Origin of the sequence: Qipengyuania sp. JC766 (assembly GCF_040717445.1) — a bacterium.
Taxonomy (GTDB): Bacteria; Pseudomonadota; Alphaproteobacteria; order Sphingomonadales; family Sphingomonadaceae; genus JC766.
Genome location: NZ_JBFEFL010000001.1, coordinates 501,889 through 556,943 on the forward strand (window position 1 = coordinate 501,889; position 55,055 = coordinate 556,943).

Consider the following 55,055-nt stretch of genomic DNA (forward strand, 5'->3'; position numbering starts at 1 on the left):
TGAGCTGCGCCGCGGCGGTCAGGTTGATCCGCAGGGTTTCTTCCCACGCATCGAGCCAGACGATGTCCGACTGGTCGACAGGGTTGGCCTGGAAGAGCCCGGCGTTGTTTATGAGGACGTCGATCGCGCCGCCGCTGCGCTCGAGCGCCTCCTGCCACAGCATGGCGGGCGCGTGGGGCTGGAGGAAGTCGGCGCCGATCGTGTCGCCGTCATGCGCGGCGCTGGCCGATGCGATCACGTCCGCGCCGCGCGCGCCGAGACCTTCGCGGATTGCGGCACCGATTCCGCGACTTGCGCCTGTCAGTAGGATGTTCGCCATGCAAACCCTATCCGGCAATTTGCAACGCAAGTCGAGGCCGCGCGCCTTGCCTCGCCTCGCGAACGCGCTAAGGAAAGCCCGACAAACCGCAACATCCGGACACTTCCATGGCCAATCGCCCGCTCTCCCCCCATTTGTCGCACTGGAAATGGGGCCCCCACATGTTCGTTTCGATCCTGCACCGCATTACCGGTGACGGAATGGCGATCGTGGGGCTCGCCATGCTGTTGTGGTGGCTGGGCGCGATGGCGAGCGGACCGGAAGCCTATGCGACGTTCCAGTCGCTGGTCTGGGCCGACTTCTCGACCATGGAATGGGCCGGCGGCGACGTGCTGCCGAACCTCGTCTCAATCTTCTTCACGGTCGTCCTGGTCGGCCTCAGCTGGGCGTTCTTCAGCCACATGTCCTCGGGCATCCGGCATTTCGTGCTCGATTCCGGCGCCGGCTACGAGCTCGACCAGAACAAGCGCTGGTCGCGGGCGGTCCCGCTGATCGGCATTGCTCTCACCGCCGCCTTCTGGGCGCTGGTCATCTTTCTCTAAGGGCTTCGACACATGGGTAACGGAACCTCCATCGGCCGCGTCAGGGGCCTCGGATCCTCGCACGAAGGCGCGCATCACTGGCTGATGCAGCGCTTCACGGCCATCGGCAATCTGGTGCTGATGACGTGGCTGATCGCCAGTTTCATCCTGCTGCCGAACCTCTCCTACGAGACGGTCACGGGCTATCTTTCGCAGCCGCTGCCGGCGGTCGCGATGGCGCTGCTGATCATCAGCGTGTTCTGGCACGCCCGGCTCGGCCTGCAGGTGCTGGTCGAGGACTACGTCCACGAAGGCGGCAGCAAGTTCGGCCTGATCGCCCTCATGAACCTTCTCACATTCGGCGGCGTTGCTTTCGGCATCTTCTGCATCGCACGCATTGCATTCACCGGAGGGGCCGCCTGATGGCCAAGAACGACACTTTCGAAATCGGCGGCCGCGCCTATCCGATCATCGACCACACCTTCGACGTGGTGGTCGTGGGCGCGGGCGGTTCGGGCTTGCGCGCGACGATGGGCGCCGCCGAGGCGGGCTTCAAGACGGCCAACATCTCCAAGGTGTTCCCGACCCGCAGCCACACCGTGGCGGCGCAGGGCGGCATCGCGGCGAGCCTTGGCAACAACACGCCCGATCACTGGTCCTGGCACATGTACGACACCGTCAAGGGTGCCGACTGGTTGGGCGACCAGGACGCGATCGAATATCTCGCGCGCGAGGCGCCCGCCGCGGTCTACGAGCTGGAGCACGCGGGCGTGCCCTTTTCGCGCAACCAGGACGGCACGATCTACCAGCGTCCCTTCGGCGGCCACATGCAGAACATGGGCGAAGGCCCGCCGGTGCAGCGGACCTGCGCCGCGGCCGACCGCACGGGACACGCGATGCTCCACGCGCTCTACCAGCAGAGCCTCAAGTACGACGCGGACTTCTTCATCGAGTATTTCGCAATCGACCTGATCATGGCGGGCGAGGGTGCGGATCGCCGCTGCGTCGGCGTGATCGCCATGTGCCTCGACGACGGTTCGATCCACCGCTTCAAGGCGCATGCCGTGGTGCTGGCGACCGGCGGCTATGGCCGCTGCTACTACACCGCGACCAGCGCCCACACCTGCACCGGCGACGGCGGCGGCATGGTGCTGCGCGCCGGCCTGCCGCTGCAGGACATGGAGTTCGTCCAGTTCCACCCGACCGGCATCTACGGCGCCGGCGTGCTCATCACCGAAGGCGCGCGGGGCGAGGGCGGCTACCTCACCAATTCCGAAGGCGAGCGGTTCATGGAACGCTACGCCCCTTCGGCGAAGGACCTCGCTTCACGCGACGTCGTCAGCCGGTCCATGGCGCTTGAAATGCGCGAAGGTCGCGGTGTCGGCGCGGATGGCGACCACATCCACCTGCATCTCGATCACATCGATCCCAAGGTGCTGGCGGAGCGCCTGCCGGGCATTACCGAAAGCGGCAAGATCTTCGCGGGCGTCGACCTGACGCGCCAGCCGCTGCCGGTCACGCCGACGGTGCACTACAACATGGGCGGCATCCCGACGAACTATCACGGCGAAGTCGTGACGCTGGGTCCGGACGGCAATCCCGACCACGTCGTTCCCGGCCTCTATGCCGCGGGCGAAGCGGGATGCGTGTCGGTCCACGGCGCGAACCGCCTCGGCTCCAATTCGCTGATCGACCTGGTCGTGTTCGGCCGCGCGATCGGCCACCGGCTGAAGGAAACGCTCACGCCGGGCAAGGCGCAGGACGAATTGCCCAGGGCCGGGACCGAGTTCGCGCTCGGCCGGTTGGACCACTTCCGGCACGCCAGCGGCGGTTCGCCGACCGCGGATGTGCGCAAGGAAATGCAGCAGACCATGCAGCGCCACGCCGCGGTTTTCCGCGACAGCGAGCTGTTGTCCGAAGGCAAGGCGAAGCTCGCCGAGGTCAACAAGCGGCTGCAGGACGTCCATGTCACCGACCGCTCGATGATCTGGAATTCGGACCTGATCGAGACGCTGGAGCTCGACAATCTGATGGCGCAAGCCGTCGTGACCATGAACAGCGCGGAAAACCGCAAGGAAAGCCGCGGCGCCCATGCGCACGAGGACTATCCGGAGCGGGACGATGCGAACTGGATGAAGCACACCATCGCCTGGTTCGAAGGCTGGGGCGGAAGCGGCGGCGACGTGAAGATCGATTACCGCCCGGTCCACGAATACACGCTGACCGACGACGCGACCTATATCGAGCCCAAGAAGCGGGTCTACTGACCCGCTTCGCAGGTCGCCCGTGACGTTGCGCGTCGCCATCCTCGGTGGTTACGGCAATTTCGGCGGCTACATTGCGAGGGCGCTCGCGTCCGACCCGGTGATAGAGCTGGTCGTCTGCGGACGCGATGGGGCGAAGGCATCGTCATTCGCAAGCGAGTTGCGTGCTGCCAATCCGGCGCGCGGTGCCGTGGACGACATTGCGGAGCCTGACGCGGCCCTTGCCGCGATCGCGCCCGACCTCGTCATCCACGCTGTCGGACCGTTCCAGGGACAGGATTACACCGTCGCGCGTGCCGCCATCACGTGCGGCGCGCATTATTGCGACCTCGCCGATGCGCGCTCGTTCGTGGCGGGCATAGGCGAACTGGACGAGGAGGCACGCCAGGCGGGCGTCTTCGCCATCGCCGGCGCCAGTTCGGTCCCGTGCCTGACCGCGGCCTATCTGGACCGGGCGGCCGAAACGATGACCATCGAGGATGTCGATTACGGCATCAGCGCGGCTCAGCAGACCAATCGGGGGCTGGGCACGGCCGCCGCCATCCTGTCCTATGTCGGCAAGCCTTTCACCATGCTGCGCGACGGGGCGATGCGGCGCGTCTGGGGCTGGCAGGGCATCCATTCGCACGCCTATCCGGAAATCGGACGACGCTGGTTCGGCTATTGCGACATCCCCGATCTCGACCTGTTCCCGCAACGCTACCCGGAACTGCGGTCGATGCGTTTCGCGGCCGGTCACGAGATTGCGCCGCTTCACTGGGGTACGTGGCTGCTCAGTTGGGGTGTGCGAAGCGGCATCCTGCCGGGGCTGGAACGTTGGGCCGGGACCCTCCTGCGGGCGAGCTTCCTGTTCGATCCGCTCGGCAGCGATCGCAGCGGCTTCCACCTGTTCGTGCGCGGACGCGACAGCGTGGGCCGGGCGGTCGAGCGGCGCCACTGGCTCATCGCCCGGCAGGGCCATGGACCCAACATTCCGTGCATGCCCGCGATCCTGATCGCGCGGAAGCTGGCAGCCGGCGAGGACATCGCACCGGGCGCGCGGCCGTGCCTCGACCTGATCACGCTGGACGAGTATCTTGCCGCGCTGGAAGGCCTCGACATTACGGCGATCGACGAATGACCCATACCACGCAGCGCGACCTCAGGGCATTTGCTCCCTATTCTTACCGCGACGATCCCACGGTGCCCGCATTCGACGATACCCGCGCGGTCTTCGTGTTCGATCATCACTGCGTCCTGTGCGGAACGGGCGTCGGGTTCATCATGAAGCATGACAGGCGCCGCGCGATCGCCTTCACGTCCGCGCAGCAGGGGCTGGGGGAGGCGCTTTGCCGTCACTACGGGATCGACTGGGACGAGACCTACCTGCTGGTCCGCGGCGGACGCCCCTACATCAAGTTCGACGGATATTTCGAAGTCGCACGGGCGATGGGCGGGCCGTGGAAACTCGCGACCGTTTTCAGGATCATCCCTAATTTTATCCTCGACCGGGTCTACGACCTTGTCGCGCGTAACCGTTACCGTTGGTTCGGGAAGACGGAACAGGCGTGCCAGGTGCTCACCCCGGACCAGCGCGCACGGCTGCTGTAATGCCATCGGATGATGTTCATCTGGATGCTCCTATAAGGTAATTCATGGTCTTGCGCAGGTTCGCCATCCTTGCCGCCTTCGGGTTCTCCGCCGCGTGCGCGGCCGATCCGCTGCCCCCGCCGCCCGCGGCACTGGGGCTCGATCCGTTCTACCAGAAGCATCTCGATGCGGACGGCATTCCCGTGGTTTCGTCCACCCGCGTGTCGGACGAGGCGCTGCGGCGTACGCACCGCATCATGGAAGCGATGCTGGCGCACCGCCCGGAACTGGCGAGCACGCTGAAGGACCTCGGCTACCGGGTGGCGATCATGGCGGAGGACGAAGGGACGCTCGACTTGCCGGAACAAGCGCACTGGACCAAGCCGGGACCGGACGATCCGCGCCTGACGCGGTGCGAGCGCAAGCATTACGAAGCGCGTATCGGCAGCCGCAGCCATGCCGACTACTGGAATTCCCGCGCGCGCGGCATGGCGGGCCAGCTGACCAGCGGCGCGGTGGAGGATATCATGGGGATGCCCAGCTCGCGCTACTGGGGCGAGACGATCTTCGTGCACGAATTCTCCCATGGCATCCTCGCCGCGATCCAGGTCGCCGATCCCGCGCTCTTCGCCCGGATCGAGGCTGCCTATGCCGGTGCGCGGGACAGGGACCTGTGGGCGGGCGAATACGCGATGACGAACATGGACGAGTACTGGGCGGAAGGCACCCAGTTCTGGTTCAATTCGAACAGGCTCGCGGTGATGGACGGACGGCGGGTGCTGAACCACGAGGACCTGGCCGCTTACGATCCGGCGCTGTTTGCGGTGCTGGCCGAAGCCTATGGCGAAGCGCACGAATTGCCGGGCGATCCGTTCTACCGCCACGCCGCGCGCGTGCCGCCGGGCCCGCCGCCACAGAACACCGCCGAAGTCTGCTAGCGCGTCGGCCGGGCGTCAGATGACGCCGGCTATCAGCTTCTTCTCCTGCGCCTCGTCGCACGGGATGTACCAGTTGTCCGGTGCTTTCTCGCGCAGGGTCTCGAAATCGATGTCGGACTCGTCGACCAGCGAGTGAAAGCCCTCTTCCTCGATTTCGATCGAATGCTCGATTTCGTGCAGGGCCGCCTTCAGTTGGTCGGTACAGCTGCGCAAGGGACCCGACAGGTTGATGGTACGGGTGATCTGCCGCTCGTGGATCATCAGCCGCGTCCCCTTGGTGAGGAAGCGGCAATGCACCGGGAAGCCGGCCATGAATGTCGCGCCCGCCGAATAGACCGCAGCCTTGCCCAGAAAGAGGACCGAGCGCCCCGCCTCGCGCAACAGGCGCACGTCGTCCGCCATCGCGCGCGCGATTTCCGGATTGCCGCCGAGCGTGGTCAGCGACACGACGAGGTCCCCGTCTGTCGGGGCGGCGGCGAGCTGGTTGCGGAATTCGGCATACATCGCCTCATCGATACCGCCGACGAGTCGAAGCTGCGGGGCGGACAGGATACGATCCCGGTATTCGCTGACACTCATGTGGCGCAAGCGCGCCATCGCCACGTCCGTTCCGGACCGATCAAACTTTCATCCAATCCGGGTTAGCGGTGTTTGGTTTTATCCCGCTTTTCGTCCGCGCAATCTCTCCACCCTCGTACGCGCATTCACCCGGAATTCAGTTCGTCGCTCAAAAACAACGTTTCATCGCAAGAGGAGGCGTTGAGATGGTACGAAGAAATCCGGGTACGAAGCTGGCACTCGTTGGACTGGTCGGGTTCGTCCTGATGATCCCGCTGCTGATGGTCTACGGTCTGGTGGGCGACCGCGAAGCGCAGTCGCGGACTGCGCAGGACGCGATCAGCCAGGGCTGGGCAGGGCCTCAGACGATGACGGGACCCATGCTGGTCATTCCCTACGAAACCGACACGGTCGAGACGGAAACCATGGATGGCCGGAAAGTGAGCCGTACGGTCCGCCGTGAACGCGAACTCTTCGTCTCGCCGCAGTCGCAATCCGTCCGCACGACGATCGCTCCTGAGCTCAAAGGCTACGCGATCTATCGCACGGCGGTATACGAGGCGGCGGTGACCGGCGAAGCGGTCTTTACCGTTCCCGACGAGATCGAACGGCTGGGTATCGCGCGCGAAGCGCTCCAGATCGACAGGGCCGAACTGCGCTTCGGCGTGACCGACACGCAGGGCCTGATCGGGGAAACGATGGTGCAGGCCGGCAACGGGAGGTTGGCCTTGAACCCGGGCAACGGCCCGGCCGCGACGGACGGATCGGGCTTTTCGACGGCCCTGTCATGGAATGGCGAAGGCACTTTGCCGGTCCGGTGGAGCCTGTCGTTCAACGGCACCCGCTCGCTCGCCTTCGTGCCGCGCGGCGGCCGGACGCAGTGGCAGGTCACCTCGCCCTGGCAGCATCCCAGCTTCGTGGGCAGTTTCCTGCCCGGTAGCAGTGACGTGAGTGCCGACGGTTTTGATGCCACATACGAAGGCATCACCAATCTGGCGCTGGGCGAACCGATCGTGTCCACCGAAGACCGCGGGCCGCCCGCGCCGGGCGAGCTTGCCGTCGGCGCGGAAGGAGACCGGTACGAAATGACCGGGACGACCGCCCATGCATCGACCAGCAAGGTCGCTGCGGTCCGTCTGGTCGAGCCGGTCGACATCTACAGCCAGGTCGAACGATCGGTGAAGTACGGCTTCCTCTTCATCGGCTTCACTTTCCTCGTGTACCTCATGTTCGATGTCGTCGCCGGCGCCCGTGTGGCCTCGGTGGAATATCTGCTGACCGGCGCGGGGCTGGTGCTGTTCTTCGTGATGCTGCTGGGATTTGCAGAGCATCTGGGCTTCGCCTTCGCCTACCTGATCGCCAGCGCGGCGATCATCGGCCTGCTGACGACCTACAGCGTCTCGGTGCTGGGCGGATGGCGGCGCGCCGGCATGGTCGGCGGGATGCTCGCAGGGCTGTATGCGACACTCTATGTCCTGCTCAGCCTGGAAGCGTTTGCGCTGCTGGTTGGTTCGCTGCTGCTCTTCGTGGCGCTGGCGGCGGTGATGTTCGCGACCCGAAATGTCGACTGGTCTGCTGCAAGAGATGCGATGGACGAAGGTCGCTACACCGAAAGCTGAGTGCGGCATTAACTCGTGAGAGGGGGGCGGGGAGAAATTCCCTGCCCCCTATTTTGTGCCGTCAACTCACCTCGAGGATCGCGTCGCAGGCGCGGTCGTCTCCTCGGAAGCCGAGGCGCAGGGCCTGCATCCGCTGTTCGCTGGTGCCGTGGGTGAAGCTTTCGGGGCTGACCTGCTGCCCGGCCTGGCGTTGCAGCGTGTCGTCGCCGATCGCGGCGGCGGCGGCGAGGCCTTCTTCCATGTCGCCCGGTTCGATGAGGTTGCGGTTGCGGCCCGCCCAGACCCCGGCATAGCAATCCGCCTGCAGTTCCATCAGCACTTGCAACTGGTTCGCCCGGCGCGGGTTCTGCTGCTGCGCGCTGCGGATCTGGCGCGCGACGCCGGTGATGGTCTGGACGTGGTGCCCGTATTCGTGCGCGACGACGTAATAGCGCGCGAAGTCGCCCTCATCGCCGGCCATGCGGGCCAGTTGGTCGTAGAAGCGCACGTCGATATACATCGTCTGGTTGCTCGGGCAGTAGAACGGACCCATCCCGGCCGAAGCGACACCGCAGGCCGTGCGGTACTGGTTCTGAGTGGGCATGGCGAGCTGCGGATCCACGAAGCGGACGCCCTGTTCCTCGAACACCTGCGACCAGGTCGCGTTGAGCGAGGAGAGCGCGTTGCAGGTTTCGCGCGAATAGGCGTTGGAGTTGCAGATATCCTCTTCGGTTTCGCCGGTTCCGGCCTGCTGCGCCGGGGGCATGGTGCCGCCGCCTTCCAGGTTGCCGAGCAGCTGGCCCGGATCGACCCCGAACACCAGCGCCGCGACCAGTGCGATCACGATGGTGCCGCAGCCCAGCTTGCCGCCGCCCCCGCGGGGGAAACCGCCGCCGCGGCGCCCTTCGGAGGACACCCTGATCGTGTTGCTGTTGAAAGGATTGAGCCGCATCTGGTCCCCCGCACTATCGCACCGTTGCTAGGGACAGCGTCTTGCCCGCCCGCGCCACTTGCTACAAGGCGCGAGTGATACCCATTCTCGAGGAGATTCCAATGTTCCTGTCCGGCAAGCGTGCCCTCGTCACCGGTTCCACGTCCGGGATCGGCCTCGCCATTGCGCGGGCCCTGAAGGCGGAAGGGGCGGAGATCGTCCTCAACGGCTTCGGCGAGGAGGAAGAGATCGCGAAGCTGTGCGAGGAACTGGATGCGCGCCATTCGGGCGCGGACCTGACCGATCCCGACGCGATCGAGGGCATGATGGCCGATGCGGGCGGAGTGGATATCCTCGTCAACAATGCCGGAATGCAGCACGTGTCCGCGATCGAGGAATTCCCGGTGCCCAAGTGGGACAAAATCATCGCCCTGAACCTGTCCGCCGCCTTCCACACCATCCGCCTTGCCGTGCCGCACATGAAGGAGGCCGGCTGGGGCCGGATCATCAACACCGCCAGCGCGCATTCGCTGACCGCATCGCCCTACAAGTCCGCCTATGTCGCGGCCAAGCACGGGATCGCCGGGCTGACCAAGACCGTCGCGCTGGAAGTAGCGCAGGACAACATCACGGTGAACGCGATCAGCCCGGGCTACGTCTGGACCCCGCTGGTGGAAAACCAGATCCCCGACACGATGAAGGCGCGCGGCATGGACCGGGACGAGGTGATCGACCAGGTCCTGCTCGCCAAGCAGCCGACCAAGAAGTTCGTCCAGCCCGAGGATGTGGGCGCGATGGCGGTATTCCTGTGCCGGGACGAGGCGCAGAACGTGAACGGCGCGAACTGGAGCATCGACGGGGGATGGACGGCGGAGTGATTCCGCACTAGCGTGTTATCAGCATAACACACCAATGGAGTGATCCGATGTCCGACTGTCCCAAGTGCCGAGGGCGGATGACACAGGGGTTCCTGTTCCTTCCCGATTCCGGCGGCCGGGTGAAGTGGATGGATGGCGAGCCCGGTTTCTGGAAATCGATGCTCGGCATCGGCGCCAAGTCTTCGGAAATGCTCTCGCGCCGTTGCACCTCCTGCGGGTTCGTCGAGTTCTACGTCGACACGGCGGCGCAACCGGTGAAGACCCTGCGCACGATCGACGAGGAGAACGAGCGCCTGCGTAACCTGGTGACCAGGCTGCAGGAGCGGGTCGGAACGCTTGAGGAGATCGCGACCGACCCCGCCGAGCGCACGGCGCGCGAGATCGAGGCGCTGCGTTCGCTGCCGGACCCCGGGGACGATCGCACCGGCAGGGACGACTGACGAGTAGGCTCCCATCGGGCCACTAGCGTCTGTCACCATCCGTCGTTACATGGGCCGCCACGTTTCTACCCCGGCAGGCGATTCTCTCAGTGGCACATCTCGACATACCCCTCGGCCTTACCTTCGACGACGTGCTCCTGCGTCCCGCCGAGAGCGAGATCGTGCCGAGCATGGCGGACACCCGCACGCAGCTGACGCGGGACATCGCGCTCAATATCCCGGTGCTGTCCGCGGCGATGGACACGGTGACCGAGGCGGACATGGCCATCGTGATGGCGCAGCTGGGCGGCATCGGCGTGCTTCACCGCAATTTCGATCCCGAGCAGCAGGCCGACGCGGTCCGCGCGGTGAAGCGGTACGAAAGCGGCATGGTGGTCAATCCGATCACCATCCACCCCGAAGCCACGCTGGGCGAGGCGCAGGCGCTGATGCAGAAGCACCGGATCAGCGGCATCCCGGTGACGGACCGGAACGGGAAGCTGACCGGCATCCTCACCAATCGCGATGTCCGCTTCGCCGAAAATCCGCAGCAGCCGGTGCGCGAGCTGATGACGACGGAAAACCTCGCCACCGTGCCACTGGGCACCGGGCAGGACGAAGCGCGTCGCCTGCTTCACCAGCGCCGGATCGAAAAGCTGCTGGTGGTCGACAATGACGGCCACTGCGTAGGGCTGATCACGGTCAAGGACATCGAAAAGGCCGTCAACTACCCCAACGCCACGAAGGATGCGGCCGGCCGCCTGCGCGTCGCGGCGGCGACCACGGTCGGCGACAAGGGTTTCGCGCGCACCGAACAGCTGATCGATGCCGAAGTGGACGTCATCATCATCGACACCGCGCACGGCCACAATGCCGACGTGTCGCGCGCGGTGGAACGCGTGAAGGCCATGTCCAATTCGGTGCAGGTCATCGCCGGCAACGTCGCCACGGCGGAAGCGACGAAGGCATTGGTTGGCGCGGGCGCGGACGCGGTGAAGATCGGCATCGGGCCGGGATCCATCTGTACGACGCGCATCGTCGCGGGCGTGGGCGTGCCGCAGCTGACCGCGATCATGGACAGCGCGGAAGAGGCCGCGAAGTCGGGCGTGCCGGTCATCGCCGATGGCGGCCTTCGCACAAGCGGCGATGCGGCCAAGGCGCTGGCCGCCGGCGCATCGTCGGTGATGGTCGGATCGCTGCTCGCCGGTACGGCGGAAGCGCCGGGCGAAACGTTCCTCTACCAGGGCCGCAGCTACAAGAGCTATCGCGGCATGGGCAGCGTCGGCGCCATGGCGCGCGGCAGCGCGGACCGCTATTTCCAGCAGGACATCAGCCAGCAGAAGCTGGTCCCCGAAGGGATCGAGGGACAGGTCCCGTTCAAGGGGCCGGCGGCGGACGTGGTCCACCAGCTTGTCGGCGGAATCAAGGCGGCGATGGGCTATACCGGCAGCGCCACGATCGAGGACTTGCGCACGCGCGCCCAGTTCGTGCGGATCACCAATGCGGGGCTTTCGGAAAGCCATGTGCACGACGTGAGCATCACGCGCGAGGCGCCCAACTATCCGACGCGCTGAGCCATGACGCCTGCCGCGCGGGTACAGGCCGCCATCACAATCCTGGACGGCGTGATCGCGGAGGCGCGGGATCGCGGTGCCCCGGCGGACCGCATCGTGGCCCAGTGGGCGCGCGACAACCGCTATGCCGGCTCCAAGGACCGGCGCGCGATCCGCGAACTCGTCTATGGCGCCATTCGCGCCTGCGGCCCGGTCCCGGCGAACGGGCGGGACGCCATGCTTCGGCTGGCCGAGACCGATCCTGCCATCGCACCGCTGTTCGATGGCTCCCAGTACGGGCCGCCGGAAATCACCCCGAAGGACAGCGCGGCGAAGGGCGGTATCGGACCCGCCTGGCTGGCCGATGCGCTGCGCGCCAGCGGGATCGAAGGCGAGGAGGCGGGCGCGCTGCTCGATCGCGCGCCGCTCGACATTCGGGTGAACACGCTGAAGGCCGACCGGTCGCAGGTCGGCCTCCCGGAACAGGGCGAGGAACTTGCCGCGCCGCAGGGCCTGCGGTTTGCTACCGGGACGCAGGTCGAACAGTGGCCCGCCTACCGCGACGGGCTGGTGGAGGTGCAGGACCATGGCAGCCAGTGGGCCTGCCATGCCGTGGGTGCGCAGCCGGGCGAAACCGTGGTCGATCTGTGCGCGGGCGCGGGCGGCAAGACGCTGGCGCTGGCCGCGGCGATGGACAATCGCGGCGTGCTGGTCGCAAGCGATACCGACCGGGGCCGCTTGTCGAAACTGGCACCGCGCGCGGAACGCGCCGGCGCCGGCATGGTCGAGACGGTGCTGCTCGATCCGGGCAGGGAACTGGAAGCGCTGGCGCGCCTGCAGGGGCAGGCGGATGCCGTGCTGGTCGATGCGCCGTGTTCGGGTAGCGGGACCTGGCGGCGCAAGCCCGAGGCGCGCTGGCGGCTGGACCCGGCAGCCCTGGAAGGCTTCGCGGCCGCGCAGGACCGTCTGCTCGATATCGGCGCGCAGTTGCTGCGTCCGGGCGGGCGGCTCGTGTTCGTCACCTGCTCGGTGCTCGACATTGAGGGCGTCGACAGGGTCGAGGCGTTCCTGGCGAGGCACCCGGAGTGGTCGGCCGAAGCAGTCGACCTGCCGATCGGGCAGGCACGCGGGAAGGGCGTCAGGTTGGCGCCGTACCGCGATGGAACGGACGGATTTTTCATCGCACGTCTAGCTTCGCCATGTTAGGCAGGGCGTCTATGGCAGTACAGACCAGAACCCGTGCCGCTGCCGCCAAGGAGTTCATCATGCGTTACGCCCCGGTTTCCGCCGTCCTCTCGATCGCCTTGGCCATCACGGCCAGCGTCGGCGTGGCGCAGGACCGGGACCCGGATCCGCGCGCTGCGGTCCTGATCGCGGACGGAAAGGCGGCGCTCGACGCCGGCCAGCCGCAACGGGCGATCGACGCATTCGAAGCCGCGCTCGCGGTCGATCCGGGCTACACGCCGATCTATCTCGACCTCGCCGAGGCGGCGCGCCGCGACGGGATGCAGGGCAAGGCGATCGGCTACTACCGCAAGGCGCAGGAACGCGATCCGCGCAACTACGCCGCCATCTCGGGCGAAGGCGAAGCGCTGGTGGAGAAGGGCGCGATCGAGAAGGCCCGCCAGAACCTCACCAAGCTGGAATCGCTGTGCGGTGAAAGCTGCCCGGAAACGCAGGACCTCGCCTCCGCCCTCGCACGCGGACCCCAGACTCCGGTCCTGGCAGCAGAAGACGTCCTGCCCGACGTGAAGATCGAGCAGAATTGAAGCGAACGCTCGCGCGTCAGATGAGCGGCGCGAGTTCCTTGACCAGCGACGCGTAAACGTCCCGTTTGAAGGGTACGATGAGGTCGGGGAGGTTTGCCGGCTCGACCCATTGCCATTCGCAGAATTCGGGCGGATCGTGGGCTTCGAGGTCGATGTCGTCGTCCGAGCCGGTGAAGCGGCCGAGGAACCAGTGCTGTTCCTGCCCGCGATACTTGCCGCCCCACAGCTTGCCCATCAGCTCTTCGGGCAGGTCGTATTGCACGGGGTAGGGCATGCGCGCCACGATCTCGACGAGGTCGGCGGTGACGCCCGTTTCCTCTTCCAGCTCGCGCAGCGCGGCTTGCTCTTGGTTCTCGCCCGGATCGATGCCGCCCTGCGGCATCTGCCATGCGCCAAGGTTCTTGCCGTCGATCCGCTGGCCGACGAAGACCTTGCCTTCCCGGTTGGCGAGCATGAAGCCGGCGCACTGCCGGTATTCGGTCGGTTCGGTCCCGCTCATGCCGCGTTTCCCTTCGTCGCCCGGTCGAGCTTCACCCGGATCGCGCCCAGGAACGCTTCGATATCGGCCTGTCCGCTCGGCATGGCCTTGCGCAGCGTGCTGAACCCGTGGACGATGCCCGCGAATTCGAAATAGCTGACCTCGGTACCCTGCTGTACGAGATGCGCGGCGTAATCGCGCCCCGAATCGCGAAGGGGGTCGAGCCCGGCGGTGCAGATGACCGTCGGCGGGGTGTCTGAGCAATCGCCGATCATCGGCAGGTTGCGCGGGTCGTCCGGATCGGCGGCGTATTTGCTGGTGAACCACGCCATGGTCGCGCGGGTCAGGAAGTATCCTTCCGCGAAGGCCTGGAAGCTCTCGTGCTCGCTGATGTCGTTGGCCACCGGATAGATCGGCGCCTGCACCAGCACGGGGACATCGGCCGGATCGGACGTAAGCTGGTTGGTCGTCACGATGGTCAGGTTGCCGCCAGCGCTGTCGCCCAGGATGACCAGGCCGGTCACCTCGCGGCCCAGCGCCTCGGGCGAACCGGCGATCCAGCGCGCTGCCGCCTCGCAATCGTCCGGCGCGGCGGGGAAGGGGTGTTCGGGCGCGAGGCGGTAGTCGACCGAGACCACCGGCACATCCAATGCCACCGCTATTTCGGTGCACAGATTGTTGTAGACCTCCAGGTCCCCGATCACGAACCCGCCGCCATGCAGGAATACTGCGACAGGGCCGGGCCCGCGCGATTCCTTCGCGTCGTAGAACCGCAGCGGGATGTCGCCGCCCGGGCCTGGGCAGGTGAGGTCGCGGATGACGGCGAGGTCGCGGGCCGGCGCTTCCGCCATGGCGCCCAGCACCCGCATGCCCTTGCGCCCTTCCTCGGCCCCGATTTCCTCGACCCCCGGTCGCCCGATGCTTTCCAGCATGTCGAGAAAGGCGCGCACGTCGGCGCGTACATACGGTTCGGTGTCGGCCATGGCCCGGGTCTCCCAGATTTTCCAGTCGGTCGGGCGGGTAACGCATGGGGGGCATGTTTGCAGCCGGGAATTTCCGGCGTAGGAGAAAAAGTTCATTGCGAGCGGGCGGGGCGAGGCATAGGTCGCGCCCCGACAACAAGCCGGACTGACGAGGGCCGGCGCACGAGATGCAACCAAGGATTTGGAATGGCGACAGCCGCGCAACAGGATGACACAGTGAACCCCGCCGCCACCGACGCGATCGTCGTGCGCTTCGCGGGCGACAGCGGTGACGGAATGCAGCTGACCGGCGGGCAGTTCACCCTGTCCACCGCGCTCGCGGGGAACGATCTGGCGACTTTCCCCGATTTTCCGGCCGAGATCCGCGCGCCGCAGGGCACTCTGTTCGGCGTCAGCGCGTTCCAGATCAATTTCGGCAGCCGTTCGATCCATACTGCCGGCGACGCGCCGGACGTGCTGGTGGCGATGAACCCGGCGGCGCTCAAGGTGAACCTCGCGGCGCTGAAGCCCGGTGGCCTCATCATCGCGGACACGGGCGAGTTCACCAAGCGCAACCTCGACAAGGCGAAATACGACAGCAACCCGCTGGAGGACGGCAGCCTCGCGAAATACCAGCTGCTGGCGTTCGACATCAGCGCGCGCACGATCGAGGCGGTCAAGGATTTCGGCCTCGGCAACAAGGATGCGCTGCGGTCCAAGAACATGTGGACGCTGGGGCTGGCGCTGTGGATGTTCGACCGCCCGCGCGCGCCGATTCATGACTGGCTGAACCAGAAATTCGCCCGGAAGCCGGACATCGCCAAGGCCAACATCGCCGCCCTCGACGCCGGCCATGCCTATGGCGAAACCGCCGAACTGGCGGGTCCGCGCGGCCTCAAGCAGCCGCACCTGCCACCGGTGGAAAGCGAGCCCGGCCTCTATCGCACCATCACCGGTGCCGAGGCGGTATCGCTGGGTCTTGTCGCAGGGGCGCAGCTGGCGGAACTGCCGATGTTCTTCGGCGGATACCCGATCACGCCGGCCTCCGCGATCCTGCACCACTTGGCGCGGCTGAAGGAATACGGCGTCACCACCTTCCAAGCGGAAGACGAGATCGCCGCGATCTGCGCCGCCATCGGGGCAAGCTGGGCGGGGCAGCTGGGCGTCACCAGTTCCTCCGGCCCGGGCATCGCTCTCAAGACCGAGGCAATGGGCCTCGCGATCATGACCGAGCTGCCGCTGGTCATCGTCAACAGCCAGCGCGGCGGGCCCAGCACCGGCCTTCCGACCAAGACCGAGCAGAGCGACCTCTACCAGGCGGTCTATGGCCGCAACGGCGATGCGCCGATGCCGGTGATCGCCGCGCGCAGCCCCGGCGACGCGTTCGACTGCGCGATCGAGGCGTGCCGCATCGCCATCCGCTACATGACGCCGGTGATGCTGCTGACCGACGGCTATATCGCCAATGCGGCCGAACCGTGGAAAGTCCCCGATCCGGCGAGCTACGATCCCTTCCCCGCGAGTTTCATGACGGAAAAGCAGGGCGAGCAACTGCTGCCCTACGCCCGCGACGACAAGGGCGCTCGCCCGTGGATCAAGCCGGGCACGCCGGGCCTGATGCATCGCATCGGCGGGATCGAGAAGGCGCAGGGCACCGGCAATATCGACTACGCGCCCGACAACCACCAGGCGATGACCGATGCTCGCAAGCGCAAGGTCTTGAGCATCGACGTGCCCGAACAGGATGTCGCCGTGGGCGACACGTCCGGCAAGCTTGCCGTCGTCGGCTGGGGCAGCACCTACGGTCCGATCCACCAGGCGGTGGGCCGTGCACGCGCCAGGGGGCAGGACGTGAGCCACGTCCATGTGCGCCATATCTGGCCGCTGCCCGCCAATCTGGGCGACCTGCTGCGCGCCTACAACGCGGTGCTGGTGCCGGAAATGAACACCGGCCAGTTCAAGACCGTCCTGCGCGACCAGTTCCTGATCGATGCGCAGCCGCTGACCAAGACCAGCGGCCAGCCGTTCCAGATCGCCGAACTGGAAGAAGCCATCGGCAAGTATTTCGACGACATCCCCGGAAACGAAGGCGGGCAGGTCGAGGTGAACGATCAGCAGCTGCCGAGTCCGGTGGAGAGCGAGTGATGGCCTTTAGCGATGGGCCTGATGTTGGAGCCGCGGTTCAGGCCTACGCGGTCCACGCGCTGGCGATAGGTGTAGCGATCCTCGTTGGTCTCTATTCGGGGACCATGTGGGTCGCATTTCCGGCGTCGCTCGCTTTGGGAATTTGTCTAGTTTGGGGCGGTGTGACCAAAGACCAAACGATCTACTCAATACGCTGGTATAGGCGCTTTTACAGGAACGCGCTCTTTTCGGTTCCGCCGGAGATCGCTGGTGTGTCTCAGATGGTGTTAGCCGGCATCATCCTCTGGAGCGTCCTCAGCACACATATTGGCCCAGGCGACTTTCTGGGCGATGCCATGTTCTCATCGATAGGCGGAGCGATATTCGCATATGGCTGGGTCCATTGGCATTTTCGCGAAGAGATAAAACTATGAACGCACCCGCTAAGATCGAAACCACGCTCAAGGACTGGGAAACCGACCAGGAGGTTCGCTGGTGCCCGGGTTGCGGGGACTATGCGATCCTGAAGGCGGTGCAGCGCACGCTGCCGCAGCTGGGCTGCGATCCGTCCAACACCGTGTTCATTTCGGGGATCGGCTGTTCCAGCCGCTTCCCCTATTACATGGAAACCTACGGCTTCCACACGATCCACGGCCGCGCGCCGGCAATCGCGACGGGGGCGAAGCTCGCCAATCCCGATCTCGACGTGTGGCTGGTGACCGGGGACGGCGACGGGCTTTCCATCGGCGGCAACCACATGCTGCATGTCCTGCGGCGCAACGTGAACATGCAGATCATGCTGTTCAACAACGAGATCTACGGCCTCACCAAGGGGCAGGCATCGCCCACCAGCCGGGTCGGCACCAAGAGCCCGTCCAGCCCCATCGGCAGCGTCGATTACCCCGCCAACCCCTGCGCCTTCGCACTGGGGGCGGGCGCGCGCTTCGTGGCGCGCGGCTTCGACGTATCGAAGAAACTGCCCGAAGTGCTGATGGCGGCCCATGCGCATGAGGGCGCGGCCTTCATCGAGATCTTCCAGAACTGCATCGTCTACAACAAGGACGTGTTCGACGATTTCGCCGCGCCCAAGGGTGCGGAGGACCGGCAGCTTTGGCTGCAGGACGGCGAACCCATGCTGTTCGGTTCGGAAAAGTCCGGCGGGGTGAAGGGCCTTGCCTTCGACAGCGAGGCACTGGCCTTCATTGTCGTGGACGTGGTGGACGGTGACTGGCAGGCGGCGGGCGTGCGCGTGCACGATGCGAAGAACCGCGTCATGGCGCACCTGTTGGCGGAACTGCCCTTCGGCCCGTATCCAATGCCGCTCGGCGTGCTGTACGACGACCCGGCACCGACCTTCGAAAGCGCCGTGGTCGCGGAACGCGCACGCGCCAGCGAAGGCAAGCAGGCGAACCTCGCCAAGCTGCTCGCCAGCGGTCAGACCTGGACCGTGGACGGCACGGCGCAGGACCCGGTCTGATCGGGTAGCTCCAGCTCCCTTCGGATTAAAACATGTGAATCCCCGCCCAGCGACGGGCGGGAATTCTGAACGATCGCTGTTCCTGCGCATTGGTAGGGAAACGGGGCGTCAGACCCGCCCCTTCGATGCCAACAGGAGGAGCAGTATGAATCTCAAGCAATTTTCGGCCATTTCGGGCCTCGCAATCGCGCTTGCCGCATGCAATCCGGTCGATGACGGTACCACCGATCCGGAAGTCACCGCCGACGTCGAAGGCGACAATGCCGTCGTCGAGGACGACGCCTATCCGGTAGGCGGCGAGCTCAGCACCGAACAGCAGGCCAGCTACGATGCGATGGACCGCGAAGGCGTGAGCCGCGAATACGACATGAACCGCGACACGATGATGCAGGAAAGCATGGAGCGCTCCGCATCGGGCAATACGGGCGGTTCGGATAACATGTCCGGCAGCGCCAGCTCGAGCGATGGCAGCGCATCCAACAGTGGCAACATGGCGTCGGACGATGCCGGCGACAGCATGTCGGGCAATTCCTCGTCCGGCAACGTGATCAACCTGCCGCCGCGCGGCCAGATGGACTTCGCCTTCCTCGATCGCAATTCGGACGGCAAGCTGTCGGTTGCGGAATACGCCATCTGGGCGGTTCCGGCGAACCCGACCACGCCCGCGCCGAACGACGAGACGAAGCCGTATCTGACCACGCAGCAGATCAACGAGGCGGGCAACACCTTCTTCTATTTCGACGAAGACGGTTCGACCTACCTTTCGGAAAGCGAGTTCACCGACGCACGCAACAGCGCGCGCTCGCCATAACCGGCCGCACGCTTTGCAACAGGGGGAAGGGCGTCCGGCGACGGGCGCCCTTTCTTGTGCCGGCTTGTGGGGCGCGTTTCCGTCTGTCCTACATTCATCGCTCTTGCTAGGCGCGACGGGTGATGTGCTTCGCCCCATTCGCCGGTCTGCCCGGCACCTCCCGAAACGCCCTTCCTAATGCCGTGCGCGGCTCCCGGTTTTTTGCCCCAGGACAGTGGTCCATGCGGTCCATGTCTCCGTTTCGCTCCGGTTCGCGGAAAGGCTAGGGCATGGACAACTTCACCCACTCGATGGCCGGCTGGGCGCTCGGCCAGACGGGCCTCAAGAAGCTGACGCGCAAGGGGCTGGCAGCGCTGATCCTGGGCGCGAACATGCCCGATATCGACGTGTTCTTCGACTGGGTGCCCTGGGCGCCGCTGGCGACCCATCGCGGTTTTACCCACGGGCTTGTCGGCGGGGTCCTGCTGATGCCGCCGATCCTTGCATGGCTGCTGTGGCAGCTGGACAAGTGGCAGGTGCGGCGCGGCCATGCCTTCAAGAGCGGGCTGGAGATGCATTTCGGCTGGCTTCTCGCGCTGTCCTATCTCGGCGCGCTGACCCATCCGCTGCTCGACTGGCAGAACACCTATGCGGTGCAGCTGCTGTCGCCGTTCAGCAATCTCTGGTTCCACAACAGCGCGCTCTTCATCATCGACGTCTGGGTCTGGACCGGCGTCGCCTTCGCCATCTGGCTTTCGCGCAAGCGGGAGAAGCAGCAGCGCCCCGCCTGGCGATCCCCGCCGGCGATCGCGCTGACGGTGGTGGTCGCCTATATCGCGGTGAACGGCTGGATCGGGGCGCAGGCGCGCCTTGCCCCGACACGCGGCGAACCCGGCCTGGCGCCGGAGGTGATCATCGCGGGCCCGCAGCCGGCGCTGTTCTGGAAGCGCGACGTGGTATGGCGGACCGACGGGGTCATCTACCAGGGCACATTCGATCCCTTCGCCAGCACGCGCGAGCTGACATCATGGACGCGGATCGGGCCCGACAACATGGATGATCCCGTGGCACGGGCCGCGCTCGACGCGACGCATCCGGTGCGCGACTTCATGCGCTGGTCGCTACTGCCCATGGCCACTGTCGAGCGCGGACAGTGCGAGGCGACGGTGATCTACGAGGATGCGCGCTACCTCGACATACCCAATTCCGACAGCTTCAAGCGCGAGGTCACCATCCCCGTTGCCGGAACCGGCTGTCCCGCCAATGCGTCCTAGGAGGGTATGAGCAAACCCCAGATAGTGTGGCTCAGGCGCGACCTTCGCCTGCGCGACCAGCCCGCCCTCCACGCCGCCGCCAAGGCCGGACCCGTCATCCCCGTCTACGTTCTCGACGACGACCGGGCCGGGGACCGCAAGCTGGGCGGGGCATCGCGCTGGTGGCTGCACCATTCGCTGGAGAGCCTCGGCAAGGGCTTCGGCCGGCACAATGCCTCCATCGTGCTGCGTCGGGGCGATTGCGTCAGCGCGCTGGCCGGTATCGCGAAGGAAACCGGCGCGGCGGCGGTCCACGCCAACCGCCACTACGAACCCTGGTGGCGCGAGGCAGAGGAGGACCTGAAGGCCGCGCTCGATGATCTGGGTGATGACGAGAACGAGTGCGCGCTCTGCCTTCATGACGGCAATTACCTGTTCCCGCCGGGCACCGCGACCACCGGCTCGGGCGATCCGTACAAGATCTACACTCCGTTCTCGAAATCCGTGCTCGACATGATGCCGCCGCGCGACGAACTGCCCGCGCCCGATAGCATCTCGCAGCCTTCGGACATGCCGGACAGCGACAGCCTCTCCGACTGGGACCTACTGCCGACGAAGCCCGACTGGGCCGGCGGCATCCGCGACTTCTGGACCGTGGGCGAGGATGCGGCACACGAGCGGCTCGACTGGTGGGACGACCACGTCGACGAATACGAGGACGGCCGGAACCTGCCGAGCGAGGACAAGTCCTCGAAGATGTCGCCCCATCTGCACTGGGGAGAGATCAGCCCGGTTTCCATCTGGCACCGCTTCAAGGACAAGCGCAGCCAGGGCTGGAAGACGTTCGAGAAGGAACTGATCTGGCGCGATTACGCGCAGAACCTGATCTACCAGTTCCCGGACTATCCGGCGGAAACCTACCGCGACGCGATCGACGACAACAAGCTCTGGCGCAATCCGAACCGCGGCCACATCATCCAGGAGGAGCTGGAAGCCTGGCAGTACGGACGCACCGGATACCCCATCGTCGATGCGGGAATGCGCCAGCTGTGGAAGACCGGCTGGATGCACAACCGCGTGCGGATGATCGCGGCGAGCTTCCTCATCAAGCACCTGCTGATCGACTGGCGGCACGGGGAACAGTGGTTCTGGGACACGCTGGTCGATGCGGATTACGGGAGCAACGGCACCAATTGGCAATGGGTCGCGGGGACGGGCGTGGACAGCAACATGTTCCCGCGCATCATGGCGCCGCTCGGTCAGAGCGAGAAGTTCGACGCAAGCGACTATATCCGCGAATACGTGCCCGAACTCGCCGACCTCGATGACGAGCACATCCACGATCCGGAAGGGGAGCACCGCCCGGACGATTACCCGGAGAAGCTGATCGGCCACAAGGAAGCGCGCGAACGCGCGTTGGAGGCCTATCGGGAGATGAAGGACGGCTGACTTGTCGCGTCCCCGACTTCGCGTCATAGGGCGCGCATGGCGACACGCGAAGTCGATCGGGGGAGTGGGCTGATACGGTCCGGCAATCGGTTTGCCGGTTCGCCCGGATTGCTCGCGAGACTGATCGCACCGGGGTTCCACAAGGTACTGGACCGGATCGATGCAGGCCTCCTGCGCGGTACGCTGACCGGGCACCTGCCGGACGGCACGAAGCGCCGACTGGGCGGCAGGGCGCCCGGCTTCGAAGTCGCGGTCACGATCAACGACTGGCGTGCGTTGATCCGGCTGGCGACCAGTGGATCGGTCGGCTGGTACCAGGCGTGGGAAGCGGGCGAATGGGAGAGCGACGATCCCGTCTCGCTCTTCGCCCTGTTCATGGACAACGCGGCGACGCTGGGAGGCGCCGCCCGCGCCAAGGGCCCGTTCCGCCTCGCCAAGCAGTTCATGCACTGGCGCAACCGCAACTCGCGCACGGGGTCGGAACGCAACATCCACGCGCACTACGATCTCGGCAACGACTTCTACGCCGCTTGGCTCGATCCGACGATGAGCTACTCGAGCGCAATCTGGGATCAGGACGACGATCTGGAAGCGGCGCAACGCCGGAAATGGGCGGCGCTCTCCGAACGCCTCGGCAATCCGGACAGCGTGCTGGAAATCGGATGCGGCTGGGGCGGGCTCGCCGGACATCTCGCCTCGCAAGGCGCGAAGGTCACCGCGATCAGCCTTTCCGACGAGCAGCTTGCTTGGGCGCGCGACCACGAGAGCGTCGACATCGCCTTCCGCAAGCAGGACTATCGCGACACGCGCGGCGCGTTCGACGCTGTCGTCAGCGTGGAAATGGTCGAGGCGGTCGGGCGCGAATACTGGCCGAGCTTCTTCGACAGCCTCGCACGAAACCTGAAACCCGGTGGACGCGCCGCGATCCAGTATATCTCGATGCGCGAGGAATTGTTCGACGATTACGCCGCCAGCGCAGATTTCATCCAGGCTTACATTTTCCCCGGCGGTCTCCTGATCCGGAACAGCGAGTTCGAGAGCCTCGCCCGCGAACGGGGGCTGAGCTGGCAGGATCGCCGCGACTTCGGGATCGACTATGCCCGCACGCTGGAAGCGTGGCGCCACAGGTTCGATGCTGCGCTTGCGCAGGGGAGACTGCCGGCGGGCTTTGACGATCGCTTTGCCAATCTCTGGCGCTACTATCTCATGTATTGCGAAGGCGGGTTCCGCGGAGGCGGGATCGACGTCCACCAAGTCACGCTCGTAAAGGATTCCTAATGCGCACACCTCTTCTTGCCGCTCTGGCGTCCGTCCTCCTCGCCTCCTGCGCCACGGTTCCATCGGGGCAGAACGTTGCGGCGACCTATGCAAGCACGCCGGAGACGCCGCTTTCCTTCGAGGAGCAGCAGTCGGTGCTGTTCTGGGACGACGCCACCCGGTCGGACCGCTTCCGCGAAATGGAACGCTATTTCGCCGGGACCGAAGTTGCGCCGCCCGCCCGCACCCGCAGCCTGCCCGAGGGCCGACCTCTTCCCGAGGCGGTGACAACGGTGCTCGACGCGTATCTGACCTCGCAGAATGCCGCCGGGATCATGGTCCTCCATGACGGCCGTGTGCGATACGAGAAGTACGGCCTCGGTTTCGGCCCGGAGCAGCGCTGGACGAGCTTCTCCGTCGCAAAAAGCTTCACCTCGACACTGCTGGGTGCCGCATTGAAGGACGGCGCGATCCAGAGCCTGAGCGATCCTGTCTCCAAATACGTCCCGGGCCTCAAAGGGAGCGCCTATGACGACGTATCGGTCGAGCAACTGGCGACGATGACATCCGGCGTGCGCTGGAACGAGGACTACACCGATGCGAACAGCGATGTCGCGAAGATGCTGACCGTCGAGCCGGTCGCGGGCGAATCGCAGGTCGTCACCTACATGAAGACCCTGCCGCGCGAGGCGCCGGCCGGCGAGAAATGGGTCTACAAGACGGGCGAGACGAACCTGCTGGGCGTACTGGTCGAGAACGCGACCGGCATGACGCTGGCCGAATATGCCAAGGGCAAGATCGTCGACCCGGCCGGTTTCGAAGATCGCATGTTCTGGATGAGCGACCTGACCGGGGGAAGCATCGGCGGCTGCTGCCTGTCACTGCGCCTGGCCGATTACGCGCGCTTCGGGCAGTTCGCGCTCGAAGGCGGTAAGGGCGTCGTGCCCGATCGCTGGTTCATCGAGGCAGGGTCGCCCCAGGTCGAATTCGGCAATGGCTATGGCTACGGCTACCAGTGGTGGACCTACCCCAATACCGGCCCGACCGCGTTCGACGGTCCCTATGGTGCGCAAGGGATCTTCGGCCAGTCGATAGCGATCCTGCCAGCTCACAATGTAGTTGTGGCCGTCGTCGGAAACTGGCCCACGGCGACCAGTCCGGAAGGTCGCGCGCAGATGCGGCAGGTTCTCGCCGCGATCGAGAACGCCGTCGGCTCCGACGATCAGGCGCGGTAGACGGCCTCGGGGCTGTAGCGTGCCAGGATGTTCTCCTGGACGATGGGGCTGAGCAGTTCGGCAAAGGCGCAGCCGACCACGCTGTTTTCCCACCATACGACTTCCGCCTGACGGGATTCGAGGCCGGGCAGGGTGATCCAGCACACCTGGCCTTCGTGCATGCGGCTGATGGCCGAAGCGCTGAAGCCGGAGATCGAAAGATCGTGCACCACCGTCTGGAAGGCCCGGCCGCCGCTGGCCCGCAATTGTGCGGGTACGGTAATCTTCGTGCGCGGCGCACACCGATCTTCCTGCGCAGCGATGCGGTAACTGTCAAACGTGTCCAGTGCCATGCCCCACGGTCCCGAAATGTGCTTCCCGAAACGCACGACGTTGCGCGCGTCACGCGAAGAATCGCCAATTGCGGTAAAAAAGCGGTTGGGGAGGCTGGTTAACGAATTCCCCGCCGGGATTAGGGATTCAGCCCACGCGTTCTCGATGCCCGGTCACGAAATCGCCGGCCATAAGGGAGGCGATCCGGTCTGCCACCACGTCCGGCGTCTTGAGCGTCTGCGGGTCTTCGCCGGGGAAGGCTTTCTCGCGCATGTCGGTGCGGGTCGCGCCCGGATCTACGATGGCGACGCGGATGTTTCCAATCCTGGCGACTTCCTGCGCGTAGCTCTGCAGGACGTTGTCGAACGCGGCCTTGGTCGATGCGTAGGCGGACCAGAAGGGACGCGGGTCCGAACCGACCGAACTGGTGAGGCCGACGACCCTCGCATTCTCGCTGCGCTTCAGCATCGGATCGAACGCGGCCAGAAGAGCCTGCGTGGCGAGCAGGTTGATCGTGATCGCCTTGTTGAAGTCCTTGGGATCGATCTGCGTAACCGGCCCGAGGGCGGGCAGGTAGGCGGCGGAGATCACGAGCATGTCGAGCGTATCCCAGCGGCCCGATATGGCGGCGGAGAGCCGCGCCACCCCGTCCTTGTCCGACAGGTCCAGCGGGGCGATCGTGGCGGACCCGCCCGCCGCATGGATCTCGTCCTCCACCGCTTCCAGCGCGCTGTCGGTTCTCGCCGTCAGGATCACGTGCGCGCCCTTCGCAGCCAGAGCCTTGGCCGTGGCGGCACCGATACCCTTGCTGGCCCCGGTGACGAGGGCTAGCTGGCCGTCGAACGGCTTGTCGTTGCCCATCACGCGACCTTGTCGAAAGGAAGTTGTGCCGCCTCGTCTTCCCGCCGGGTGAGGTCGGTCAGCGACGTGGGATAATCGCCCGTGAAACAGGCGTCGCAATATTGCGGGCACTTGGGATCACGCGGCTCGCTGCCGACGGCGCGGTAGAGACCGTCGATCGAGACGAAGGCGAGACTGTCCGCCTTGATGAACTGGCGCATCGGCTCGAGATCCATCTGCGCGGCGAGCAGCTTGTTCCGTTCCGGCGTGTCGACGCCGTAGAAGCAGCTATGCGCGGTCGGCGGGCTGGCCACGCGGAAATGCACTTCGCTTGCCCCGGCATCGCGCATCATCTCGACGATCTTCATGCTGGTCGTGCCGCGCACGATGGAATCGTCGATCAGGACGATCTTCTTGCCTTCGACGAGGCCGCGATTGGCATTGTGCTTGCGCCGCACGCCGGAATGGCGTGCGCTGTCGGAGGGCTGGATGAACGTCCGGCCGACATAGTGGCTGCGGATGATGCCGAGTTCGAACGGCAGTCCCGATTGCTGCGCGTAGCCGATCGCCGCGGGCACGCCGCTGTCGGGCACGGGGATGACGAGATCGACATCGCACGGCGCCTCGATCGCCAGCTGTTCCCCGATCGCCTTGCGCGCGGCGTAGACGCTGCGTCCGTCGAACACCGAATCCGGCCGACTGAAATAGACATGCTCGAAGATGCATGGGCGCGAAGGATGCTTGCCGAAGGGATGCATCGACCGGATTTCCCCGTCGTGATCGACTTGGACGAGTTCGCCCGGCTCGACCTGGCGGATAAATTCCGCACCGGCGACGTCGAACGCGACGCTTTCGCTGGCGAACAGCACGGCATCGCCCATCCGGCCCATCACCAGCGGCCGGATGCCGAGCGGATCGCGGCAGGCGATCATGCCTTCCGGCGTCATCACGATCAGCGAATAGGCGCCTTCGACCAGGCGCAGTGCGTCCACGAACCGGTCGATCAGCGTCGGGTACCGGCTGGTCGCGACCAAGTGGATAATGACTTCCGTATCCGAGGTGGACTGGAAGATCGCGCCGCGCTTGACCAGGTCCTCGCGCAAGGTCTGCGCATTGGAGATGTTGCCGTTATGCGCGACCGCGAAGCCGCCGCTGGCAAGGTCCGCATGGAGAGGCTGCACGTTGCGCAGGCCCGCACCGCCCGTGGTCGAATACCGGACGTGACCCGCCGCCATGAAGCCGGGCAGTTCGGCAAGCGCGTCCTCGCCCGAGAAATTGTCGACCACGTGGCCGAGACCGCGCCGGGTGAAAAAGTTCGTTCCGTCGAAGCTCGAGATGCCGGCCGCTTCCTGCCCGCGATGCTGCAGGGCGTGGAGACCGAGAGCGGTGACTGCCGAGGCGTCCTTCGTGCCGATGGCTCCGAAGACCCCGCATTCCTCGCGCAGCTTGTCGCCGTCTTCGTCACGAAAGGGATGTGTGAAATTCATGATCGCGTTTGCTCGTCCGCCAGCTTCGCGTGTGGCCTGCTCAATGGCGATGTTACCGCCCGATTACAAGGACAGCGTGCGCGATCCGGCGGTATTTGCAGATTTCATTGCGGCGACAGGAAAGCCTGCCTAGACGGGCCGCATCCGATCAACCGAACCGGTGGCAGAACCTCTTGATCCTCTCCCAATTCGAATGGACCATCGCGAAGCGCTATCTGCTGCCGGGCAGGAGCGAGGCCTTCATCGCGCTCGTCGCGGGCATCAGCGTGGTGGTCGTCATGCTGTCCGTCGCGCTGCTCGTGGTCGTCATGAGCGTCATGAACGGGTTCCGCGGCGAGCTTCTAGACCGCATCGTCGGCCTGAACGGGCACGCCATCGTGCAGGCCTATGGCGACGACCTGCGCGACTGGGAACAGACGCTGGAAGACATCAGGGCGACGCCGGGCGTCGTCGATGCCTCGCCCCTGATCGAGCAGCCTTTGCTGGCGAGCCTCGACGGGAGGGTCGACGGTATCGTCATGCGCGGCAACACGGCCGAGGACATTGCCGGTTTGCAGGACGAATTGCTGGTCGGCGATCTCGATCTCATCCGGCCGGGCGAGAGCCGGGTCGCGATCGGCGGGCAACTGGCCCGCAATCTCGGCGCGCAGATCGGCGATACCATTACCATCATCAATCCGCAGGGCAGGACGACACCGTTTGGCACGGTCCCGCGACAGGTCGGCTACGAGATCGCCGCGATTTTCGAGACCGGTGTCTACGAATTCGACCAGGCCTTCGTCATCATGCCGATACCCGATGCGCAGACGCTGCTGCTTCGCGGCGACACGATCGGGATGATCGAGGTCACGACCGAGGATGCGGACCGGGTGGACCAGATCCTCGCACCGGTGGCGGAGCAGCTGAGCGGCGGCGCGGTGGTGCGCACGTGGAAGGAGATCAACTCCTCCATCTTCGAGGCGCTCGAGGTCGAACGGGTCGCCATGTTCTTCGCCCTGTCGATGATCGTCGTGGTGGCCGCGTTCAACATCCTGTCATCGCTGGTCATGCTGGTGCGCGCGAAGACCCGGGACATCGCCATCATGCGAACGATGGGGGCGACCCGGCGCAACCTGCTGAAGATATTCGTCAGTACCGGCTTTACCGTCGGTGCGATCGGCGCGGCGTCCGGCCTGGTGCTCGGTTTCGTGATCCTCTTCTTCCGGCAGGAGATCACCGGTGCGATCGCCTTCCTGACGGGGCAGCAATTGTGGGATCCCGAAGTGCGCATACTGACCGAACTGCCGTCGCGCGTCGATCCGTGGGAAGTCGTGGGCATCGTGGCGCTGGCCCTGATCCTCAGCTTCCTCGCCACCCTTTATCCGGCCCTCAAGGCCTCCAGCACCGATCCGGTACAGGTCCTGCGTTATGAGTGAGGCCGTCGTCCATCTGCAGGGCCTGACCCGCTCGTTCGAGCAGGGCGGCGTGCGCATCGACGTCCTGCGCGGCGTCAACCTGTCCGTCGGGCAGGGGGAAATCGTCGCCCTGCTTGGTCCCTCGGGCTCCGGCAAATCCACGCTGCTCCAGGCGGTCGGCCTGCTGGAAGGCGGCTTCGGCGGCGGCATCGCCATTGCCGGTACCGATGCCAGCGCGCTCGATGCGAGCGAGCGGACGCAGGTCCGCCGTGATCACCTGGGCTTCGTGTACCAGTTCCATCACCTGCTGCCCGACTTTACGGCGGTGGAGAATGTGATGCTGCCGCAGCTCGTCGTCGGAACTCGCCGGGAACAGGCGCAGGTGCGGGCAGAGGAACTGCTCGGCAGCCTGGGGCTTTCCGGGCGCCTGACGCACCGGCCGAGCCAGCTTTCAGGCGGCGAGCAGCAGCGCGTGGCCGTGGCCCGCGCGCTTGCCAACAGGCCGAACCTGGTGCTGGCGGACGAGCCGACCGGCAATCTCGACGAGAACACGTCCGAGCGGGTCCTTGCCCAGTTCCTCGAACTCGTGCGGGGCGAGGGCAGCGCGGCGCTGGTCGCAACTCACAACGAGCGCCTTGCCGCGAAGATGGACCGCGTGGTGCGCCTGCACGAAGGCGTGCTGGAATAGGAAACTCCCGGGTCTCCGCGCGTTGGCCTGACGAAAGGGATAGCTGACATGACCGACCATCCGAGTACCTACCGCGCCGGCCAAGCCCATAGCGGCTCCGTCCAGTGGGACGACCGCGCCTCCCTCCATCGAACCGACGACGGCGATGGCGTGTTCGATTCCGCCAAGGGCCTACGCGACGGGACCTTCGCCGAGATCATCCGCCATATGATGATGCTGCCGGAAGAAGACCGCGCGAAATACTACATCGAAAAAGCGGGCGACCGCGAATATCACGCCGCCGAAGTGGCCGCCCTTTCGCAACACCCCGACTTCCCGGCCGGATAGGCGCCGTGACGACAATCGCGGATTTCACCGCCACGCTGCCGAACGGTGAGACGCTGGACCTGGCGCAGAAGCGGGGCAAGGTGCTGCTGGTCGTGAACACGGCGAGCAAGTGCGGTTTCACGCCGCAATACAAGGGGCTGGAAGAATTGTACCGCCGCTATGGCGACAAGGGCTTCGAAGTGATCGCCTTCCCTTGCAACCAGTTCGGTTCGCAGGAGCCCGGTTCCGAAGAGGACATCGCATCCTTTTGCGAGGTCAATTTCGGAGTGACCTTCCCGCTGATGAAGAAGGTCGACGTGAACGGCGACAATGCGAGTCCGCTGTTCGACTGGATGAAGGCGGAAGCGCCCGGCCTCATGGGTTCCAGGGCGATCAAGTGGAATTTCACCAAGTTCCTGATCGACCGCGACGGCAAGGCCGTGAAACGCTTCGCGCCGCAGGACACGCCGGAACGGATCGCGGCGGATATCGAGACGCTTCTCTGACCTCGCGGTCGGGCGAGCCGGACCGGGGAGAGGGACATGCTGGAGTCGATCAACGAGTGGGTGCTGGGCCTCGGCGCGCAGTACAACGTGAACCCCTACATCTTCGGCGCGATCTATGTCGGCGCGATACCGTTCTTCCTCGCTTCTATTGCCTGGCTGGTGAAGCGGGCGCGCGCCGGGCGATCGACCACGCTGCCCGCCATGTTGGCGGGGTTCTTCTTCGTCTCGGCCTATCTCTACCTCGCCATCTTCGGTCAGGACATTCCGGTCTGGGTCTGGATCTTCCTGGCGGCGCTGATCGCCTACGGGGCGTGGTCGCAGATCCGTGATACCCGCCGGAAGATCGCGGCGGCCAGGGCCGAAGTCCCGATGGCGGAGGACTGACACGCGGCCGGGGAACGCGCGCCGCGCCGGCTTGGCGAATCCGCCCGGGATAGGCATATTCGGATCATGCCGCTCGCCCCCTTCGTACCCCTTCGCGTCCTCTCTTCCTATTCGATGCTGGAAGGCGCGATCGAGCCCAAGGGCATGGCGAAGCTCGCGAAGGAGCGGGGCTTTCCGGCGATCGCACTGGCGGACCGCAACGGGCTCTACGGAGCGGTCATGTTCGCCAAGGCCTGCTTCGAGGAAGGGGTCCAGCCGATCATCGGCACGCTGCTGGGCGTGGCGCGCGACGCGGACGGCCAGCAGGTCGACTACCTCCCGCTCTACGCGCAGGACGAAGCGGGGTACGACAATCTGTGCAGCCTCGTCAGCCGGGCGCACTTGGCGCGGCCGCTGGAACTGGAACCGCATGTCGCGCTTGCGGACCTGGAAGGCAGGACGGACGGGCTGATCGCGCTGACCGGTGCGAGCGAGGGTGCGCTGACGCGCCTGCTCGCCGAAGGGCAGCGCCCACACGCCGAAGCCCTGCTCGATCGCCTGCAGGCGCTGTTTCCGGACCGGCTCTATGTCGAGCTGGCCCGGCGCGGCAACGAGGTGGAGCAGCGCGCCGAGGAGGGCCTGATCGACCTCGCCTACGATCGCGACATTCCGCTGGTGGCGACCAACCCCGCCAACTTCGCCGAGCCGCATATGCACAAGGCGCACGACGCCATGCTGTGCATCGCCAATTCTACCTATATCGCCACCGAAGACCGCCCGCGGTCCAACGACCGGTCCTTCGTCATGTCGCACCGGATGATGGAAGAGGTGTTCGAGGATCTGCCCGAAGCGACGCAGAACACCCTGGTTGTCGCACGTCGCTGCGCCTATGCCCCGCCGTCGCGCGCGCCGATCCTGCCCAGCCTCGCAGGGGACCTCGAAGGCGAGGCCCGGATGCTTGCCGAGGATGCGCGCAAGGGGCTGGAAGCGCGGCTGGAGCCGTACGAGGACCTGTCCGACGCGGACCGCAAGACCTATTTCGACCGGCTCGACTACGAGGTCGAGATCATCGTCAATATGGGTTTCCCGGGCTACTTCCTGATCGTTGCCGACTTCATCAAGTGGGCCAAGGACCAAGGCATTCCCGTGGGGCCGGGCCGCGGATCGGGCGCGGGCTCGCTCGTGGCGTGGGCGCTGACGATTACAGACCTCGACCCCATCCGGCTCGGCCTGCTGTTCGAACGCTTCCTCAATCCCGAACGCGTTTCCATGCCGGACTTCGACATCGACTTCTGTGAAACGCGGCGGGGCGAAGTCATCCGCTACGTGCAGGAGAAATACGGTCACGATCACGTGGCGCAGATCATCACCTTCGGCAAGCTGAAGGCACGTGCCGTGCTGCGCGATTGCGGGCGTATCCTGCAAATGCCTTACGGCCAGGTGGACCGGCTGACCAAGATGGTCCCGAACCATCCCACCGACCCGTGGACCCTGCCGCGCGCGCTGAACGGGGCGGCCGATTTCCGGGCCGAATACCAGAACGACAACGACGTGAAGCGGCTGGTGGACCTGGCGATGCAGCTGGAAGGCTTCCCGCGCAATTCCTCCACCCATGCGGCGGGCGTTGTGATCGGCGACCGTCCGCTGGAAAAGCTGGTGCCGCTCTACCGCGATCCGCGCTCGGACATGCCGGTGACGCAGTTCGACATGAAGCATGTGGAATCGAGCGGGCTGGTCAAGTTCGACTTCCTCGGCCTCAAGACCCTGTCCGTGCTGCGCAAGGCCGTCGACCTGCTGGAGGGTCGGGGCGTCGAGATCGACCTCGGCGCGCTGCCGTGGGACGATCCCGCCGTCTACGACCTGATGAAGGCGGGCAACACGGTGGGTGTCTTCCAGCTGGAATCGGAAGGCATGCGGCGCACGCTGACGGCGGTGAAGCCGACCAAGTTCGAGGACATCATCGCGCTCGTCTCGCTCTACCGGCCGGGTCCGATGGACAACATCCCGCTGTTCGGAAAGCGCAAGGCGGGCGAGGTCGAGATCGAGTATCCGCATCCCAAGCTGGAGGGGATACTCGAGGAAACCTACGGCATCTTCGTCTACCAGGAACAGGTGATGCAGGCCGCGCAGATCCTGGCTGGATATTCGCTCGGCGATGCGGACCTCCTGCGCCGCGCGATGGGCAAGAAGATCCAGGCCGAAATGGACGCGCAGCGGCTGCGCTTCGTCCAGGGCTGCGCGGACGTCAGCGGGATCGAGAAGAAGAAGGCGAACGAGCTGTTCGACTTGATCGACAAGTTCGCCGGCTACGGCTTCAACAAGAGCCACGCCGCAGCCTATGCCCTGCTGGCCTACCAGACGGCTTGGCTGAAGGCGCATTACCCGGAGGAATTCTACGCCGCGTCGATGTGCTTCGACATGCACCAGTCGGAAAAGCTGGCGCTGTTCGTGGACGATGCGCGCCGCCACGGGATCGAGGTGGCACCGCCCGACATCAACCGCTCCGAAGCCGAGTTCACCGTCGAGAGCACGGACGAGGGCTTCGCCGTGCGCTATGCACTGGCGGGTATCCGCAATGTCGGCGAAAAGGCGATGGAAGCGCTGGTGGCGGAGCGCGAGAAGGCGGGCTGGTTCGAGAACCTCCAGCAGCTGTTCGAGCGGGTGCCCAAGGGTTCGATGAACTCGCGCCAGCTGGAAGGGCTGGTCTGCGCGGGCGCGCTGGACCGGCTGGAACCCAACCGGGCGAAGCTGTTCGCCAATATCGACACGCTCCTCGCCGTGGCCGACGCGGCGAGCCGCGAACGCGAGAGCGGGCAGGCGGGTCTTTTCGGCGGGGAGGACAGCGCGGTCGCCGGGCTGCGCCTTAAGGACACCGATGAATGGTCCCGCCCGGAACGCATGGCGAAGGAGCGGGAATTCTTCGGCTTCTATTTCAGCGCCCATCCGGTGCAGCAGCACTGGCCGGTCGCGTCCGCCAACGGCGCGCGCTCCTACCAGAGCCTGATGGAAAGCGGCGCCCCGCCGGGTGGCCGCCAGCCCGCCGTCATGGCGGCCATGGTGGAAGGCGTGAACAAGGGCCGCACGCGGCGCGGCAAGGACTTCGTGCGGGCCGATTTCTCCGATGCGACCGGCCAGTTCAGCGCCGCCTGTTTCGAGGAATCGCTGGTCCCGCAATTCCAGCAGTGGGCGCAGGATGCGACCTGCGTGCTGCTGAATGTCGAACTGGACTCGCCGAGCCCCGACGAGCCGCCGCGCATCACCGTGCGCGGCGCGCGGCCCTTATCCGAAGTGACTGGCGGATCGCGCATGTTGCTGACGATGGACGTGACCGACCCGGCCGCGCTGGAGGATTTGCGCATGGAGCTGTCGCCCGGGCCCGCGGGCTATGGCGAGGTGCGCGTGCGGCTGAAGACCGGCCAGGCGATCGAGCCGGAAATCCGGCTCGGCCGGGATTTCGCTCTCGACGGCGACCTGGCCGAGCGGCTGGAACTGGTCGAGGGGATCGCGTCCGTCGCGCTGCGCCGGCAGGGCGGACGGGCGAACCTACGCCTCGTCGCCTGAGGTCTCCGCCAGTTCCCCGGACGCGCCTTCGTCCTCGGGCGCGAACAGCGTCGTGAAGCGCGCGACCAGCAGCAGGACCGTGGGCAGCACCATCGTGTTCCAGAGGTCGTGGAAGCTGTTCTGCCAGGCCCGGTCGCCCTGCGTCAGCAAGCTATTGCGCAGGTCCACGCTCTCCCCCGTCAGGGTCATCGCCAGCACGATGATCCACGGCCAGACGTCGCGCAGCTTGAGGCGGAAGACCCAGCACGCGGTCAGGTGAATGGCGAGCGCGATGTAGATGTGCAGCGCGTCCCGCTCGAGCGTGCTGATCGCCTGCAGCCCGGCCTTGGCATCCTGGACCCACTCCATGCCGCCACCGCTTAGCCCGATTGAAATGCAGCGCAAGCACGGGCATGAGTTTCACAAAACAACGAATGGAGAGGATGGCCATGCCCGGAGCAATGCAGGACTGGACGATGCGCGTGACCCACGTGATCGACCACGCGGCGCGCGAAAGCGGATCGCGCGAGATCGTGACCTACTGGGCGGACGGTAGCGAGACGCGCACCGACTGGGCCGGCATCCGGCGCGACGCACTGAAGATGGCGCAGGCGCTGGAAGCGATGGGCCTGAAGAAGGGGGACAAGGTCGCGACGCTGGCGATGAACCATTCGCGCCACCTGGTCAGCTGGTTCGGCGTCGCGGGGATGGGCGGCGTGCTGCACACGGTGAACCCGCGCCTGTTCGAGGACCAGCTGGAATACATCGTGAACCACGCGGAGGATCGTGTCCTGATCTACGACGCGATGTTCCAGCCGATCGTCGACAAGATGCGCGATCGCTGGCCCGGAGTGGAGCATTACATCTGCTTCGATTCCGGAGAGCACGCCACCGCCTTCGAGGACTGGATCGGCGAGCAGGACGGCGAGTACGAATGGGTGCAGGGCGACGAGCGCGACCCGTGCATGATCTGCTACACCAGCGGGACCACCGGCAATCCCAAGGGCGTGCAGTACGAGCACCGCTCCACCATCCTGCACGCGATGGCCGGCATGCAGCCGAGCGCGCTCAACTGCACCGCGGCGGCGGTCTTCCTGCCGGTGGTGCCCATGTTCCACGCCGCCAGCTGGGGCCTGCCCTATGCCGGCGCGATGGCGGGGCTGAAATTCGTCTTCAGCGCGGTCAACGACCCCGCGGTCCTCGACATGCTGATGAAGCGCGAGGAAGTGACCGACAGCGCGGGCGTGCCGACGGTCTGGCTGGCCCATTTCCAGTATTGCGACAAGGAGGGCATCGACCTGCCCAAGCTGCGCACGGCGACGATCGGCGGGTCCGCCGCGCCCAGGTTCATGATCGAACGGCTGATGAAGAACGGCACGCGCGTCCAGCACGCCTGGGGCATGACCGAGACCAGCCCGATCGGCACGGTGGGCGGCCCGACCGCCGACTGGGACGAGCTCAGCTTCGAGGAGAAGGTCGCCAAGACCATGAAGCAGGGACGCGCGATCTTCGGAGTGGAACTGCGCACGGTCGATCTCGACGATCGCAGCAAGGTCCTGCCGCGCGACGGGGAAACCAGCGGGGCGCTGCAGATTCGCGGGCCGTGGGTGGTGAAGCGGTATTTCAAGGCGGACGAGGACGCGGTCGATGCGGACGGCTGGTTCGACACCGGCGATGTCGGCATGCTGCATCCCGACGGCACGCTGCAGCTGACCGACCGGACCAAGGACGTGATCAAGTCCGGCGGCGAGTGGATCAGCTCGGTCGAGCTGGAGAACGCCGCCTGCGGCCACCCGGCCGTGGCGGAAGCGGCCTGCATCGGCATGGCGCATCCCAAGTGGGACGAGCGCCCGGTGCTGTTCGTGGTGAAGAAGGACGGCGAGGAGTGCGACGACAAGGGCATCATCGGCTTCCTGTCGGACAAGGTCGCCAAGTGGTGGCTGCCCGACGCGGTCGAGTTCGTGGACGACATCCCGCACACCGCCACCGGCAAGATCAGCAAGAAGGACCTGCGCGAGCGGTTCTCCGACTATCGCCTGCCCGAATGAGGACCCAGCCATGACAACCTATATCGATCCGTCGCCCGCCAATTTCGAAGCGTTCAAGGCCCTGCCGCGCGACGAGCCGATCCACATGCTCAACCTCGTCCTCTACCGCGACCACGCGGCCTATCCGGACGGGCACGAGCATGCGGACAAGGGCTGGACCGGGCGGCGCGCCTACCAGGAATACGGGCGCACCAGCGGCCCGATCTTCAGCCGGGTGGGCGGCACGATCGTGTGGCGCGGCGTCTTCCAGACGATGGTCACCGGGCCGGACGAGCGCGCATGGCACAACGGCTTCGTGGCGCAGTATCCCGACGCCGCGGCCTTCTTCGAGATGATCAAGGACCCCGAATACCAGAAGGCGGTCGTCAACCGGACCGCCGCGCTGGCAGACAGCCGCCTCATCCGGTTCAGCCCGGGCGAGAGCGGGGGCGGCGGGGGCTTCGGCTGAGACCTATTCCTGCGGGGACGCGTCGGCCGGGGCCTGCGCCGCGGCCGCCTGGTTCGACAGGTCCAGCAGGTAGCGGTCGAACTGGCTGCTGGCCTGCACGAAGCGGTTCAGTTCGTCGGCGTAGGATTGCTGGCTGATGCCGCCCGCCGCCGACATGGTGCGCGACAGGTACAGCTGGTCGTCCAGTTCGTTGTAATAGGCGGTGGCGAAGCCCGCGCGGCTGTTGAACCGGTTGACGAGGCCGCCCATCGCCTCGGCCGGGATCGCCTGCGGACGGACCCAGCTGGCGAAGCTGCGCAGGCCGCTGCAGCCGGTGCCGGTGGCGTCGCAATCCTCGTACAGCAGGCCGGCGCGCAGATTGTTGGGCAGGCGCACGACCTGCAGCGGGCCCTGCCGGCTCTCCGTCTGGATGACCAGCTGCGCCAGCACCGCCGCGCCGTCCACCCCGTCGAAATCGAGCATCCGCGCGCCCGGATCGTAGGGCCGGGCCGACAGGGTCTGGGCATCGGTCGACTGGGCGTGCGCCGTCGCGGCCAGCGGCAGGCCGAGCGCGGCGGACAGGATCAGGGCGAGGGGGAATTTCATTCGGGATCTCCGTGGTTTCATCGACCGCCTTGCAAATGGCCCGGCGCCGGTCAACCCGGTAGCAGGCCTTAAAACAACCTCAGCTGACCGCCCAGTTCGGGCGGGCGGAATTGCGTGCAGTCGAGCGTGAAACCGGGTTGCCCGATGCCGGCCCGCCTGCAGGCGATGCGGAAGCGGCTGCGGAACAGGTCGGCCCACACGCCGGTAGGCTTCAGGCGGCTGAAGAAGTCGGGATCGTTGTCCCGCCCGCCGCGGATCGACCGGACGATGGCCATCACCTTGCCCGCCCGGTCGGGGAAGTGGACGTCCAGCCATTCGCGGAACAGCGGCGCGACCTCGTGCGGCAGGCGCAGCGGGATCCAGCCCGCCGACCCGACGCCCAGCGCGCCCGCCTGCGCCACGATGTCTTCCATGAACTCGTCCGTCACGGCCGGGATGATCGGCGCGATGGAACAGTGGACCGGGACGCCCGCCGCCGCCAGTTTTCCCAGCGCTGCCATACGCTTGGCCGGCGCAGCTGCGCGCGGTTCGAGCTTTCCCGACAGCTTCGGATCGAGCGAGGTGACCGAAATCGCCACCGCGACCAGCCCGCGCTCCGCCAGCTGTGCCAGCAGGTCGATATCGTCCAGCACCCGGTCCGACTTGGTCGTGATGGTGACCGGGTGGCGGGTTTCCAGGCAGACCTCCAGCACCTGCCGCGTGATGCGATACCGCCGCTCTATCGGCTGGTAGGGATCGGTGTTGGTCCCCATCGCGATCGGCCGGACCTGGTAGCGCGGCTTCGCCAGCGTCTTGCGCAGCAGCTCCGCCGCTTCGGGCTTGGCGAACAGCTGCGTTTCGAAATCCAGCCCCGGCGACAGGTCGTGATAGGCATGGGTGGGCCGCGCGAAGCAATAGACGCAGCCGTGCTCGCACCCGCGATAGGCGTTGATCGACCGGTCGAAGGCGATGTCGGGCGACTGGTTGAAGCTGAGGATGGAGCGGGGCCGTTCCTCCGTTACATGGGTGCGCAACTTGGGCGGCTTGCCATCGAGCGCTTCCATGTGGTCGCGCCAGTCGCCGTCGAGCTCGCGGGAGGCGAGGCCGAAGCGCGTGGGCACCGCGCCCGATTGCGCGCCGCGGCCGGATATGGGCGACTCGTGCTTGCGTTCCATAGGCGGAACATAACCGGAACAGATGCGCGGCGCGAGTGCAATCTATCGCCGCCTGCTCCGCCGCTTGCGCATGGCGGGGCGCGCATCCCGGAGTCGCTCGCGCCGCGGACTATCGACGGGCAGCAGCGCGCCGTAATCGAACCCGCCCGCGTCGAGGCCGTCGGTCCGCACGGGCAGGCCAGCCAGCGCCGGAGTTGACACAGTTGACAGGGTCCTGGGGCGGAATGCGCGCGGCTCCGGATCGGCGGAACGGGCCGCCAGGGGCAGGGCCGGGACGGGCGGCGCGCCGGGCAGTCCGGGGGCGGGCGGCGCGACGGGCGCGTCGCACCAGGCGTCCACGGCTTGCATCTCGCGCACGCGATCCCGGTCCCAGTCGGAGAGGCTCAGGCCGTAGACCTCCGCTTCCACGGCGCGGCTTTCGGCGCGCAGGGCCCGGTCGTCCTCCTCGAAATCCTCGTCCTCGTACTCGTCGCATGGCTCGCCGTCCCCGCCGGAGCCGTCCGCGCCGCGATTTTCGATGCGGTCCATGCGCACGGTGAACTCGGCCTGGCGGAACTCGCGCGCGGTCTCCTTCGCCACCGTCCGGGCGAATGTCTCGCGGTCGGGCGCCATCGGCGTGCCTTGCGCGACGCTGGCGACCAGCTCGTCGAACCGGCCCGCATCCTCGCCAGCCGCCGCCTCGTCCGCCAGCGCGTCCAGCCGGGCAAGGTGGGCGAGCAGCAGGCGCGTGTCGTACCGGACGCGCGTGCCGACTTCCTCGCCGCGGAACCAGACCGGCTCCTCCACCCCGTCGATCGCGCGTTCGGCCAGCACCTGCGTCGCGTTCTCGCGCGCCAGCAGCAGCGCCGCGGCCCAGCCGCGCGCGAACAGCGGATCGCGCCGGCGCAGGCGATAGGCGGCTTCCGCCGACAGCCCGACCGCGCGGCAGGCATCGCGCGCATTCCCGCGCTGCGCCAGCCGGTCCAGGAACCGCGCCTTGCGCGCCGCCGTCCACCCGCGCGCCGGCGGGGTTATGGTTGCGGGAACGGAGTGTGTTTGGGGGTCCGGCCCGGTGGCCGGCAGGGATGTATGAAGCACGATCCGCGTCTCCTCATGGAAATTCGCGAATCGGGGGTATTATGCACGAAAGCCGGTGTAGGACAGCGGTTTGGTGGGGGCGGGAGATGATGAGAGGGCGTCCGTCAGCTTACGACCCCATTGCGGTCATTCGCATTTCATTGTCATCCGAGAGCTAGCGGTCATCGGCCGCAAGGCTGTCCGTTCTAGTCCGCAGCCTCAGGCACCCCAAAATAGGTCCAACCTGCGCCTTCTCCGCATCGACCGGAATCGCAGTCCAAGTTCGAGGACATCTGTTGTCTAATCTTGTTTATCGTCGCGCATGACGCTTGCGGACTCGGGTGAAGAACTACTAGGGGCTCCGGCCTTAAAGATGAAAGCTCTTCGAAAAACCGATCCCTCTCACTAGCCCGTATGAGACGCCCAGTGCTTTTCCTTCGTCTGACATCGAGCGTTGACTGCAACCGCCCTTCGGCATCCGCAGTGAAAAAAACTACGACTTCGTGATGTCCTAGCTCTCCTGGCTCCCGCCATCCCGGTATAGGTTCAGAACACTGAGCTGACGAAGCGGCCGATTGCGCTGCATCTCCTGCATCTTTGTCACACCCAAGCAGGATCATCGCGAATAATGCGACACATTTTTTCGTAGCCATTCGAAAGTTTTATCACCTTAAGACAATCAAACAATAACTGCGTTTTTTGGCGCTAATCTGCCAGTCCGCTTCCCGGCCCATTCCAAACAAACCCACCACTTAAAAACCGTCACTACTCCCGCAGCCGTGGCATGAGCTGGACGAAGTTGCAGGGGCTGTTCACCCCGTCGGGTAGAAGGATAAGGATGGGAAGGATGCGTTGCTTCTGGGTATTGGTCCACGGCCAACTGCAATGGTCCGTTCCGATGGCAGGATCGGACAGCGACGTGAGCCAACCGGAAGGCTTTTACTGCCACCGGTTCGTGCTCGCTTCCGATCCGTCGATTGCCGCACAAAAGGCATTCGCCAGCGTCTCCGCCAATCTGGATCGCCAAACCGGATGGCTGCGGAATGGCGTGGCGAAGCTGGATCTCGAAGCCGAAGAGGTAGTCCAGTCGGCGCTCATCCAGGCTTTCAGACCGGACAATCGCGGTCATACTTTCTATTGAAGCGTACGGGCTGTCTTCGATTTCGAATGACGCGACAGGCTGTAGATACGCGAAAGCGCTCCGCCCGCTACTCCCGCAGCCGGGGGATGAGCTGGACGAAGTTGCAGGGGCGGTTGCGGCTGTCGAGCTGTTCGGCGAGGATGCCGTCCCAGCCGTCCTTCACCGCCCCGTTGGAGCCGGGCAGGGCGAAGACGTATGTGCCGCGCGCCACCACCGCGCAGGCGCGGCTCTGCACCGTGCTGGTGCCGATGGTCCGGTAGCTCAGCCAGCGGAACAGTTCGCCGAAGCCGGGAATGTCCTTGCTCTTGATCCGGTCGAGCGCCTCGGGCGTGACGTCGCGCCCGGTCAGGCCGGTGCCGCCGGTTGTGATGACCACGTCGATCGCCTCGTCGTCGATCCAGCGGTGGAGATGGGCGGCAATTTCCTCCGCATCGTCTCGGCTGATCTCGCGCGTCGCGAGGACGTGGCCCGCCGCTTCGATCCGCTGCGCCAGGATGTCGCCCGAGGTGTCCTCCGCCGGGCCGCGCGTGTCCGACACGGTCAGCAGCGCGATGGTCACGGGGACGAAGGGCAGGTCCGGATCGATCGCCATGCCGGTCGCTCCTGTTCCGCCTGCCCTTATTCCGCCTGTGCGGTGCGGACCGGCGACATGGAGGGGAATTGCGGCCACTGGCCCTCTGCCAGCGCGCGGCGGCTGGCGGAGCGCGCCTTGGCCTGGCGCTGGTACATCCAGTAATTGCGCATCACGATCGCGACGTAGCCGCGCGTCTCCCAGTAGGGGATGCTTTCCATGTAGAGCAGCGGGTCGTCCATGTCGCGCACTTCGCTGTTCCACCGCCCGATGGGCGACAGGCCGGCATTGTAGGCCGCCATGATCTTGGGCAGCTTGCCCTCGGTCTGGTGGCTCGAGCGCAGCATGTTCAGGTGTTCCTGCCCGAAGGCGAGGTTGACCGCGGGCTTGGACAGGTTGCGCGCGGTGCCGGTGATGCCGAGGCGCCCCTGGTGGTCGCGCGCGGCGGCGGGCATGATCTGCATCAGCCCGCGCGCGCCCGCCGGGCTGACCACGGCGGCGCGGAAGTTCGATTCCTGCAGCGCGTGGGCATAGGCGAGCGCGGGATCGACCTGCCAGCCATTGACCGGCTCCCAGCGCGGGGCGGGATAGCGCAGGGTGGGTTCGGAACTGGTGCCGACGGGGGCATTATGCGCCATCCACAGCTGAGTGCTGGGCAGGCCAAGCTCGCGCGCGAGGCGGCTGAGCGCCTGGTATTGCGAAGGATCGCCGATCCGGGCCTGGTGGCGCAGCACTTCGTCCGCGAGCCCGTCCTCCCCGATTTGGTTGAGCGCGATCGCGGCGCGCACATTGCTCTGGCCCTGCAGCTGGCGCCAGTCGTCCTGCGTGAAATCGACCGGGCGGTTCTCGTCCGACAGTTCCTGCCCCAGCTGTTCGCGCGCGAGCATGCCGTAGAGCGTTTGGTCCGCCAGCGCCGCGCCGCGCAGCTGTTCGGCGACCTTTTCCGGGCGGCGGCAGCGTGTGTGCGCGCGGGCGGCCCAGTATCGGGCGGCGGCCATCAGCTCGACGTTCTCCGCGCCCATGGCGGAACGCTCGAACGCGGCGGAGGCGGTCTCGCAATCGTCCAGCCGCCATGCGGCGAGGCCGGCGACCCAGTCCCCTTCCGCGACCCACGGGCCGGAACCCGCCTTGACCGTCTGCGCCATGGCGAGCGCGGCGGCGTCGTAATTCTCGATGTAGTAGCTCCAGGCGACGCGCTGGCGCCATTCGGCGCGCGCCTCGCTGCCCAGCGTCGCGTCGATCCCGTCGAGCAGCACGCGCGCGCCGTCCGGATCGTCGTTCTTGATCCGGTCGAGGATGGCGTTGCTGATGCTGTCCGGCATGGTCCCGTCGCGCGAGGGGCGCGGCAGGATGCGCTTGGAGGCGTAGGGCTGGCTGACGAAGTTCTGCGCGCGCGGCGTATTGTAGCTGGCGACCAGCCCGCGCTTGGCACCCAGCGATTGCAGCTGTTCGGCCTGCGGCAGCTCGCCGCCTGCGCTGAACCACTTGCGGATGTCCTCCGCCTGCGTCGCCGGGCTGTTCGGGTCGAGATAAAGTTCCGCCCACGCAACCTGGTGCAACGCGCCGGCCGGCCGGCTGTCGAGCAGGCGGCGCGCCTCGTCCCACGATCCGTTGTCGAGCGCCTGGAACACGAGGCGGTAAAAGGCCTCCTCCTCGTCCGTCAGGACCTCGGGGACGGAGGGGCTCTGCATGCGGTCGCGGAAATACTGGGCGGCGGTGTCGGCCGAGGCCGCAGGTGCAAGTATGGTGAGGGCGAGCGGCGCTGCCGCCAGTGCCATCGCGATACGCATGGTTTTCATCGATCAGGGTCCCGTCCAGTCAAGCCACCGCTGCCACAGTCTCTTCCGCCTGCCCGGCGAACGCAGCAGTTCGGGCAGGGAGGCCTCGACCATGACAGGCAAGCTCCTGTCTCCATGGTTAAATTGCGGCAGGAGCGGAGCGTCTTGCGTCGATTCGTGTCCCAGAAGCGGCGAAGCGATCCGCCCGAAAGCGAGGATGCGCGCCGGCGCCAGAAGCGCGACGTGATGCGCCAGCAGGTCCGCCACGCCCGCCGCGCGCAGCTCGTCCCAGTCCGCCATCGGCGTGTGGCGCGGCAGGATCGCGGCGAAGGCCGTCTCCTCCTGCGCCATGCCCGCCGCGGCGAGGAACCGGTCCACCATCCGCCCGCCCGTGCCGGACAGCAGGCGATCGGTATCGTCCTCTTCCGGTTCGGGCACCAGCACCAGCAGCTTCGCGCCCTCATCCCCCCGCGAGGGCAGGCGGGGGAAGGTGCCCCCTTCGTCGAGCGACTTTTCGGTGAGCCACCATTCCCGAAACGCCGGCAGCTGCGCGGGCCATCCCGCTGGCGGACCGCCCAATTTTCTTTGCGGAGGGGGCGGCGGCTTGGGCAGCGGGGGCGGCGGCGCGCCGGGCTGCGCATCGGGGCCGGTTTCGTCCTCCGGCTGCGCCAGCCACGCCGTAGCGTCGTCGGCGAAATCGTGGGTGACGCCCGCGTCCTGCCACCAGTCGAGCGCGGCTTCGAAATCTTCGGCGAGCGTGCTGGCGGGACCCATATCCGTCACCCGCCTGCTCTTGACCTCGCGGGGTCCAGCAATCAAGGCTTTTGCAAAGCTTTTGTCCCGTTTTCGAATAAGGATAGCCCGCCATGAGCGAACGTGAATCGATGCCCTGCGATGTTGTCATCGTCGGTGGGGGCGTGGCCGGACTGGCCGCGGCGATCCGGCTCAAGCAGATCAGCGAGGAGCTGGAAGTCGTCGTGCTCGAAAAGGGCAGCGAGATCGGCGCGCATATCCTGTCGGGCGCGGTGGTCGATCCCAAGGCGCTGGACGAGCTGATCCCCGACTGGCGCGAGCAGGACTGCCCGATGGCCGAGGTGGAAGTGACCGACAACTGGCACTGGATCCTGCGCAAGAACGGCAAGTTCCCGGTGCCGCACGTCGCCCTGCCGCCCTTCATGTCCAACAAGGGCTGCTACACCGGCTCGCTCGCCAACCTTGCCCGCTGGATGGGCGAGAAGGCGGAGGAACTGGGCGTGATGGTGTTCCCCGGCTTCCCGGCCGCGGAGGTCATGTTCGACGAGAGCGGCGCCGTGTCCGGCGTCATCACCGGCGACATGGGCGTTGCCGAGGATGGCAGCCACAAGCCCGACTACCAGCCGGGCATGGAGATCCACGCCAAGTACACGCTGCTGGCCGAAGGCGCGCGCGGCAGCCTGACCAAGCAGCTAAAGAAGACCTTCGACCTGGAAGCGGACTGCCAGCCGCAGGTCTATGGCCTGGGCATCAAGGAGCTGTGGGATATCGACCCTGCCAAGCACGTGCCGGGCCGGGTCATCCACACGCAGGGCTGGCCGCTCGACAACGATACCTGGGGCGGCGGCTTCCTCTATCACCAGGCGAACAATCAGGTCGCGATCGGCTTCGTCACCGCGCTCGACTACGCCAACCCCTACATCTCGCCGTTCCAGGAATTCCAGCGGTGGAAGACCCACCCGGAAATCCGCCACTATCTCGAAGGTGGCAAGCGCGTGGCCTATGGCGGACGCGCGATCAACGAAGGCGGTTGGCAAAGCGTGCCCAAGCTGGCCTTCCCGGGCGGCGCGCTGATCGGCTGCGCCGCGGGCTTCGTGAACGTGCCCCGCATCAAGGGCAGCCATACCGCCATGAAGAGCGGGATGCTGGCCGCCGAAAGCGTCGCCAAGGCGATCGCCGACGGGCACGAGAAGACCGAGCTGATGGAATACGACGCGGCGGTGCGCGACAGCTGGATCGCCAAGGAACTGAAGAAGGTCCAGAACGCGCAGCCCGCGGTCGCCAAGTTCGGCGGGGACATCGGCACGATCGTGGCCGGCATGGACATGTGGGCCCGCACGCTGGGCATCGCCTTCTGGGGCGGCATGAAGCACACGCCGGACTACAAGCACCTGCAGCGGGCCGACCTGTACGACCCGATCATCTATCCCAAGCCCGACGGCGAACTGACCTTCGACCGGCTGACCTCCACCGCGTTCAGCTTCACCAACCACGCCGAGGACCAGCCCAAGCACCTGAAAGTGCTCGACCGCGACCTCCAGCGCGAAAGCGAACTGGAAGTCTATGCCGGTCCCTCGACCCGTTATTGCCCGGTCGGCGTCTACGAATGGGTCGGCGTCGAGGAGGGCAAGCCCGAATTCGTGATCAACGCGCAGAACTGCATCCACTGCAAGACCTGCGACATCAAGGACCCCAACCAGAACATCAACTGGGTGACGCCGGAAGGCGGGGGCGGGCCGAACTACCCGAACATGTAGGCCGCGCGTTGCGGCGCCGCCGGTTTCAGCGGTGCCGCAACAGGCGGTAGAGATGCGCCCCGGCGATCAGGATGCCGCCGGCGACGGTCGGTACCGTTTCGCCGATTCCGAAACGCTCCGCGAACAGCGCGCCCGTAACCAGCACCATGCCCAGCGTCGCCGGGACGACGAAGCCGGCGGTACGCGCGCCATGGGCGCGGACCATCACCGTGACCGATGCGACGACGGCGGTCGGCGCCAGCACCCAGTGGACCCACTCGGCATGCGCGAAGGCGGCCATGAAGGGCAGGGCGGCCGCCAGGATCGGCAGGGCGATGCAATGCGCGATGCAGGCGAGGCTGAGCGCCGCGGCGGCGCGATCGAGCGTGGCTTCGGATGCCATGTCAGCCTTCCCCGGCAGGGTTCAGGACCAGCAGCAGGCGCTTCTCGCCAGTCCCCGCGATCGGCGGAGAACGATGGATCGCGGGATGCTCGGTTGCCAGCCGGCCCTTGAACAGGCCCACATCGCCGGTCGCGAGCGCGCGCGGACGGACCGGGTCGCACCCGTCGCGAACGCGCGCGGCATCCCGAGCGTCCAGCCACTGCGTCCCCTGGCCGCAATAGGTCGTGATGAGGCGCGCGCTCACATAATCGGCATGCCACTTCCGGCAGGAATCGGTCGTGACGATTTCCAGCCGCAGTTCGATCTCTGCCAGGTCGAGGATCGCGGCATAGCGACGCCCGAGACCGGCGATGTCGGCGATGAGGGCATCGCGCACGGCACCGGAAGGATAGGCTGCGCGGTCGAGTTCCGTCCGGATCTGGTCCGGCACCTCGTCGGCGCGGGTGGTCAGGCGGATATTGGTTTGCGACCCGCCGAGCAAATCGCCTATCCCGGCCAGCGGCTCGCGGGTCCAGACAGCGAGATTGCAATCCGGCTGGCGGATGTCGTGCAGGACATCTGGATCGGAGGACAGGGCGGCAATCTGTTCGAGAAGTGCGGGCAAGGGAGTTCCAACTACGTAATGTTACAATGTATCATTGCAGCTAATACTTCGTGGTTTGCATCGCAAGGGCAGCGATCTGCCAATTTGCCTTTTTGCCGAAATACGGCGCGCTTTTTCCCGAGAACAGCGAACGGGAGACAGGGGCGGCGGACCGGGCTATCGCGCGGGCGATGGCTGCCAGAGAAACCGCTTACGCCAAGATCAATCTCGCGCTCCACGTCCGTTCGCGGCGGGAGGACGGTTACCATGCGCTCGAAACGCTGTTCGCCTTTGTCGATCAAGGCGACACTCTTTCCGCCAGTCCGGCGCCGGCCGATACGCTGCGCACCACGGGCGAATTCGGACAGGAGGCCGGCGATCCCTTCGCCAATCTCGTGACGCGGGCGCTGGGCAAGCTTCCACGGCCCGGCGGGCTGTCGATCCTGCTGGAAAAGACCCTGCCGGTCGCGGCGGGGCTGGGTGGCGGATCGGCCGATGCGGGCGCGGTGTTCCGGATCGTGCGCGACCTGCACGGCCTGCCGGACGACTGGCGGGACCGCGCCGCATCGCTGGGCGCGGATGTGCCGGCCTGCGTGGAAAGCGTGACCTGCATCGGGCGCGGCACGGGCACGGAACTGGAACCGGTCGCAAGCGACCTTGCGGATACCCCCGTCCTGCTGGTCAACCCGCGCCTGCCGCTGTCCACCGGACCGGTCTTCGCCGCTTGGGACGGGGCCGACCGCGGGCCGCTGCCGACCGGATCGGTGCGCGAGATCGCGCTCGCCGGACGCAACGATTTGGAAGCGCCCGCCATCGGCCTGCAGCCCGAAATCGCGCAGGTCCTGGATGCCTTGCGTGAAACCGATCCATGGCTCGCCCGTATGTCCGGTTCGGGGGCGACGTGTTTCGCCCTCTATTCTTCGACGGACGCACTGGACCGGGCGGCCGCGCGACTGGCGCGCGACAGGCCCGGCTGGTGGCAATTGCAGGGAAGGCTGAGGCCATGATGTACGGATTGCCCTACCGACAGGTCGGCGAACCCGCGCCGGGCGGCATTGTGTGCGTGGCCGACCATGCATCGAACCAGGTGCCGGACGATGTGGAACTGGGCATCGCGCCCGCGCTGCTCGATGCGCATATCGCCTGGGACATCGGGGTGGAGGGCATTGCCGAGCGCATGGCGCGCCGCCACGCCATCCCCGCCCACATCGCCACGGTCAGCCGGCTGGTGTGCGATTTCCACCGACGCGAGGACGAGGCGGCCGTGGTCCCTTCCAGCAGCGACGGGCACCTGATCCCGGGCAATATCGGCGCCAACCTGGAACGGCGGCTGGCGACCTATCACCGGCCCTATCACGAAGCGCTCGCCCGCTGGCTGGACGATGCGCGCCCCGAACTGATCGTCGCGCTGCACAGCTTTACGCCGAAGCTGGAAACGAGCGCGGAGCAACGGCCCTGGGAAGTCGCGTTGCTCTACAATTCGGACGACCGCGCCGCGCGCCACGCCATCCGCCTGTTCGGCGAGGAAGGGCTGAATGTCGGCGACAACGAGCCCTATTCCGGCAAGCAGCTGAATGCGACGATGGACCGCCATGCCGAGGCGCATGGCCGCCCCTATCTGACCATCGAGATCAGGCAGGACCTGATCGGGACGGAGGCGGAGCAGGCGCGCTGGGCCGCGCTGGTCACCGATGTCGCCAACCGGACCGCGCTGGCAATGCGCGCCGGGTAGGGGTATTGGGCGGGGCATGCACAAGACGATCGCCTTTTGCCTGCCCGCGCTGCTGCTGGCGGCCTGCGGATCCGAACCGGGCGAGGAGGTCAGCGAGGCCGAACTCGCCGCGCGCCAGCATGTCGAATGCGCGCTGGGAGAAGGCAGCGCATTCGCGCCCGATTGCTGGATCGACGGCGATGCGAGCGCGCCGGGCGGCGAATTCATCGTGCGCCATCCCGACGGCGCCTTCCGCCGCCTGATGACGGCCGAGGACGGCTCCGGCATCCGGGCGATCGACGGCGCGGACGAGGCGACGAGCAGGCTTTCGGACGATGGCGGCACGTTGCTGGTGACCATCGGGGCCGACCGCTACCGCTTCCCGGCGCGTGCCGGGACCCCTGCAGAAACCGACGCAACGACACCGACTCCTGATGCATCCGCCGCACGCTGAGCCGGTCCTGACCGTCGCGCAGATGCGTGCGGCCGAGGATGCGGCGATCGCGTCCGGCGTTTCGGCGCGCGAACTGATGGACCGCGCAGGCGAGGGCGCGGCGCAGTGGATCTGGCGCATGGCGGCGGGCCGTCCGGTCACCGTGCTGTGCGGGCCGGGCAACAATGGCGGCGACGGCTACGTCATCGCCGAGTGGTTCCGCCGGCGCGGCACGGACGTGGCGGTGATCGCGCCCATGGAACCCGGGACGGACGAGGCGAAGGCCGCACGCGATGCCTTTGACGCACCGGTCGCGACCGAAGCCGGTGAGCGTACCGGCGGCGTGTTCGTGGAAGCGCTGTTCGGCGTCGGCCTCAGCTGTCCGCTCTCGGACGATCTGGCCGCGACGATAGAGCGGCTTCGTGCGGTCCACGATCAGACGGTCGCGATCGACGTGCCGAGCAATATCGACAGCGATAGCGGGGAATGCCTGGGGCCGGTGGCGCAGTGCGACCTGACGCTGGCGCTCGGCGCTCGCAAACGGGCCCATGCGCTGATGCCGGCGCGTGCCTTCATGGGCGACGTGCGCTGCGTAGGTATAGGGCTCGACCTGGCGGATGCCGGCAGGGGCGGGCGCACGCTGGCGCGCCCAGTGCTCGCCGGACCGGGGCCGACCAGCCACAAATACACGCGCGGCCTGCTCGCCATCGTCGGCGGGGCCATGGCGGGGGCGGGACTGCTGGCCAGCGAGGCCGCGATGCGCGCTGGTGCAGGCTATGTGAAGTTGCTCGCCCCCCATTCGCATCCTGCCGCCCCCGCGGCGCTGGTGCTGGAAGAAGGCGACGTGTCGCGGGCGCTGGAGGACAGCCGGATCGACGCGTTGCTGGTCGGGCCCGGCCTCGGCCGCGACGATACGGCCAGGGTGCGCCTCGCGGCGGCGCTGGCGACCGGCAAGCCGCTGGTGCTCGATGCCGACGCGCTGGCGCTGCTCGGCCCGTCGGACCTGACCGGCCGTACCGCACCGCTGATCGTGACCCCGCACGAGGGCGAGCTTGCAACGCTGGAAAAGGCGTTTGGGTTGGCCGGGGACGGTTCCAAGCCCGAACGGGCGCAGGCGCTTGCCCGCGCGCTTTCCGGCATCGTCGTCGCGAAGGGGCCGGACACGGTCATCGCGTTCGGGACAGATCTGGTGTTCGCGCTGCCCGCCTCGCCCTGGCTCTCTACTGCCGGAACCGGGGATGTGCTGGCCGGCGTGATCGCCAGCCGGCTCGCGCATCACGGGGACGGCCTGCGCGCTGCCGAGGAAGGCGTGGCGATCCATTCGCATGGCGCGCGTACGCTCGGCGCGGCGTTCACGGCGGACGAGCTGGCGCTGGCGATCGGCCGTTCGGTCGCCGCGCTATCGTGACCGGAACCGCCGAAATCATACGCCTCGCCGCCAAGGGAGACGGCGTGACGCAGGATGGCCGCCACGTGACCGGCGCGGTTCCGGGCGACACGGTGCTGCCCGACGGCACCGTGCAACCCGGACCGCATCGCGCCGTACCGCCGTGCCGCCATTTCGACCGCTGCGGGGGATGCCAGCTGCAGCAGGCGGACGAGGACGTGCTCGCCCGTTTCGTCACCGACCGGGTCGTCTACGCGGCGCTGGGACAGGACATGGTCGCAGGCGAAGTCCTGCCGACTCATCTCTCCCCACCGGGCAGCCGCCGCCGCGCCACCCTGCGCGCCGACCGGCGGGGGCAGGTGCGTATCGGATACCGCGAGGCGCGCAGCCACACGCTGGTCGAGATCAGGGAATGCCCGGTCCTTCGCCCCGAACTGGTGGCCCTGCTGAAGCCGCTGCGCACGCTGTGCGGCAAGGTCGACGGACGCGGACCGCTGGATATCGCGATCACATGGACCGATCGCGGCGTCGACTGCGCGATCGAAGGGGGCGAACTGCTCGGGCTCGAGGCGATCGAGGCGGCGATGGATTTCGCACGCGATCACGAACTGGCCCGCCTGTCCGTCGGGGAGCGGGGCAATCTCCTGCCGCTTTGGGAGCCGCAGACGGTCACGGTCACGCTTGCCGGCGTACCGGTGGACTTGCCCGTGGACTCGTTCCTGCAGGCGACCGCCGATGCCGAGGCGTTGATGGCGGCGGACGTGCGCGAATGGCTCGACGGCAGCGAGCGGGTCGCGGATCTCTTCGCAGGGCTTGGCACCTTCGCCTTCGCACTGGCGGACCGGTCGCGGGTTGTCGCGGCGGAGGCCTCGCGCGCGGCACATCTTGCCTGCCGGACGGCGGCCAACCGGGCGCGCCTGCCGGTGGACGCGCAGCACCGCGATCTGTTCCGCAACCCGTTCCAGGTCGACGAGCTGGCCGCGTTCGACGCCGTCGTGCTCGACCCGCCGCGCGCCGGCGCGCGCGAACAGTGCAACCTGCTCGCCGACAGCGTGGTCCGACGCATCGCCTATGTCAGTTGCAATCCGTCCAGCTGGGCGCGCGATGCGGCGCGGCTCGTCGAAGGGGGGTATCGGCTGGAAGCGCTACGCCCGGTGGGGCAGTTCCGCTGGTCCACCCATGTGGAGCTGACCAGCCTGTTCGTCCGCTAAGCGCGCAGCGCCTTTAGCAATTGCTCGCGCAGCCAAGTGCGCGAGTCCGGTTCGACATAGGCGTGGGTCGCATCGGCGCAGCGCGATATGCGCTGGTCGGACCTGTCCCAGACGGCCGAGAACGCTTGCGCGGTGCGGTCCTTTTCCGCCAGCAATATGTCCACACGCCCTTCGAAGCGTGCAAGGCCGGCCGCGATGTCCTGCGCCAGCGTGCCGGGTTCCGCTTTCGGGCGCACGGCCTTGCCGATCCCGCGCGCCAGCTTGCCCAGATCGACTTTGCCGGTGACCAGCCGGACGAGCTCGCGCGGGTTCTTCAATTTCTCGACATAGCGCGAGCGGATCGCGTCCGCGGGCGGGGCGCCGTCGTCGCTTTCGATCGTCCACGGATTGGAGAGGACCAGCCCGTCGCACCCCGCGCCGCCCGCCAGCATCAGGGCGCTGGCCGCATCGCAATTGCCGAAGCCGACGACCCTGTCCACCTGCGGCGCCATGGCGCGAAACGCCTCGATCGCGGCGGCGATGTCGGGTCCCGATTCCCGGAAGCCGCGGTTCTCGCCGTCGCTGTCGCCGATCCCGCGCCGGTCGAAGCGGAACACGGGGAAGCCCATGGCGGCGATCTCGGCGGCGAGCCGTGCCTGGCCCGAAAAGGCGCCGCTCCTGATCTCGTTGCCGCCGCTGACGATCAGCAGGCCGGCGGAGCCCGGTGCCGTGTCGAGCGTGCCGGCGCACACGGTGCTGCGGCAGGCGAAGGTGAGCGGCAGGCGGCTCATGCGGCCTGCTCCATCGCGATGGTGGCGGCGATGGCGTCTGCCTGCTCGGGATCGTGATCGGGTTCGGCGCGAAGCCACAGCCCGCCGCCGCCGACATCCTCCTGCGCGATGTCGCGCTGGAGGTCCGAAGGGACAGGCTCCGCCTCGAGCAGGTCGGCGAACATGCGCGGCCCGATCTGCCAGCCGGCCAGTTCGATGCCTTCGGCAAGGCCCGCCGCCTGGATATCGGCCGCGGTTTCGGCGCGGCCGTTTTCCTGCGCGGCGATGGTGCGGGCGCGGATCATCGCGCGCAGCTGGTTGCGCCCGCGCACCGGGGCATATCGCCAGCCGGGCAGGTCGGCGGGGACGACCAGCGCGCCGGCGCGCACCGACAGGACGTGCGTCGCTCGGAAATGTGCCGCGGCGGCGCTGGCGGCACGGCGCCATCCGTCGAGCGTCTGCTCAGCCAGCGGTGCGGTGCTTTCGTTGCAGCCGGGCAGGTCGATCAGGAAACTGTCGATGCCGGACCGGTCGAGGCGGAACATGGCTTCGACCGCCAAGTGGCGCAGCTTGTTCGCCTCGTCGAACAGGGCGGGCACGACCAGCAGCCGCGTCTCCCGCTTGCCGTCGAAGGTGAGGGCGTATTCCTCCTCCGTCACGCCGTCGGGGCGCGGTGCGGGCCAGCCGGTGACCGCCCGCACGCTCAGCCCTGAACGATCTTGGCTTCGGCGAAGGCGAGGAGACCGCCATAGGTCTCGAGCATCTCGGCATCGATGTCGTCGTCCTCGATGATGATATCGAGGCGATCTTCCATCTCGGTGAGGAGCCCGGCGACGGCCATGGAATCGAGTTCCGGCAAGTGTCCGAACAGTCCGGTATCGGCGTCAAACCCGGCGACGCGCGATTCCTCGATGCCCAGCACGTCGCGAATGACGCCGCGCAGCTTGCGGTCGATCTCGGCCCGGCTCGGATCCATTTCGCCGGACATCTCTTCGGAGGCGGAAGCGCCTTTGCTCTGCATTGCAATCCCCTGACGGTCGCGCGCCATTAGCTGGCGCTCCGGCGCGGTGCAAGCCGCCGCAGGGCGCGCTTCGCCAGCGCCGGCCATGCGCGCGGCTGGCGCGGATCGAGGCAGTCGATCCGGTAGCGGGGCCGGTCCAGCTCCATCCAGTCGCGCTTGTAGGCATCGTTGCCGGTCCCGAAATCGACCAGGTCGACCCGGTCGGTATCGATGACGTGCTCGAACAGCGCCGCGCTCAGCGTCGTCCCGGCGGAGAGCGCCTTGAGCTCTTCCAGGTGCGCCAGCTTGTGAATGTAGGCGACGCCGTTCTCGACCGTCCAGAACTGCGCCGCGACAGGCTGCCCGTCGTGCCGCGCAAGGCCCAGCCGCAGCCGTCCGGCCACACCTTCCTGCTCGGCGAAACTGCGGAGGAGGGCGGTGTCGCCTTCCTCCGGTTTCCAGCTGGAGCGATAGATTTCCTCGTAGGACTGCCACACATCCTCTTCGAAACGCGTGACAATCTGCGTCTCGACCTTCTTCGCCTTGCGCTTGAAGGTGGTCCGCATCCGGCCCGGGCGCTGGGCCCAGTATTCGGAAAAGCTGCGACCGTTGACCGGCAGGATGTGGTTATGGTCGCACGCCTCGCGGGTCACCTGCCAGCCGGCCTTGCGGAAGGCCGCTTCGAGCGCCGAGGCGCTGCCGTCCTCGTCGGGGACGGGCGCCAGAGACACGCGGTGGGCCCGTTTGCGCAGCGCGCCGGCGATGGTGTCCAGCGATTGCTGTTGCGGGTTCAGCGGGCGCCAAGTGAAGCTGTACCAGTTGGCGAGCGAGACCAGCGCGCCGTCCTCGCGTGCAAGAGCGAGCGCGCTCTGTCCGTTGGTCACGAACAGCGGTTCGGCCCTACGGTCGGCCAGAAGGGCATACCATTCGGGCCGGTCGAACGGCGCGGGTCCGGTGCTTGCAAGGGCTTGCAAGGCGTTAACCCTCTCGTGATAGCTGACGTCGCTCATCTTCCCCGCAATCGAGTTTTCATGGCCCTTCAACCCGACCCGACGCCCTTACCGCTGGACCACCTGGCCGAGCGCGGCAACGCGCCGGATCCGGCACTGGTGCTGCGTGACCGGACGCTTAGTTTCGCGGACTTAAGATCGCGTGTTGCCGCGCTTAGTGCGTGGTTAACCACGATGGCGCCCGAAGCGGGCGCCCGGGTCGCGAGCTGGGCCGCCAAGGGGGAACTGACCTGCCTGCTGCCGTTGGCGGCGGCGCGCGCGGGGCTCGTCCACGTGCCGATCAACCCGCTGCTGAAGCGGGCGCAGGTCGCGCATATTCTTGCGGACAGCGGCTCTGTCCTCCTCATCGGCACCGGCTCGCGCCTTGCGACGCTGGAGGATGGCGATGTGCCGCCGGACTGCCGGTTGCTGGAGGAAGGCGCAGCATGGGATGCGGTGGACGGCGTGACCGATCGCCTCGCGCCGTCGCATGCGGACCCGGACGACCTGTGCGCCATTCTCTACACCAGCGGCTCCACCGGCCGGCCCAAGGGGGTGATGCTGAGCCATGCGAACATGTGGCTGGGTGCCGTCAGCGTGGCGCATTACCTGGGTATGGAAGCGGACGACGTCACGCTCGCCGTGCTGCCGCTGTCCTTCGATTACGGGCAGAACCAGTTGCTGAGCACCTGGTATGCCGGCGGCAGCGTGGTCCCGCTCGATTACCTCTTTCCCAAGGACGTCGTGAAAGCCTGCGCCAGACACGGCGTGACAACCCTGGCCGCGGTTCCGCCCCTGTGGGTGCAACTGACCGAGGCGCAGTGGCCCGAGGACGCAGTGGCGCCGATGCGCCGGCTGACCAATAGCGGTGGGGCGCTGACGACCGACCTGGTGGGCAAGCTCCAAGGGACATTCCCGGAGGCGCGGCTGTTCCCGATGTACGGACTGACCGAGGCGTTCCGCTCGACCTATCTCGACCCGGACCTGGTCGCGAGCCATCCGACCTCGATGGGGACCGCAATCCCTTTCGCCGAGATCCTCGTGATCGACGATGCTGGCGATGTGGCCGCGCCGGGCGAGGAAGGCGAGCTGGTCCATTGCGGACCGCTGGTGGCGCAGGGGTACTGGCAGGATGCGCAGCGCACGGCCGAAAGGTTCAAGCCCGCGCCCGCCGCCTCGCACCATGGCGGCATTGCCGTCTGGTCGGGCGACCGGGTCCGGCGCGACGCGGACGGCCTGCTCTATTTCGTCGGGCGGCGTGACGCCATGATCAAGAGCGCAGGCAACCGCATCAGCCCGCAGGAGGTCGAGGACGCGGCGCTCGCCACGGGGCTCGTGGCCGAGGCTGTCGCGCTGGGCGTGCCGGACGAACGGCTGGGCCAGGCGGTCCACCTGGTCGTTCGCGCCGTGCCTTCCGCCGCGAATGCCGGTACCGACCTTCCGAAAGCTCTTTCCAGGGAACTGCCGAACTTCATGCAACCAAGGGAAATCCACTGGCGCAATGCCATGCCGACCAACCCCAACGGCAAGATCGACCGGAC

Annotated in this window: 57 protein-coding genes (2 of these 57 only partly in view); 36 read left to right on the top strand and 21 right to left on the bottom strand. The window is 66.7% G+C overall.

The features are described from left to right. Nucleotides 1-319, bottom strand: the 5' portion of a protein-coding gene (locus tag AB1K63_RS02465) for an SDR family oxidoreductase (protein ID WP_366958343.1). The gene continues 392 nt to the left of window position 1, outside the view; the window shows 319 of its 711 coding nt (coding positions 1-319); it begins with the start codon at nucleotides 317-319; its stop codon lies off the left edge, out of view. Nucleotides 320-426: 107 nt separating this feature from the next. Here AB1K63_RS02465 and sdhC point away from each other — a divergent pair, with 107 nt between their 5' ends. Genes sdhC through AB1K63_RS02495 form a run of 6 tightly spaced genes read left to right on the top strand, consistent with a single transcriptional unit; the run spans nucleotide 427 to nucleotide 5,611 of the window. After that, nucleotides 427-861 (top strand): succinate dehydrogenase, cytochrome b556 subunit, encoded by a 435-nt coding sequence (gene sdhC / locus AB1K63_RS02470; RefSeq protein ID WP_366958344.1) that lies wholly within the window; start codon nucleotides 427-429, stop codon nucleotides 859-861. 12 nt (nucleotides 862-873) lie between these two features. Then, nucleotides 874-1,263 (top strand): succinate dehydrogenase, hydrophobic membrane anchor protein, encoded by a 390-nt coding sequence (gene sdhD / locus AB1K63_RS02475; protein WP_366958345.1) that lies wholly within the window; start codon nucleotides 874-876, stop codon nucleotides 1,261-1,263. Beyond that, nucleotides 1,263-3,107, top strand: a complete 1,845-nt coding sequence (sdhA, locus tag AB1K63_RS02480) for a succinate dehydrogenase flavoprotein subunit (RefSeq protein WP_366958346.1) — start codon at nucleotides 1,263-1,265, stop codon at nucleotides 3,105-3,107. The genes sdhD and sdhA overlap by 1 nt, the downstream gene beginning before the upstream one ends. Before the next feature lie 19 nt (nucleotides 3,108-3,126). After that, on the top strand, nucleotides 3,127-4,224 hold the full coding sequence (locus tag AB1K63_RS02485) for a saccharopine dehydrogenase NADP-binding domain-containing protein (protein ID WP_366958347.1): 1,098 nt from the start codon (nucleotides 3,127-3,129) through the stop codon (nucleotides 4,222-4,224). Next, a complete protein-coding gene (locus AB1K63_RS02490) occupies nucleotides 4,221-4,694 on the top strand; it encodes a DCC1-like thiol-disulfide oxidoreductase family protein (RefSeq protein WP_366958348.1) in 474 nt (157 codons plus the stop codon). The genes AB1K63_RS02485 and AB1K63_RS02490 overlap by 4 nt, the downstream gene beginning before the upstream one ends. A 44-nt stretch (nucleotides 4,695-4,738) precedes the next feature. Further along, the gene (locus AB1K63_RS02495; RefSeq protein ID WP_366958350.1) at nucleotides 4,739-5,611 is read left to right on the top strand and encodes a glycoside hydrolase; all 873 of its coding nucleotides are present in this window, start codon (nucleotides 4,739-4,741) and stop codon (nucleotides 5,609-5,611) included. Between the two features lie 15 nt (nucleotides 5,612-5,626). On the opposite strand, the gene AB1K63_RS02500 is transcribed toward AB1K63_RS02495, so the two are convergent. Further along, the gene (locus tag AB1K63_RS02500; protein WP_366958351.1) at nucleotides 5,627-6,208 is read right to left on the bottom strand and encodes an ATP-dependent Clp protease proteolytic subunit; all 582 of its coding nucleotides are present in this window, start codon (nucleotides 6,206-6,208) and stop codon (nucleotides 5,627-5,629) included. 167 nt (nucleotides 6,209-6,375) lie between these two features. On the opposite strand from AB1K63_RS02500, the gene creD reads away from it, so the two are divergent. Next, nucleotides 6,376-7,788, top strand: a complete 1,413-nt coding sequence (gene creD / locus AB1K63_RS02505; RefSeq protein ID WP_366958352.1) for a cell envelope integrity protein CreD — start codon at nucleotides 6,376-6,378, stop codon at nucleotides 7,786-7,788. 61 nt (nucleotides 7,789-7,849) lie between these two features. Here creD and AB1K63_RS02510 read toward each other — a convergent pair whose 3' ends face one another. Next, the gene (locus tag AB1K63_RS02510; RefSeq protein ID WP_366958353.1) at nucleotides 7,850-8,719 is read right to left on the bottom strand and encodes a neutral zinc metallopeptidase; all 870 of its coding nucleotides are present in this window, start codon (nucleotides 8,717-8,719) and stop codon (nucleotides 7,850-7,852) included. A gap of 101 nt (nucleotides 8,720-8,820) precedes the next feature. Here AB1K63_RS02510 and AB1K63_RS02515 point away from each other — a divergent pair, with 101 nt between their 5' ends. The 5 genes from AB1K63_RS02515 (at nucleotide 8,821) to AB1K63_RS02535 (ending at nucleotide 13,317) form a co-directional block, all read left to right on the top strand. Beyond that, nucleotides 8,821-9,576: a 3-hydroxybutyrate dehydrogenase gene (locus tag AB1K63_RS02515; RefSeq protein WP_366960630.1), complete on the top strand. Its 756-nt coding sequence runs from the start codon at nucleotides 8,821-8,823 to the stop codon at nucleotides 9,574-9,576. 77 nt (nucleotides 9,577-9,653) lie between these two features. Next, nucleotides 9,654-10,016, top strand: a complete 363-nt coding sequence (locus AB1K63_RS02520; protein ID WP_366958354.1) for a hypothetical protein — start codon at nucleotides 9,654-9,656, stop codon at nucleotides 10,014-10,016. Nucleotides 10,017-10,105: 89 nt separating this feature from the next. Next, entirely contained in the window at nucleotides 10,106-11,569 is a 1,464-nt protein-coding gene (gene guaB / locus AB1K63_RS02525) for an IMP dehydrogenase (protein ID WP_366958355.1), read from the top strand. Between the two features lie 3 nt (nucleotides 11,570-11,572). Next, entirely contained in the window at nucleotides 11,573-12,754 is a 1,182-nt protein-coding gene (locus AB1K63_RS02530; RefSeq protein WP_366958356.1) for an RsmB/NOP family class I SAM-dependent RNA methyltransferase, read from the top strand. 59 nt (nucleotides 12,755-12,813) lie between these two features. Next, complete coding sequence (locus AB1K63_RS02535; RefSeq protein ID WP_366958357.1) at nucleotides 12,814-13,317, top strand: tetratricopeptide repeat protein; 504 nt, start codon at nucleotides 12,814-12,816, stop codon at nucleotides 13,315-13,317. 16 nt (nucleotides 13,318-13,333) lie between these two features. Here AB1K63_RS02535 and AB1K63_RS02540 read toward each other — a convergent pair whose 3' ends face one another. Both AB1K63_RS02540 and AB1K63_RS02545 read right to left on the bottom strand, forming a co-directional pair. Then, a complete protein-coding gene (locus AB1K63_RS02540) occupies nucleotides 13,334-13,816 on the bottom strand; it encodes an RNA pyrophosphohydrolase (protein ID WP_366958358.1) in 483 nt (160 codons plus the stop codon). Continuing rightward, a complete protein-coding gene (locus AB1K63_RS02545) occupies nucleotides 13,813-14,778 on the bottom strand; it encodes an alpha/beta hydrolase (protein ID WP_366958359.1) in 966 nt (321 codons plus the stop codon). The genes AB1K63_RS02540 and AB1K63_RS02545 overlap by 4 nt, the downstream gene beginning before the upstream one ends. 186 nt (nucleotides 14,779-14,964) lie before the next feature. On the opposite strand from AB1K63_RS02545, the gene AB1K63_RS02550 reads away from it, so the two are divergent. The 8 genes from AB1K63_RS02550 to AB1K63_RS02585 all read left to right on the top strand — a co-directional run bounded on the left by AB1K63_RS02550 (nucleotide 14,965) and on the right by AB1K63_RS02585 (nucleotide 24,342). Then, on the top strand, nucleotides 14,965-16,902 hold the full coding sequence (locus AB1K63_RS02550; protein ID WP_366958360.1) for a 2-oxoacid:acceptor oxidoreductase subunit alpha: 1,938 nt from the start codon (nucleotides 14,965-14,967) through the stop codon (nucleotides 16,900-16,902). Next, on the top strand, nucleotides 16,902-17,315 hold the full coding sequence (locus AB1K63_RS02555) for a hypothetical protein (protein ID WP_366958361.1): 414 nt from the start codon (nucleotides 16,902-16,904) through the stop codon (nucleotides 17,313-17,315). Before AB1K63_RS02550 ends, AB1K63_RS02555 begins: the two co-directional genes overlap by 1 nt. Next, a complete protein-coding gene (locus tag AB1K63_RS02560; RefSeq protein ID WP_366958362.1) occupies nucleotides 17,312-18,358 on the top strand; it encodes a 2-oxoacid:ferredoxin oxidoreductase subunit beta in 1,047 nt (348 codons plus the stop codon). The genes AB1K63_RS02555 and AB1K63_RS02560 overlap by 4 nt, the downstream gene beginning before the upstream one ends. A gap of 145 nt (nucleotides 18,359-18,503) precedes the next feature. After that, nucleotides 18,504-19,169 (top strand): hypothetical protein, encoded by a 666-nt coding sequence (locus tag AB1K63_RS02565; protein WP_366958363.1) that lies wholly within the window; start codon nucleotides 18,504-18,506, stop codon nucleotides 19,167-19,169. Between the two features lie 269 nt (nucleotides 19,170-19,438). Next, entirely contained in the window at nucleotides 19,439-20,422 is a 984-nt protein-coding gene (locus AB1K63_RS02570; protein ID WP_366958364.1) for a metal-dependent hydrolase, read from the top strand. 6 nt (nucleotides 20,423-20,428) lie between these two features. After that, entirely contained in the window at nucleotides 20,429-21,850 is a 1,422-nt protein-coding gene (locus AB1K63_RS02575) for a deoxyribodipyrimidine photo-lyase (RefSeq protein WP_366958365.1), read from the top strand. A 36-nt stretch (nucleotides 21,851-21,886) separates the two neighbouring features. Continuing rightward, entirely contained in the window at nucleotides 21,887-23,128 is a 1,242-nt protein-coding gene (locus AB1K63_RS02580) for a cyclopropane-fatty-acyl-phospholipid synthase family protein (protein ID WP_366958366.1), read from the top strand. Further along, nucleotides 23,128-24,342, top strand: coding sequence for a serine hydrolase (locus tag AB1K63_RS02585; protein WP_366958367.1), 1,215 nt, complete (start codon nucleotides 23,128-23,130; stop codon nucleotides 24,340-24,342). Before AB1K63_RS02580 ends, AB1K63_RS02585 begins: the two co-directional genes overlap by 1 nt. On the opposite strand, the gene AB1K63_RS02590 is transcribed toward AB1K63_RS02585, so the two are convergent. The 3 genes from AB1K63_RS02590 to purF form a co-directional block, all read right to left on the bottom strand. Beyond that, a complete protein-coding gene (locus tag AB1K63_RS02590) occupies nucleotides 24,330-24,674 on the bottom strand; it encodes a PilZ domain-containing protein (RefSeq protein WP_366958368.1) in 345 nt (114 codons plus the stop codon). The genes AB1K63_RS02585 and AB1K63_RS02590 overlap by 13 nt on opposite strands. Before the next feature lie 127 nt (nucleotides 24,675-24,801). Then, the gene (locus AB1K63_RS02595) at nucleotides 24,802-25,515 is read right to left on the bottom strand and encodes an SDR family NAD(P)-dependent oxidoreductase (protein WP_366960631.1); all 714 of its coding nucleotides are present in this window, start codon (nucleotides 25,513-25,515) and stop codon (nucleotides 24,802-24,804) included. After that, nucleotides 25,515-26,981 carry an amidophosphoribosyltransferase gene (purF, locus tag AB1K63_RS02600; protein WP_366958369.1) on the bottom strand — a complete coding sequence of 489 codons (1,467 nt, stop codon included), beginning with the start codon at nucleotides 26,979-26,981 and terminating at the stop codon, nucleotides 25,515-25,517. Before purF ends, AB1K63_RS02595 begins: the two co-directional genes overlap by 1 nt. Nucleotides 26,982-27,154: 173 nt before the next feature. On the opposite strand from purF, the gene AB1K63_RS02605 reads away from it, so the two are divergent. The 6 genes from AB1K63_RS02605 (at nucleotide 27,155) to dnaE (ending at nucleotide 33,799) form a co-directional block, all read left to right on the top strand. Further along, a complete protein-coding gene (locus AB1K63_RS02605) occupies nucleotides 27,155-28,396 on the top strand; it encodes a lipoprotein-releasing ABC transporter permease subunit (RefSeq protein ID WP_366958370.1) in 1,242 nt (413 codons plus the stop codon). After that, nucleotides 28,389-29,063, top strand: a complete 675-nt coding sequence (locus tag AB1K63_RS02610) for an ABC transporter ATP-binding protein (protein ID WP_366958371.1) — start codon at nucleotides 28,389-28,391, stop codon at nucleotides 29,061-29,063. Before AB1K63_RS02605 ends, AB1K63_RS02610 begins: the two co-directional genes overlap by 8 nt. 48 nt (nucleotides 29,064-29,111) lie before the next feature. Then, complete coding sequence (locus AB1K63_RS02615; protein ID WP_366958372.1) at nucleotides 29,112-29,390, top strand: hypothetical protein; 279 nt, start codon at nucleotides 29,112-29,114, stop codon at nucleotides 29,388-29,390. Between the two features lie 5 nt (nucleotides 29,391-29,395). After that, nucleotides 29,396-29,875, top strand: a complete 480-nt coding sequence (locus tag AB1K63_RS02620; protein ID WP_366958373.1) for a glutathione peroxidase — start codon at nucleotides 29,396-29,398, stop codon at nucleotides 29,873-29,875. A gap of 36 nt (nucleotides 29,876-29,911) precedes the next feature. After that, a complete protein-coding gene (locus AB1K63_RS02625; protein ID WP_366958374.1) occupies nucleotides 29,912-30,259 on the top strand; it encodes a hypothetical protein in 348 nt (115 codons plus the stop codon). Nucleotides 30,260-30,325: 66 nt separating this feature from the next. Then, nucleotides 30,326-33,799 (top strand): DNA polymerase III subunit alpha, encoded by a 3,474-nt coding sequence (dnaE, locus tag AB1K63_RS02630; RefSeq protein ID WP_366958375.1) that lies wholly within the window; start codon nucleotides 30,326-30,328, stop codon nucleotides 33,797-33,799. Here dnaE and AB1K63_RS02635 read toward each other — a convergent pair. Beyond that, a complete protein-coding gene (locus tag AB1K63_RS02635; RefSeq protein ID WP_366958376.1) occupies nucleotides 33,782-34,147 on the bottom strand; it encodes a hypothetical protein in 366 nt (121 codons plus the stop codon). The two genes, dnaE and AB1K63_RS02635, sit on opposite strands and share 18 nt — an antisense overlap. An 80-nt stretch (nucleotides 34,148-34,227) precedes the next feature. Here AB1K63_RS02635 and AB1K63_RS02640 point away from each other — a divergent pair, with 80 nt between their 5' ends. Continuing rightward, nucleotides 34,228-35,826 carry a long-chain fatty acid--CoA ligase gene (locus AB1K63_RS02640; protein WP_366958377.1) on the top strand — a complete coding sequence of 533 codons (1,599 nt, stop codon included), beginning with the start codon at nucleotides 34,228-34,230 and terminating at the stop codon, nucleotides 35,824-35,826. 10 nt (nucleotides 35,827-35,836) lie between these two features. Next, nucleotides 35,837-36,274, top strand: coding sequence for a DUF1330 domain-containing protein (locus AB1K63_RS02645; protein ID WP_366958378.1), 438 nt, complete (start codon nucleotides 35,837-35,839; stop codon nucleotides 36,272-36,274). A 3-nt stretch (nucleotides 36,275-36,277) separates the two neighbouring features. On the opposite strand, the gene AB1K63_RS02650 is transcribed toward AB1K63_RS02645, so the two are convergent. The 3 genes from AB1K63_RS02650 to AB1K63_RS02660 all read right to left on the bottom strand — a co-directional run bounded on the left by AB1K63_RS02650 (nucleotide 36,278) and on the right by AB1K63_RS02660 (nucleotide 39,090). Further along, complete coding sequence (locus AB1K63_RS02650) at nucleotides 36,278-36,859, bottom strand: YbjN domain-containing protein (RefSeq protein ID WP_366958379.1); 582 nt, start codon at nucleotides 36,857-36,859, stop codon at nucleotides 36,278-36,280. A gap of 68 nt (nucleotides 36,860-36,927) precedes the next feature. Continuing rightward, nucleotides 36,928-38,013: a PA0069 family radical SAM protein gene (locus AB1K63_RS02655; protein ID WP_366958380.1), complete on the bottom strand. Its 1,086-nt coding sequence runs from the start codon at nucleotides 38,011-38,013 to the stop codon at nucleotides 36,928-36,930. A 42-nt stretch (nucleotides 38,014-38,055) separates the two neighbouring features. Next, on the bottom strand, nucleotides 38,056-39,090 hold the full coding sequence (locus tag AB1K63_RS02660; protein ID WP_366958381.1) for a hypothetical protein: 1,035 nt from the start codon (nucleotides 39,088-39,090) through the stop codon (nucleotides 38,056-38,058). A gap of 763 nt (nucleotides 39,091-39,853) precedes the next feature. Between AB1K63_RS02660 and AB1K63_RS02665 the strand changes: the two genes are divergently transcribed. Beyond that, complete coding sequence (locus AB1K63_RS02665) at nucleotides 39,854-40,210, top strand: hypothetical protein (protein ID WP_366958382.1); 357 nt, start codon at nucleotides 39,854-39,856, stop codon at nucleotides 40,208-40,210. Nucleotides 40,211-40,277: 67 nt separating this feature from the next. On the opposite strand, the gene moaB is transcribed toward AB1K63_RS02665, so the two are convergent. From moaB to AB1K63_RS02680, 3 genes are read right to left on the bottom strand one after another with little or no spacing between them, the layout of a single operon-like run. After that, nucleotides 40,278-40,802: a molybdenum cofactor biosynthesis protein B gene (gene moaB, locus AB1K63_RS02670; protein ID WP_366958383.1), complete on the bottom strand. Its 525-nt coding sequence runs from the start codon at nucleotides 40,800-40,802 to the stop codon at nucleotides 40,278-40,280. Nucleotides 40,803-40,828: 26 nt separating this feature from the next. Then, entirely contained in the window at nucleotides 40,829-42,580 is a 1,752-nt protein-coding gene (locus AB1K63_RS02675; protein WP_366958384.1) for a lytic transglycosylase domain-containing protein, read from the bottom strand. Between the two features lie 3 nt (nucleotides 42,581-42,583). After that, complete coding sequence (locus tag AB1K63_RS02680) at nucleotides 42,584-43,378, bottom strand: hypothetical protein (protein WP_366958385.1); 795 nt, start codon at nucleotides 43,376-43,378, stop codon at nucleotides 42,584-42,586. 47 nt (nucleotides 43,379-43,425) lie between these two features. Here AB1K63_RS02680 and AB1K63_RS02685 point away from each other — a divergent pair, with 47 nt between their 5' ends. Continuing rightward, nucleotides 43,426-45,069 (top strand): electron transfer flavoprotein-ubiquinone oxidoreductase, encoded by a 1,644-nt coding sequence (locus tag AB1K63_RS02685; protein ID WP_366958386.1) that lies wholly within the window; start codon nucleotides 43,426-43,428, stop codon nucleotides 45,067-45,069. 25 nt (nucleotides 45,070-45,094) lie between these two features. Here the strand turns inward: AB1K63_RS02685 and AB1K63_RS02690 are convergent, their stop codons facing one another. After that, the gene (locus AB1K63_RS02690) at nucleotides 45,095-45,451 is read right to left on the bottom strand and encodes a MerC domain-containing protein (RefSeq protein WP_366958387.1); all 357 of its coding nucleotides are present in this window, start codon (nucleotides 45,449-45,451) and stop codon (nucleotides 45,095-45,097) included. A gap of 1 nt (nucleotide 45,452) precedes the next feature. Next, the gene (locus AB1K63_RS02695; protein WP_366958388.1) at nucleotides 45,453-46,055 is read right to left on the bottom strand and encodes a DUF1826 domain-containing protein; all 603 of its coding nucleotides are present in this window, start codon (nucleotides 46,053-46,055) and stop codon (nucleotides 45,453-45,455) included. A gap of 170 nt (nucleotides 46,056-46,225) precedes the next feature. On the opposite strand from AB1K63_RS02695, the gene AB1K63_RS02700 reads away from it, so the two are divergent. From AB1K63_RS02700 to AB1K63_RS02720, 5 genes are read left to right on the top strand one after another with little or no spacing between them, the layout of a single operon-like run. Beyond that, nucleotides 46,226-47,041 (top strand): 4-(cytidine 5'-diphospho)-2-C-methyl-D-erythritol kinase, encoded by an 816-nt coding sequence (locus AB1K63_RS02700; RefSeq protein WP_366958389.1) that lies wholly within the window; start codon nucleotides 46,226-46,228, stop codon nucleotides 47,039-47,041. After that, nucleotides 47,038-47,766: an N-formylglutamate amidohydrolase gene (locus AB1K63_RS02705; protein ID WP_366958390.1), complete on the top strand. Its 729-nt coding sequence runs from the start codon at nucleotides 47,038-47,040 to the stop codon at nucleotides 47,764-47,766. The genes AB1K63_RS02700 and AB1K63_RS02705 overlap by 4 nt, the downstream gene beginning before the upstream one ends. Nucleotides 47,767-47,782: 16 nt before the next feature. Further along, nucleotides 47,783-48,199 (top strand): hypothetical protein, encoded by a 417-nt coding sequence (locus tag AB1K63_RS02710; RefSeq protein WP_366958391.1) that lies wholly within the window; start codon nucleotides 47,783-47,785, stop codon nucleotides 48,197-48,199. After that, on the top strand, nucleotides 48,180-49,586 hold the full coding sequence (locus AB1K63_RS02715) for an NAD(P)H-hydrate dehydratase (protein WP_366958392.1): 1,407 nt from the start codon (nucleotides 48,180-48,182) through the stop codon (nucleotides 49,584-49,586). Before AB1K63_RS02710 ends, AB1K63_RS02715 begins: the two co-directional genes overlap by 20 nt. Next, nucleotides 49,583-50,776, top strand: a complete 1,194-nt coding sequence (locus AB1K63_RS02720; RefSeq protein ID WP_366958393.1) for a class I SAM-dependent RNA methyltransferase — start codon at nucleotides 49,583-49,585, stop codon at nucleotides 50,774-50,776. Before AB1K63_RS02715 ends, AB1K63_RS02720 begins: the two co-directional genes overlap by 4 nt. Here AB1K63_RS02720 and AB1K63_RS02725 read toward each other — a convergent pair. From AB1K63_RS02725 to AB1K63_RS02740, 4 genes are read right to left on the bottom strand one after another with little or no spacing between them, the layout of a single operon-like run. Continuing rightward, nucleotides 50,773-51,546, bottom strand: a complete 774-nt coding sequence (locus AB1K63_RS02725) for a hydrolase 1, exosortase A system-associated (RefSeq protein WP_366958394.1) — start codon at nucleotides 51,544-51,546, stop codon at nucleotides 50,773-50,775. The two genes, AB1K63_RS02720 and AB1K63_RS02725, sit on opposite strands and share 4 nt — an antisense overlap. Next, entirely contained in the window at nucleotides 51,543-52,226 is a 684-nt protein-coding gene (locus tag AB1K63_RS02730) for a hypothetical protein (protein WP_366958395.1), read from the bottom strand. Before AB1K63_RS02730 ends, AB1K63_RS02725 begins: the two co-directional genes overlap by 4 nt. A 2-nt stretch (nucleotides 52,227-52,228) precedes the next feature. Beyond that, a complete protein-coding gene (locus AB1K63_RS02735; RefSeq protein ID WP_366958396.1) occupies nucleotides 52,229-52,513 on the bottom strand; it encodes a phosphopantetheine-binding protein in 285 nt (94 codons plus the stop codon). A gap of 59 nt (nucleotides 52,514-52,572) precedes the next feature. After that, a complete protein-coding gene (locus AB1K63_RS02740) occupies nucleotides 52,573-53,535 on the bottom strand; it encodes a GNAT family N-acetyltransferase (RefSeq protein ID WP_366958397.1) in 963 nt (320 codons plus the stop codon). A 21-nt stretch (nucleotides 53,536-53,556) separates the two neighbouring features. On the opposite strand from AB1K63_RS02740, the gene AB1K63_RS02745 reads away from it, so the two are divergent. Continuing rightward, a protein-coding gene (locus tag AB1K63_RS02745; RefSeq protein ID WP_366958398.1) for an acyl-CoA ligase (AMP-forming), exosortase A system-associated crosses the window boundary here: on the top strand, nucleotides 53,557-55,055 show its 5' portion. Its footprint extends 28 nt past the window's final position; only the first 1,499 of its 1,527 coding nucleotides appear in the window; its start codon is at nucleotides 53,557-53,559; its stop codon lies off the right edge, out of view.

Coding starts and splice junctions, on each gene's coding strand:
- sdhC (WP_366958344.1), top strand. CDS start 427: ATGGCCAATCGCCCGCTCTCCCCCCATTTGTCGCACTGGAAATGGGGC.
- sdhD (WP_366958345.1), top strand. CDS start 874: ATGGGTAACGGAACCTCCATCGGCCGCGTCAGGGGCCTCGGATCCTCG.
- sdhA (WP_366958346.1), top strand. CDS start 1,263: ATGGCCAAGAACGACACTTTCGAAATCGGCGGCCGCGCCTATCCGATC.
- AB1K63_RS02490 (WP_366958348.1), top strand. CDS start 4,221: ATGACCCATACCACGCAGCGCGACCTCAGGGCATTTGCTCCCTATTCT.
- AB1K63_RS02495 (WP_366958350.1), top strand. CDS start 4,739: ATGGTCTTGCGCAGGTTCGCCATCCTTGCCGCCTTCGGGTTCTCCGCC.
- AB1K63_RS02500 (WP_366958351.1), bottom strand. CDS start 6,208: ATGGCGCGCTTGCGCCACATGAGTGTCAGCGAATACCGGGATCGTATC.
- creD (WP_366958352.1), top strand. CDS start 6,376: ATGGTACGAAGAAATCCGGGTACGAAGCTGGCACTCGTTGGACTGGTC.
- AB1K63_RS02510 (WP_366958353.1), bottom strand. CDS start 8,719: ATGCGGCTCAATCCTTTCAACAGCAACACGATCAGGGTGTCCTCCGAA.
- AB1K63_RS02515 (WP_366960630.1), top strand. CDS start 8,821: ATGTTCCTGTCCGGCAAGCGTGCCCTCGTCACCGGTTCCACGTCCGGG.
- AB1K63_RS02520 (WP_366958354.1), top strand. CDS start 9,654: ATGACACAGGGGTTCCTGTTCCTTCCCGATTCCGGCGGCCGGGTGAAG.
- AB1K63_RS02530 (WP_366958356.1), top strand. CDS start 11,573: ATGACGCCTGCCGCGCGGGTACAGGCCGCCATCACAATCCTGGACGGC.
- AB1K63_RS02535 (WP_366958357.1), top strand. CDS start 12,814: ATGCGTTACGCCCCGGTTTCCGCCGTCCTCTCGATCGCCTTGGCCATC.
- AB1K63_RS02540 (WP_366958358.1), bottom strand. CDS start 13,816: ATGAGCGGGACCGAACCGACCGAATACCGGCAGTGCGCCGGCTTCATG.
- AB1K63_RS02545 (WP_366958359.1), bottom strand. CDS start 14,778: ATGGCCGACACCGAACCGTATGTACGCGCCGACGTGCGCGCCTTTCTC.
- AB1K63_RS02550 (WP_366958360.1), top strand. CDS start 14,965: ATGGCGACAGCCGCGCAACAGGATGACACAGTGAACCCCGCCGCCACC.
- AB1K63_RS02555 (WP_366958361.1), top strand. CDS start 16,902: ATGGCCTTTAGCGATGGGCCTGATGTTGGAGCCGCGGTTCAGGCCTAC.
- AB1K63_RS02560 (WP_366958362.1), top strand. CDS start 17,312: ATGAACGCACCCGCTAAGATCGAAACCACGCTCAAGGACTGGGAAACC.
- AB1K63_RS02565 (WP_366958363.1), top strand. CDS start 18,504: ATGAATCTCAAGCAATTTTCGGCCATTTCGGGCCTCGCAATCGCGCTT.
- AB1K63_RS02570 (WP_366958364.1), top strand. CDS start 19,439: ATGGACAACTTCACCCACTCGATGGCCGGCTGGGCGCTCGGCCAGACG.
- AB1K63_RS02575 (WP_366958365.1), top strand. CDS start 20,429: ATGAGCAAACCCCAGATAGTGTGGCTCAGGCGCGACCTTCGCCTGCGC.
- AB1K63_RS02580 (WP_366958366.1), top strand. CDS start 21,887: ATGGCGACACGCGAAGTCGATCGGGGGAGTGGGCTGATACGGTCCGGC.
- AB1K63_RS02585 (WP_366958367.1), top strand. CDS start 23,128: ATGCGCACACCTCTTCTTGCCGCTCTGGCGTCCGTCCTCCTCGCCTCC.
- AB1K63_RS02590 (WP_366958368.1), bottom strand. CDS start 24,674: ATGGCACTGGACACGTTTGACAGTTACCGCATCGCTGCGCAGGAAGAT.
- AB1K63_RS02595 (WP_366960631.1), bottom strand. CDS start 25,515: ATGGGCAACGACAAGCCGTTCGACGGCCAGCTAGCCCTCGTCACCGGG.
- purF (WP_366958369.1), bottom strand. CDS start 26,981: ATGAATTTCACACATCCCTTTCGTGACGAAGACGGCGACAAGCTGCGC.
- AB1K63_RS02610 (WP_366958371.1), top strand. CDS start 28,389: ATGAGTGAGGCCGTCGTCCATCTGCAGGGCCTGACCCGCTCGTTCGAG.
- AB1K63_RS02615 (WP_366958372.1), top strand. CDS start 29,112: ATGACCGACCATCCGAGTACCTACCGCGCCGGCCAAGCCCATAGCGGC.
- AB1K63_RS02625 (WP_366958374.1), top strand. CDS start 29,912: ATGCTGGAGTCGATCAACGAGTGGGTGCTGGGCCTCGGCGCGCAGTAC.
- dnaE (WP_366958375.1), top strand. CDS start 30,326: ATGCCGCTCGCCCCCTTCGTACCCCTTCGCGTCCTCTCTTCCTATTCG.
- AB1K63_RS02635 (WP_366958376.1), bottom strand. CDS start 34,147: ATGGAGTGGGTCCAGGATGCCAAGGCCGGGCTGCAGGCGATCAGCACG.
- AB1K63_RS02640 (WP_366958377.1), top strand. CDS start 34,228: ATGCCCGGAGCAATGCAGGACTGGACGATGCGCGTGACCCACGTGATC.
- AB1K63_RS02645 (WP_366958378.1), top strand. CDS start 35,837: ATGACAACCTATATCGATCCGTCGCCCGCCAATTTCGAAGCGTTCAAG.
- AB1K63_RS02650 (WP_366958379.1), bottom strand. CDS start 36,859: ATGAAATTCCCCCTCGCCCTGATCCTGTCCGCCGCGCTCGGCCTGCCG.
- AB1K63_RS02655 (WP_366958380.1), bottom strand. CDS start 38,013: ATGGAACGCAAGCACGAGTCGCCCATATCCGGCCGCGGCGCGCAATCG.
- AB1K63_RS02665 (WP_366958382.1), top strand. CDS start 39,854: ATGAGCTGGACGAAGTTGCAGGGGCTGTTCACCCCGTCGGGTAGAAGG.
- moaB (WP_366958383.1), bottom strand. CDS start 40,802: ATGGCGATCGATCCGGACCTGCCCTTCGTCCCCGTGACCATCGCGCTG.
- AB1K63_RS02675 (WP_366958384.1), bottom strand. CDS start 42,580: ATGAAAACCATGCGTATCGCGATGGCACTGGCGGCAGCGCCGCTCGCC.
- AB1K63_RS02685 (WP_366958386.1), top strand. CDS start 43,426: ATGAGCGAACGTGAATCGATGCCCTGCGATGTTGTCATCGTCGGTGGG.
- AB1K63_RS02690 (WP_366958387.1), bottom strand. CDS start 45,451: ATGGCATCCGAAGCCACGCTCGATCGCGCCGCCGCGGCGCTCAGCCTC.
- AB1K63_RS02700 (WP_366958389.1), top strand. CDS start 46,226: ATGGCTGCCAGAGAAACCGCTTACGCCAAGATCAATCTCGCGCTCCAC.
- AB1K63_RS02705 (WP_366958390.1), top strand. CDS start 47,038: ATGATGTACGGATTGCCCTACCGACAGGTCGGCGAACCCGCGCCGGGC.
- AB1K63_RS02710 (WP_366958391.1), top strand. CDS start 47,783: ATGCACAAGACGATCGCCTTTTGCCTGCCCGCGCTGCTGCTGGCGGCC.
- AB1K63_RS02715 (WP_366958392.1), top strand. CDS start 48,180: ATGCATCCGCCGCACGCTGAGCCGGTCCTGACCGTCGCGCAGATGCGT.
- AB1K63_RS02725 (WP_366958394.1), bottom strand. CDS start 51,546: ATGAGCCGCCTGCCGCTCACCTTCGCCTGCCGCAGCACCGTGTGCGCC.
- AB1K63_RS02735 (WP_366958396.1), bottom strand. CDS start 52,513: ATGTCCGGCGAAATGGATCCGAGCCGGGCCGAGATCGACCGCAAGCTG.
- AB1K63_RS02740 (WP_366958397.1), bottom strand. CDS start 53,535: ATGAGCGACGTCAGCTATCACGAGAGGGTTAACGCCTTGCAAGCCCTT.